General features: G+C 65.6%; 50 protein-coding genes, 1 tRNA gene and 1 pseudogene (2 of these 52 cut by a window edge). 23 read left to right on the top strand and 29 right to left on the bottom strand.

The window, feature by feature from the left end:
* On the top strand, positions 1–685 hold the 3' end of the coding sequence (locus ABLE71_RS01920; RefSeq protein ID WP_348781685.1) for a hypothetical protein. It extends 752 nt beyond the left edge of the window; the window shows 685 of its 1,437 coding nt (coding positions 753–1,437); its start codon lies off the left edge, out of view; the stop codon is at positions 683–685.
* Here ABLE71_RS01920 and ABLE71_RS01925 read toward each other — a convergent pair.
* From ABLE71_RS01925 to ABLE71_RS01935, 3 genes are all read right to left on the bottom strand, one after another.
* Complete coding sequence (locus ABLE71_RS01925) at positions 682–1,659, bottom strand: serine hydrolase (RefSeq protein ID WP_348783632.1); 978 nt, start codon at positions 1,657–1,659, stop codon at positions 682–684. The two genes, ABLE71_RS01920 and ABLE71_RS01925, sit on opposite strands and share 4 nt — an antisense overlap.
* 114 nt (positions 1,660–1,773) lie before the next feature.
* Positions 1,774–3,060: an FAD-binding oxidoreductase gene (locus ABLE71_RS01930; RefSeq protein WP_348781686.1), complete on the bottom strand. Its 1,287-nt coding sequence runs from the start codon at positions 3,058–3,060 to the stop codon at positions 1,774–1,776.
* A 2-nt stretch (positions 3,061–3,062) separates the two neighbouring features.
* Positions 3,063–4,496, bottom strand: a complete 1,434-nt coding sequence (locus ABLE71_RS01935; protein ID WP_348781687.1) for a glutamine synthetase family protein — start codon at positions 4,494–4,496, stop codon at positions 3,063–3,065.
* Positions 4,497–4,675: 179 nt separating this feature from the next.
* Here ABLE71_RS01935 and ABLE71_RS01940 point away from each other — a divergent pair.
* Positions 4,676–5,672: pseudogene (locus ABLE71_RS01940) on the top strand (alpha/beta hydrolase).
* Here ABLE71_RS01940 and ABLE71_RS01945 read toward each other — a convergent pair.
* Together ABLE71_RS01945 and ABLE71_RS01950 are read right to left on the bottom strand one after the other, a co-directional pair.
* Entirely contained in the window at positions 5,635–7,362 is a 1,728-nt protein-coding gene (locus ABLE71_RS01945) for a VWA domain-containing protein (RefSeq protein WP_348781688.1), read from the bottom strand. The pseudogene ABLE71_RS01940 and the gene ABLE71_RS01945 overlap by 38 nt on opposite strands.
* Before the next feature lie 117 nt (positions 7,363–7,479).
* The gene (locus ABLE71_RS01950; RefSeq protein ID WP_348781689.1) at positions 7,480–8,868 is read right to left on the bottom strand and encodes a hypothetical protein; all 1,389 of its coding nucleotides are present in this window, start codon (positions 8,866–8,868) and stop codon (positions 7,480–7,482) included.
* A 250-nt stretch (positions 8,869–9,118) separates the two neighbouring features.
* Between ABLE71_RS01950 and ABLE71_RS01955 the strand changes: the two genes are divergently transcribed.
* Positions 9,119–11,641 carry an autotransporter domain-containing protein gene (locus tag ABLE71_RS01955; protein ID WP_348781690.1) on the top strand — a complete coding sequence of 841 codons (2,523 nt, stop codon included), beginning with the start codon at positions 9,119–9,121 and terminating at the stop codon, positions 11,639–11,641.
* Positions 11,642–11,646: 5 nt separating this feature from the next.
* Here the strand turns inward: ABLE71_RS01955 and ABLE71_RS01960 are convergent, their stop codons facing one another.
* Together ABLE71_RS01960 and folD are read right to left on the bottom strand one after the other, a co-directional pair.
* Positions 11,647–12,609, bottom strand: coding sequence for a GlxA family transcriptional regulator (locus ABLE71_RS01960; RefSeq protein WP_348781691.1), 963 nt, complete (start codon positions 12,607–12,609; stop codon positions 11,647–11,649).
* A gap of 61 nt (positions 12,610–12,670) precedes the next feature.
* Positions 12,671–13,570, bottom strand: a complete 900-nt coding sequence (folD, locus tag ABLE71_RS01965) for a bifunctional methylenetetrahydrofolate dehydrogenase/methenyltetrahydrofolate cyclohydrolase FolD (protein WP_348781692.1) — start codon at positions 13,568–13,570, stop codon at positions 12,671–12,673.
* Positions 13,571–13,740: 170 nt separating this feature from the next.
* On the opposite strand from folD, the gene proC reads away from it, so the two are divergent.
* The 3 genes from proC to ABLE71_RS01980 all read left to right on the top strand — a co-directional run bounded on the left by proC (position 13,741) and on the right by ABLE71_RS01980 (position 16,661).
* Positions 13,741–14,553: a pyrroline-5-carboxylate reductase gene (gene proC, locus ABLE71_RS01970; protein WP_348781693.1), complete on the top strand. Its 813-nt coding sequence runs from the start codon at positions 13,741–13,743 to the stop codon at positions 14,551–14,553.
* A gap of 213 nt (positions 14,554–14,766) precedes the next feature.
* Positions 14,767–15,522: a WecB/TagA/CpsF family glycosyltransferase gene (locus tag ABLE71_RS01975; RefSeq protein WP_348783633.1), complete on the top strand. Its 756-nt coding sequence runs from the start codon at positions 14,767–14,769 to the stop codon at positions 15,520–15,522.
* Entirely contained in the window at positions 15,519–16,661 is a 1,143-nt protein-coding gene (locus tag ABLE71_RS01980) for a cellulase family glycosylhydrolase (RefSeq protein ID WP_348781694.1), read from the top strand. The genes ABLE71_RS01975 and ABLE71_RS01980 overlap by 4 nt, the downstream gene beginning before the upstream one ends.
* Before the next feature lie 5 nt (positions 16,662–16,666).
* Here the strand turns inward: ABLE71_RS01980 and ABLE71_RS01985 are convergent, their stop codons facing one another.
* The 3 genes from ABLE71_RS01985 to ABLE71_RS01995 are packed head-to-tail and all read right to left on the bottom strand — an operon-like array spanning position 16,667 to position 21,056.
* Positions 16,667–18,250: a hypothetical protein gene (locus ABLE71_RS01985; RefSeq protein ID WP_348781695.1), complete on the bottom strand. Its 1,584-nt coding sequence runs from the start codon at positions 18,248–18,250 to the stop codon at positions 16,667–16,669.
* Complete coding sequence (locus ABLE71_RS01990) at positions 18,247–19,458, bottom strand: glycosyltransferase family 4 protein (RefSeq protein WP_348781696.1); 1,212 nt, start codon at positions 19,456–19,458, stop codon at positions 18,247–18,249. The genes ABLE71_RS01985 and ABLE71_RS01990 overlap by 4 nt, the downstream gene beginning before the upstream one ends.
* A gap of 44 nt (positions 19,459–19,502) precedes the next feature.
* Positions 19,503–21,056 (bottom strand): hypothetical protein, encoded by a 1,554-nt coding sequence (locus tag ABLE71_RS01995; protein ID WP_348781697.1) that lies wholly within the window; start codon positions 21,054–21,056, stop codon positions 19,503–19,505.
* 230 nt (positions 21,057–21,286) lie between these two features.
* On the opposite strand from ABLE71_RS01995, the gene ABLE71_RS02000 reads away from it, so the two are divergent.
* The 3 genes from ABLE71_RS02000 to ABLE71_RS02010 all read left to right on the top strand — a co-directional run bounded on the left by ABLE71_RS02000 (position 21,287) and on the right by ABLE71_RS02010 (position 25,645).
* The gene (locus ABLE71_RS02000; RefSeq protein WP_348781698.1) at positions 21,287–22,945 is read left to right on the top strand and encodes a GumC family protein; all 1,659 of its coding nucleotides are present in this window, start codon (positions 21,287–21,289) and stop codon (positions 22,943–22,945) included.
* Positions 22,946–23,220: 275 nt separating this feature from the next.
* Positions 23,221–24,411 carry a GNAT family N-acetyltransferase gene (locus ABLE71_RS02005; RefSeq protein WP_348781699.1) on the top strand — a complete coding sequence of 397 codons (1,191 nt, stop codon included), beginning with the start codon at positions 23,221–23,223 and terminating at the stop codon, positions 24,409–24,411.
* Between the two features lie 67 nt (positions 24,412–24,478).
* The gene (locus ABLE71_RS02010) at positions 24,479–25,645 is read left to right on the top strand and encodes a GNAT family N-acetyltransferase (protein ID WP_348781700.1); all 1,167 of its coding nucleotides are present in this window, start codon (positions 24,479–24,481) and stop codon (positions 25,643–25,645) included.
* Between the two features lie 10 nt (positions 25,646–25,655).
* Here the strand turns inward: ABLE71_RS02010 and ABLE71_RS02015 are convergent, their stop codons facing one another.
* From ABLE71_RS02015 to ABLE71_RS02040, 6 genes are all read right to left on the bottom strand, one after another.
* Positions 25,656–27,026, bottom strand: a complete 1,371-nt coding sequence (locus tag ABLE71_RS02015; protein ID WP_348781701.1) for a lipopolysaccharide biosynthesis protein — start codon at positions 27,024–27,026, stop codon at positions 25,656–25,658.
* Positions 27,027–27,201: 175 nt separating this feature from the next.
* The gene (gene ugpC / locus ABLE71_RS02020; RefSeq protein WP_348781702.1) at positions 27,202–28,239 is read right to left on the bottom strand and encodes a sn-glycerol-3-phosphate ABC transporter ATP-binding protein UgpC; all 1,038 of its coding nucleotides are present in this window, start codon (positions 28,237–28,239) and stop codon (positions 27,202–27,204) included.
* A gap of 4 nt (positions 28,240–28,243) precedes the next feature.
* Positions 28,244–29,092 carry a sn-glycerol-3-phosphate ABC transporter permease UgpE gene (ugpE, locus tag ABLE71_RS02025; protein ID WP_348783634.1) on the bottom strand — a complete coding sequence of 283 codons (849 nt, stop codon included), beginning with the start codon at positions 29,090–29,092 and terminating at the stop codon, positions 28,244–28,246.
* 67 nt (positions 29,093–29,159) lie between these two features.
* Positions 29,160–30,044, bottom strand: a complete 885-nt coding sequence (gene ugpA / locus ABLE71_RS02030) for a sn-glycerol-3-phosphate ABC transporter permease UgpA (RefSeq protein ID WP_348781703.1) — start codon at positions 30,042–30,044, stop codon at positions 29,160–29,162.
* Between the two features lie 161 nt (positions 30,045–30,205).
* Entirely contained in the window at positions 30,206–31,516 is a 1,311-nt protein-coding gene (gene ugpB, locus ABLE71_RS02035) for a sn-glycerol-3-phosphate ABC transporter substrate-binding protein UgpB (protein ID WP_348781704.1), read from the bottom strand.
* Positions 31,517–31,733: 217 nt separating this feature from the next.
* A complete protein-coding gene (locus tag ABLE71_RS02040) occupies positions 31,734–32,183 on the bottom strand; it encodes an Rrf2 family transcriptional regulator (protein ID WP_348781705.1) in 450 nt (149 codons plus the stop codon).
* Between the two features lie 129 nt (positions 32,184–32,312).
* Here ABLE71_RS02040 and ABLE71_RS02045 point away from each other — a divergent pair, with 129 nt between their 5' ends.
* Positions 32,313–32,498 (top strand): hypothetical protein, encoded by a 186-nt coding sequence (locus tag ABLE71_RS02045; protein ID WP_348781706.1) that lies wholly within the window; start codon positions 32,313–32,315, stop codon positions 32,496–32,498.
* A 22-nt stretch (positions 32,499–32,520) separates the two neighbouring features.
* On the opposite strand, the gene ABLE71_RS02050 is transcribed toward ABLE71_RS02045, so the two are convergent.
* The 11 genes from ABLE71_RS02050 to ABLE71_RS02100 all read right to left on the bottom strand — a co-directional run bounded on the left by ABLE71_RS02050 (position 32,521) and on the right by ABLE71_RS02100 (position 42,409).
* Positions 32,521–32,970, bottom strand: coding sequence for a GNAT family N-acetyltransferase (locus ABLE71_RS02050; RefSeq protein WP_348781707.1), 450 nt, complete (start codon positions 32,968–32,970; stop codon positions 32,521–32,523).
* 127 nt (positions 32,971–33,097) lie between these two features.
* Positions 33,098–33,784, bottom strand: a complete 687-nt coding sequence (locus ABLE71_RS02055) for an ABC transporter ATP-binding protein (RefSeq protein WP_348781708.1) — start codon at positions 33,782–33,784, stop codon at positions 33,098–33,100.
* Positions 33,781–34,530, bottom strand: coding sequence for an ABC transporter ATP-binding protein (locus ABLE71_RS02060; RefSeq protein WP_348781709.1), 750 nt, complete (start codon positions 34,528–34,530; stop codon positions 33,781–33,783). The genes ABLE71_RS02055 and ABLE71_RS02060 overlap by 4 nt, the downstream gene beginning before the upstream one ends.
* On the bottom strand, positions 34,523–35,491 hold the full coding sequence (locus ABLE71_RS02065) for a branched-chain amino acid ABC transporter permease (RefSeq protein WP_348781710.1): 969 nt from the start codon (positions 35,489–35,491) through the stop codon (positions 34,523–34,525). Before ABLE71_RS02065 ends, ABLE71_RS02060 begins: the two co-directional genes overlap by 8 nt.
* 2 nt (positions 35,492–35,493) lie before the next feature.
* A complete protein-coding gene (locus ABLE71_RS02070; protein WP_348781711.1) occupies positions 35,494–36,414 on the bottom strand; it encodes a branched-chain amino acid ABC transporter permease in 921 nt (306 codons plus the stop codon).
* A gap of 172 nt (positions 36,415–36,586) precedes the next feature.
* Positions 36,587–37,729 (bottom strand): ABC transporter substrate-binding protein, encoded by a 1,143-nt coding sequence (locus ABLE71_RS02075; RefSeq protein ID WP_348781712.1) that lies wholly within the window; start codon positions 37,727–37,729, stop codon positions 36,587–36,589.
* Positions 37,730–37,827: 98 nt separating this feature from the next.
* The gene (locus ABLE71_RS02080) at positions 37,828–38,751 is read right to left on the bottom strand and encodes a dihydrodipicolinate synthase family protein (protein WP_348781713.1); all 924 of its coding nucleotides are present in this window, start codon (positions 38,749–38,751) and stop codon (positions 37,828–37,830) included.
* Positions 38,752–38,755: 4 nt separating this feature from the next.
* Positions 38,756–39,571: a shikimate dehydrogenase gene (locus tag ABLE71_RS02085; RefSeq protein WP_348781714.1), complete on the bottom strand. Its 816-nt coding sequence runs from the start codon at positions 39,569–39,571 to the stop codon at positions 38,756–38,758.
* 10 nt (positions 39,572–39,581) lie between these two features.
* A complete protein-coding gene (locus ABLE71_RS02090) occupies positions 39,582–40,877 on the bottom strand; it encodes a TRAP transporter large permease (RefSeq protein WP_348781715.1) in 1,296 nt (431 codons plus the stop codon).
* Positions 40,874–41,398 (bottom strand): TRAP transporter small permease, encoded by a 525-nt coding sequence (locus ABLE71_RS02095; RefSeq protein ID WP_348781716.1) that lies wholly within the window; start codon positions 41,396–41,398, stop codon positions 40,874–40,876. Before ABLE71_RS02095 ends, ABLE71_RS02090 begins: the two co-directional genes overlap by 4 nt.
* A gap of 12 nt (positions 41,399–41,410) precedes the next feature.
* A complete protein-coding gene (locus ABLE71_RS02100; protein ID WP_348781717.1) occupies positions 41,411–42,409 on the bottom strand; it encodes a sialic acid TRAP transporter substrate-binding protein SiaP in 999 nt (332 codons plus the stop codon).
* A 197-nt stretch (positions 42,410–42,606) separates the two neighbouring features.
* Here ABLE71_RS02100 and ABLE71_RS02105 point away from each other — a divergent pair, with 197 nt between their 5' ends.
* The 4 genes from ABLE71_RS02105 (at position 42,607) to ABLE71_RS02120 (ending at position 45,068) form a co-directional block, all read left to right on the top strand.
* Complete coding sequence (locus ABLE71_RS02105; protein ID WP_348781718.1) at positions 42,607–43,509, top strand: dihydrodipicolinate synthase family protein; 903 nt, start codon at positions 42,607–42,609, stop codon at positions 43,507–43,509.
* Positions 43,506–44,177, top strand: coding sequence for a GntR family transcriptional regulator (locus ABLE71_RS02110; RefSeq protein WP_348781719.1), 672 nt, complete (start codon positions 43,506–43,508; stop codon positions 44,175–44,177). The genes ABLE71_RS02105 and ABLE71_RS02110 overlap by 4 nt, the downstream gene beginning before the upstream one ends.
* Positions 44,178–44,316: 139 nt before the next feature.
* Entirely contained in the window at positions 44,317–44,598 is a 282-nt protein-coding gene (locus tag ABLE71_RS02115) for a hypothetical protein (protein ID WP_348781720.1), read from the top strand.
* A gap of 200 nt (positions 44,599–44,798) precedes the next feature.
* The gene (locus tag ABLE71_RS02120; protein WP_348781721.1) at positions 44,799–45,068 is read left to right on the top strand and encodes a hypothetical protein; all 270 of its coding nucleotides are present in this window, start codon (positions 44,799–44,801) and stop codon (positions 45,066–45,068) included.
* Between the two features lie 127 nt (positions 45,069–45,195).
* Here the strand turns inward: ABLE71_RS02120 and ABLE71_RS02125 are convergent.
* Positions 45,196–45,270: transfer RNA gene (locus ABLE71_RS02125), tRNA-Thr, on the bottom strand.
* Positions 45,271–45,421: 151 nt separating this feature from the next.
* Between ABLE71_RS02125 and ABLE71_RS02130 the strand changes: the two genes are divergently transcribed.
* The gene (locus tag ABLE71_RS02130; protein WP_348781722.1) at positions 45,422–45,631 is read left to right on the top strand and encodes a hypothetical protein; all 210 of its coding nucleotides are present in this window, start codon (positions 45,422–45,424) and stop codon (positions 45,629–45,631) included.
* 123 nt (positions 45,632–45,754) lie between these two features.
* Entirely contained in the window at positions 45,755–47,047 is a 1,293-nt protein-coding gene (murA, locus tag ABLE71_RS02135; RefSeq protein ID WP_348781723.1) for a UDP-N-acetylglucosamine 1-carboxyvinyltransferase, read from the top strand.
* 71 nt (positions 47,048–47,118) lie between these two features.
* On the opposite strand, the gene recQ is transcribed toward murA, so the two are convergent.
* Positions 47,119–48,933: a DNA helicase RecQ gene (gene recQ, locus ABLE71_RS02140; RefSeq protein ID WP_348781724.1), complete on the bottom strand. Its 1,815-nt coding sequence runs from the start codon at positions 48,931–48,933 to the stop codon at positions 47,119–47,121.
* A gap of 114 nt (positions 48,934–49,047) precedes the next feature.
* On the opposite strand from recQ, the gene ABLE71_RS02145 reads away from it, so the two are divergent.
* The 7 genes from ABLE71_RS02145 to ABLE71_RS02175 form a co-directional block, all read left to right on the top strand.
* A complete protein-coding gene (locus tag ABLE71_RS02145) occupies positions 49,048–49,536 on the top strand; it encodes a VOC family protein (RefSeq protein WP_348781725.1) in 489 nt (162 codons plus the stop codon).
* Positions 49,537–50,076: 540 nt separating this feature from the next.
* Complete coding sequence (locus tag ABLE71_RS02150) at positions 50,077–51,681, top strand: hypothetical protein (RefSeq protein ID WP_348781726.1); 1,605 nt, start codon at positions 50,077–50,079, stop codon at positions 51,679–51,681.
* A gap of 142 nt (positions 51,682–51,823) precedes the next feature.
* Positions 51,824–52,705 carry a hypothetical protein gene (locus ABLE71_RS02155; RefSeq protein ID WP_348781727.1) on the top strand — a complete coding sequence of 294 codons (882 nt, stop codon included), beginning with the start codon at positions 51,824–51,826 and terminating at the stop codon, positions 52,703–52,705.
* Between the two features lie 220 nt (positions 52,706–52,925).
* Positions 52,926–53,366: a DUF2948 family protein gene (locus ABLE71_RS02160; protein ID WP_348781728.1), complete on the top strand. Its 441-nt coding sequence runs from the start codon at positions 52,926–52,928 to the stop codon at positions 53,364–53,366.
* Positions 53,367–53,376: 10 nt separating this feature from the next.
* Positions 53,377–54,669, top strand: a complete 1,293-nt coding sequence (gene hisD / locus ABLE71_RS02165; RefSeq protein ID WP_348781729.1) for a histidinol dehydrogenase — start codon at positions 53,377–53,379, stop codon at positions 54,667–54,669.
* 1 nt (position 54,670) lies between these two features.
* Positions 54,671–55,156: a UPF0262 family protein gene (locus ABLE71_RS02170; RefSeq protein WP_348781730.1), complete on the top strand. Its 486-nt coding sequence runs from the start codon at positions 54,671–54,673 to the stop codon at positions 55,154–55,156.
* Positions 55,156–55,464, top strand: the 5' portion of a protein-coding gene (locus tag ABLE71_RS02175; RefSeq protein ID WP_348781731.1) for a low molecular weight phosphatase family protein. It continues 147 nt past the right edge of the window; only the first 309 of its 456 coding nucleotides appear in the window; it begins with the start codon at positions 55,156–55,158; its stop codon lies off the right edge, out of view. Before ABLE71_RS02170 ends, ABLE71_RS02175 begins: the two co-directional genes overlap by 1 nt.

Below are 55,464 nucleotides of genomic sequence, written 5' to 3' on the forward strand. Positions count from 1 at the left end.
CGCCGACCTGCTTTCGCAAGAGCCCTGGGACGGCAAGTCGAAGGCCGTCCTGCGCGCCGAGGTGCTCAACGACGAGAAGTCGTCCACGAACGCCTGGCATGTGTTCAGCTATCTGTCGTCGGTGGCCCAGGCAATCGGCGCGTGGGACCTCTGCGCGGCAGCGATCGATTCCTCTGAACCCTTCGCGACGACGCCTGTGCGTCGTTTTTCGCTCCTGTCGCAGCGTTCGACCTTGGCTTTCCAGGCGAAGAACTACGCCGAGGCCGAGGAGATCATGCGCCGCAGCGAGGTCGCGGCGGTCGAATCCGGCGATGAACTGAACGCGGCGCTGGCACGCATGTATGTAGGCATCGTGCGGCTGGCAGCGGCATTCGGGACCCCCACTGCCGAAACCGAGGGTGCCGAACTTGTCCGTCTCGCGGAAAAGGCGGCGCAAGCCGCAGGCGACGACCAGCAGATGGTTGAATTCATCTACGCCACCGCCACCAAGACGGCCGTCCAGACGCAATCGTCGAACGAGACCGTCCTGCCGCTCGCCCGGCGGGGCTTCGACGTCTTTCGCGATCGCCAGAAGGCAATGGCCGGCTACGACACCGGCCAGCAGGCAAGCCGCAGGGATCGCCGGCAATTTCTCGAGATGCTGATCGCCGGCGAATACGCCGCCGCCGAGGCGACGAAGAATTAGTCCCCGACCGCCCCGATGATCTCGGCGAGCAGCGCGTGCAGGTCGTCGCGGTGCCCGCTCTGAGCAGACGGGTCGTCCGACAGCGAGGTCATCACCACCGTCAGCCCGAGATCAGGCGCGATGTAGAGCATCTGGCCGCCGAAACCCCAGGCATAGTGGACATCCTGCCCGGCGATCCGGCGTGAGAACCAGCCATAGCCGTAGCCGTCGCCGCTGTAGATCGAGTTGGTGCGCACGCGCCAGGATTCGGCGATCCAGCCCTCCGGCACCACCTGCTCGCCGGCCTGGTTCCTGCCGCCGTTTCGGTAGAGCTCGCCGAACGCCAGCAGCGAGCGCGGCGTCATCGCCATCTGGTTGCCGCCGACATAGACGCCCTGCGGATCGCGGTCCCAGGCGCCGATGGAAAAGCCTTCCACCGGGCCCAGCCAGTCCCGCGCGAGCTCGCGAGTCGAGCGCCCGCCCGCGCGCGTCAGGATCGCCGAAAGCAGATGCGTCGAGCCCGTCGAATAGAGCATCGCGCCGCCGGGATCGCCGTCGAAGGGTTGGGCAAGGGCTGCCCGCACCCAGTTCTCGCTCGACACCCAGCGCCCGTAGTTCGGACCGGACGTGCGGCCGAGCCCGGCCTGCATGGACAGCAGGTTGCCGATGGTGATGTCGTTGATGCGCGGGTCGGGATTTTCGGGCAGGTCGCGAGCCAGGATCGGCGCGACCTTCTGGTCGACGCCCTCGATCACGCCTTTCTCGATGGCGATGCCGACAAGCGCGGAGACGATCGACTTGGAGGCCGACTTGATGTTGGTGGCCTGATCCGGCGAACCGCCATGGTAGCCTCGCGCGGCGACGACCCCGCCATCGAGCGAAACGATCACGCAGCGCAGCGGCCCGAGCTCGTTGGCCCTGTCGAGCACGAAATCCAGCGCGGTCGCGGGCGTCTCCTGCGCGAAGGCAACCGAGGGATGCCCGAAGACAGGCATCAGAAGGCTCGCGGCAAGCAGGGTCCGTCTTTTCATCGGCCTCCAGATAGCGCCCGCGCGTGGCGAAACATCGGACGAAATGCAGGGCTCACGCGGTTGTGACGGCGCAGAGCCTCAGAACCTGTCCCTGAGCGCGTACCAGTTGAGCGCGAGGAAAAGCAGCGGCGCGCGCAAGCGGCGGCCGCCCGGGAACGGCGGTATCTTCAGTTCCTCGAAGAGCTTCAGCCGGTCGCGGTTGCCGGAGACCGACTCGGCGTAGAGCTTGCCCATGAAGTTGGACAGCATCACCCCGTGGCCGGAATAGCCGCCGGCCGAGATGACGCCCGGCATGACCTCGCGGACGAACGGCTTTCTCGGCAGCGTGATGCCAACATAACCGCCCCAAGCGTGGGTGATCTCGACATCCTTGAGCGCCGGATAGATCTCGGCGATCTGCCGGCGGATGTGAATGTGGATGTCGCGGGGATCGCCGGGCGCGTAGATCTCGCGGCCGCCGAACAGAAGCTCGCCGGTTTTAGCGCGGCGGAAATAACGCACCACGAAGCGCGAATCCGATACCGACTCGCCGCCCGGCAGAACCGGGCTGTCGTCGCCGAGCGGCACGGTGGCGCCGATGAAGGAGCCGATCGGCATGACGTGCGAGGCGGTCTGCGGTTCGAGATCGCCGCCATAGGAATTCACGGCGATCAGGCATTTTTTCGCTGATATCGTGCCCTTCGGCGTGGTCACCGTCACCTTGCCGCCATTGGTTGAAATGCCGGTCGACCTGGTGTTCTCGAAGATCTTCGCACCGCTTTCGGCCGCGACCCGCGCGGTCCCGATGACAAGCTTCAGCGGATGGATGTGGCCGGTGCCGGTGTCGCGCACGCCGCCGTAATAGTGATCCGATCCCATGCGCTCATGCGTTTCGGCGGCATCCATGTAGGCGATGTCAGGATAGTTGAAGCGCGTCGTCATCGCCTCGGCATGCTCGACATATTCGGGCAGGTCCCTGGCGCGGTGGCATACGTTGAGATGGCCGGGGCGGAAGTCGATTTCGATCTTGTTCGCCGCGGCGAATTCCAGGAGATGCGCCTTCGCCTCCTCGGCAACGTCGAACAGCGCCTTGGCGCGGGCGAAGCCGAACTCCTTCTCCAGTTCCTCGGCGCCCGCCCGCTGGCCGGTGCCGAGCTGGCCGCCATTGCGTCCCGACGCGCCGTCGCCGATGCGATGCGCTTCGATCAGCGCGACGCTGGTTCCGGCTTTCGCGAGATGGGTGGCCGCCGAAAGCCCGGTGAAGCCGCCGCCGACGATCACGACATCCGTGGTCAGGTCGCCGTCGAGCGCCGGATAGTCAGGTCTTGTGCCGGCTGTATCCTCATACCAGGAGTACCCCGGGGAAATAGGCGATTGGTATTTCATGATCACACATTCAGAAGGAGAAATTCACGTTCCCACGGGCTGATCACTTCCATGAAGGTCTCGAACTCCGCCCGCTTGATCGCCGCGTAGGTCGCGACGAATGCTTCGCCGAGCATCTCGCGCAAATCCACGTCCGCCTCGAAGATGTCGACCGCCTCGAGCAGCCCGCGCGGCAGGTCGATCTCGGCCTCGTTGGCCGTTCCGGTGATCGCCGCGTCCGGCTTCAGCTTTCTGGTCAGGCCGATCAGGCCGCTGGCGAGCGAAGCGGCGAGCGCCAGGTAGGGATTGGCGTCGGAAGAAGGGATGCGGTTCTCGACGCGCCGCCCGGCCGGATCCGAACGCGGCACGCGGAATGCCGTCGTCCGGTTGTCGTAGCCCCATTTGTTGTTGACCGGGGCCGACGCCGCCTGGGTCAGACGGCGGTAGGAATTCACATAGGGCGCGAACATGACCAGCGCGTTGGGCACATGCTTCTGCATGCCGCCGATGAAGTGGAAAAACGCTTCCGACTCGCTGCCATCTTCGTTGGAGAACAGGTTGCGGCCAGTCCTGGTGTTGATGACCGACTGGTGGATGTGCATGGCCGAGCCCGGCTGGCCCTGCATCGGTTTCGCCATGAACGTCGCGTAGGTCTCGTGTTTCAGCGCCGCCTCGCGGATGGTTCGCTTGAACAGGAACACCTGGTCGGCGAGTTCGACCGGGTCGCCATGGCGCAGGTTGATCTCCAGCTGGCCCGCGCCCTCCTCATGGATCAGCGTGTCGATCTCGAGACCCTGCGCCTCGGAGAAATGGTAGATGTCGTCGATCAGTTCGTCGAACTCGTTGACGCCGGCGATGGAATAGCCGGCGCCGCCGCCGATCGGCCGGCCGGAGCGACCGACGGGCGGCGTCAGCGGATAATCCGGATCGGGATTCTTGCGCACCAGGTAGAACTCGATCTCGGGCGCCACCACGGGACGCAGCCCCCGCTTATCATAGGCGGCGAGCACACGCTTCAGCACGTTGCGCGGCGTGAACTCCACCGAGCGCCCGTCCTGATGCACAAGGTCGCAGATCACCTGCGCGGTGGGGTCGGTTTCCCACGGCACCACCGACAGCGTCGCCAGGTCGGGCATCAGCTTCAGGTCGCCGTCGTCCTCGGGATAGTGGAAGCCGTTGCCGTCTTCCGGATAGCCGCCCGAAATCGTGGTCATGAAGACCGCGGACGGCAGCGCCAGCGAGGTGTTCGACGTGAATTTCTTCGACGGCATCATCTTGCCGCGGGCGATGCCGGCCTGGTCGGGCGTGATGCACTCGATGTCCTCGATCCCCCGCCATTCGAGCCAGGCGCTGACTTCCTTCCAGTTCTTCACCCCTCGGTGATTCTTCACGAAAGCGGGCGTACGCACGCGCCCCGTGCGGCTCGAGGGGCGGGCTTCCTTCTTTGCGGGCGGCATCAATCACCGATTGGATGTTGCGGATTTGCGACTATAGCCGGGCGGCGTCGAGAATGGGAAGGGGCATGCTCCGGAGACGCCTTAACCTTAACATCGCGGCAACGCCGGCGACTTGAGCGAAATCAAACGGCTCCGGGTCTGAATGCGGTATTTATCTAAGCGCCATGGAGTATCCCACAATGGGTGGGCTTGGGCTTGTCGCGTCGGCGGCGCTCGTGGCCGCAGCCGCGGCAGTCGGCGTGGCCGCCCTCGCCTGCCGGCGCGATCTTGCCGCCGCACGCCATGCCGCGCGCGAGGGCAGCCAGCTTGTCGAAACCGTTGCCGGCCCGATCGAATATGCCGAGCGAGGTACCGGCGCCGCGCTGCTTTCGATCCACGGCGCCGGCGGCGGCTTCGATCAGGGTCTCGCCAACGCGGCGGAACTTGTCGGCGACGGCTTCCGGGTCATCGCGCCTTCCCGTTTCGGCTATCTGCGCAGCCCGGTTCCGCGGGACGCCTCCCCGGCCGCCCAGGCGGATGCGCATGCGGCGCTGCTGTCCAGGCTGCAGATACCGAGCGCAATCGTCGTCGGCGTCTCGGCGGGCGCGCGATCGGCGGTCGAACTGGCTATTCGCCATCCGCAAAAGGTCGCCGCCCTGATCCTAATCGTTCCGGGACTCTATTCGCCCAGCGATCCGGTCTCGATCGCAGCGAACAGAGGCAACAGCTTCGCCTTCTGGGCGGTCAATGCCGGCGGCGATTTTCGCCTGGTGGGCCGCCGAGAGGATCGCGCCATCGGTGCTTGTGCGCTTTCTGGGCGTCGCGCCCGCTGTGCTGAAGGGCGCGTCGCGGGCGGAACGGGACCGGGTCATGGACGTGGTCAGGAGCGTGCAGCCATTGTCCCTCCGCTTCCGGGGAATCAACATCGACAGCAACCCGGACCTGCATGAAGTGCCGCTGGGCGGCATCGCCGTGCCGACGATGATCATCTCGGCCCTTGACGACCTGTTCAACACGCTGCCGGCCGCCGAATTCGCGGCAGACCGGATCGCGGGGTCGCAACTCGTCGTCTACGACAGCGGCGGTCATCTGCTGGTCGGGCGCGGCGAAGATGTCAGGGCGCGGATCGGCCGCTTCCTCGAGGCCGCCGGACTTCCCGTCACTCTATCGTCAGTTCCGCCCGCTCGCCGGCCTTGACGGTGGCCGGCGTCTCCTTCACCGGGCTCCCGTCCCGCCGGTCCGTCACGACGACATAGTCGCCGGCCGGCAGCGTGGTCTGGTGCGCGCCGTCGAAACCATAGCCGAACTCCTTGCGCTCGCCCTGGATGTCCGGCTTGGCGGCAAAGACCATGATATCCTTGCTGCCCGGCGCGGTGATGACCAGCACGCCGGCGTCGAGCACGGCAGTGACATCCTTTGTCTCGCCGGCACGGATGTTGAAGGGCTGCTCGGCGAAGGCCTTGTCCATATCGATGCGCGCGACATAGTCGCCGGTCGGCAGGCCAAATTTCTGGTCGGCGCCATAAGAATAGGCGATCTCCTCGCGGGAGCCGTCGATCTTCTTCTTCGCCCTGAGGATGCGCACGAACATCGACGAGGAATCGACCTTCTCTCCGCCCGCGGCGTAGAGCGCGTTGGTGGTCACCTGGCCAACCCCAACCACGATGTCCTTCTCGACGGTCCGGCCCGCGGCAAGCTCGAACGTCTCGCTTGCCTCGCCCTTTCCAATGCGGACGATGAGCTTCTGCTCGCCAGCCGGCAGCACGATCTTCGTCTCGCCGTAATAGGTGCCATCCCCTTCGCCCGGAAAATCGACGATCACGGTCGCGCCGCTGTCGACCTCCGCGCCTTCGCTGGGGCGAGGCCGGACGACCAGCGTGCCGGCATCGAGAACGAAAACGGGGGCGTAGACCTGCCCTGCCTCAACCTTGAGCTTCTGCTCCGCACTGGCTTCGCCGAGCCGCGCACGCACGACGTAGTCGCCCGGTTCCAGCGAGCCCTTGTAGAGGCCGTACTCGGTCGCGAGATAGTCGCCGGCGCCGCCGTCGGCCCTGGCCTTGCTTATCTCCCAGGCTTGCCCTTCGTCGCCCAGAGGGGCGCTGCCCGCGGCCATCACCAGCGACGGCGTGAAATTGAACTCCGGCTTTGCCGGTTCAGGGGCCGGCTCCGGGGCCGGTTCAGGGGCCGGCTCAGGCGCAGGCGGCGGAGCCGGTTCGGCGACAACGGGAGGCGCTGGCGCCGGTTCAGGCTCGGGCGCCGGTTCGGGGGCGACGACGGTGGCCGTCAGCGCATCCTTTAGCGCCGCCGCGTCGGAGGCCTGCAGATATTTGCCGCCGGTGTTTTCGGCGAGGCACGCGACCTCCCTGCCCTCTTCCGCCGTCAGGCCGAAGCCGACGACATGGGCGGTGAAATCGACGCCGGACGCCTCGAGTTCCTGGCCGAGCGCGCAAGGGTCGGCCTCGCAAGTCTCGATGCCGTCGGTGATCAGGATGACGGTCGACTTCTCCTCATTGTATCTCAGCGCCTTGGCAGCCTGCCGGACGGCTGATGTCAGCGGGGTCTTGCCGAGGAACTTCATCGCGTCGGCGGCAGTCATTATCGCGGGTGCGCTGCCGGCCGCCGGCGGCACGACGAGTTCGATGTCGGCGCACGAGCCCTTCTCGCGATGGCCATAGGCCATCAGGCCAAGCTCCATGTCGGCCGGGACGGATTGCAGTACCTTCCGCAGCGTCTCGCGGGCGATGTCCACCTTCGGCCTGCCGTCGATCTGGCCCCACATGGAGCCGGACGCATCGAGCACGATGATGGCGCGGTCGGCCGCCAAGCCCGGCGCGGTCATCCAGAAGACGATCAGCGCCGCAAACACGCCGCGTGAAAGGAATGCCATGCCGCCTCCCGGTGAATCAGCTCAGTCCGCCGCGCACGACGCTAGAGGAGGCCCCCGACGCTGGCAAGGCGCGAGGCGATCACACCATCGCCAAGCCGCCCACCACTTGCCCGCCGCTCACGCACCGGCTTCTTCGGCCGGCCTGAAGCCAAGGCGCTCGACGATCGCTCGGTAGCGCGCATCGTTGCGCAGCCGCTTGAAGGCCGGATCGATGCGCGCGCCGAGTGTGTCGCCTTCGCGCCGCCTGATCGATTCCTCGAGGTAGCGAATGGCATCGTCGACGCGGCCGAGAATCGCGGCAGTGGTCGCGACCTTGTAGGCCGGTTCCATATTCTTCTCGAACTGGCGGATCTGTTCGTCGAGCATCGCCGGGAGAAGGCCCTCGCTGCCCGAAGCGCGCAGGCCCTTCTCGGCTGCATCCGCAATCGCTATGCGCGCGTTGTTTTTGGAGATTTCCGCGGACGCCCTGTATTCGCGCAGGAAGTCGGTGAGACGGCCTTCGTCGAGATAGATCGTGGCCAGATATTCATGCGGCGACCGCAAGTTCGGCTCTGCAAGGGACAACTGCTCGAGAACCGTCAGGGCTTCGTCGGCATGACCTGCGTGGAAGAGGATCAGCGCCTTGTTCGCGATGATGGCGCGCGACTCCGAATTGAGCTCCTGCGCCCTACTTATCTCGCGCAGCGGAATCGCAGTTTCGCCGGTGACCATCAGCGTCAGCGCGTACCAGTGATGCGTCTGCGCCGCATCCGGATCGAGGTCGATCGCCTGTTCGAATAGGTTGCGCGATTTCTCGAAATCCTTCGTCCAGTAGAAGGTGGTGAAAGCGAGAGCGGCGTAGGCCCCGGCATTGCCCGGCTCAAGCTCGATCGCCCGGTTGGCGGCGGCCAGCGCGCGGGGATAGGCCTCGCCAGCCGGCATCAGCGTATACTGGCTGATCATGTTGTAGGCATCGGCCAGCCTGGCATAGGCGTCCGCATAGTTGGGATCGAGCGTCGTCGCCTCGGTCAAAAGCTGCATGGCATGCGTTAGGCCGCCCGCCTGCCGGGTGCCGAGCGAATAGACCGCGTCGAGATAGAGGTTCTGGACGCGCGGCTCGGGCGCATAGGCGACCTTGATCGGCAAGGCCGGCCTGATAACGGCCGTCACGGCGCCGGTGACGGCGACCAGACCGACGATGCATGCAGCGATCGCGAGAGATCGGCGGTTTCGCCAGGCAGGCGATGGAGTGGCCAAGGGCACGGGCAGCGCGGCTTCGGACGATTCTTCCGGATCCTCCACAGTCGGCGCGATTTCCTCCGCTTCCTCCTTGGCGAGTGGTTCGCCGCCTCGCAGCCAGTTCTCCAACTCGTCGGTGTAAGCAAAGACCAGGTTGCGTGCCCCGCCGGAAACGCGGTGCACCGGCAGGCCGCGCTGCCGCTCCCAGCGGCGCACGGTCCGTTCGTCGCGCCCGAAAAAGGCAGCGATTTCCTTCCAGTCGCGCAGGCGGCGATGGCGAACGATCATTCGAACCAGCCCTGTTGTCCCATATCGCCCGCATCTGTCCGCATTCGCCGGAGGCTTCCGGGACGCGGCAGAGGCTAGCGTTACCCACCATTCGAATCCCGCGTCGGGGGACGGCGCGACGGAAAGACCGGACCGGTCGCCCAGCACGGGTCGAACGGGGAAATAGTGGAGTAGCGAAGTGATTGCCGCAAGGGGTGGGGTTGGGTGCTTCCGGAGCAGGCCGTGGCTTTCGGGAGCGAGCGCACTGGCGATGGCATTCGCGGGCGCACTATCCGCCGCCCGCGCAGCAGACGTCGAAATCACCGCGGATACGCCGGCCGTTAATCTCGACGCCGAGACCGGCTCCACGGCTCACATTGCCAGCGGCGTCACGGTCGGCCCTGGGAACCCGGCCATCAGCGCGACGCTGCAGGCTTGGTCAGTGGCCAACGACGGGATCGTGACCGGCGGCAACACCGTGAAGCTCGATCAGGGCGGCACGTTTACCAATGCGAGCGGCGCAAGCGTGACCGGCAGCCTGACTGCGCTCACCTTCGGCTACAAGCCATTCGCCCTGCCGCCGGCCGGCGGCCCCGGCACTCTGAACAACTACGGAACGATCACAGGCGGCGTCGAAGGCGTCACGATGTGGTTCGGCGGGACGGTCAATAACTATTTAGGCGGCACGATCAAGACCGAGACTGGCCTCAACGCAGTCTCAATCGGACAAGGCACGTCGCGCACCCTGTTCAACAGCGGCAGGATCGAGGCGACCAAGACGACCGGCTTCAGCACAGGCGTGCTCATCCAGGGCGGGCCGGCGACGTTCACCAATACAAGCACCGGCGTGATCTTCGGCGACTATAACGGCGTCTACGCCAGCGTCACCGGTGTCTTCACATCGTTCGACAATGCAGGCTCCATCAGATCAACCCGAGGTCCCGCCGTCGAAGCCACCGGGGGCGGTGCCATCACCAACAGCGGCACGATCCAGTCCACTTCCAGCGACGGCCTTTATCTGGGCCGGGCGGGAACAGTCACCAACAGCGGTACGATCACCGGCGCGACAAGGGCGATCAATTTCGCCAGCAATTACGCCCGTACGCTCAATCTCGATACGGGTTCCGTGCTGAACGGCCTTGTCCAGGGCGGAAGCGGCGTAGACGAGTTGGTGTTGCTGGGCACCGGCGCGGAAAGCGCGGCCAAATTCCTCGCGTTCGAGAAATTGAAGATGCAGGGCACTGACTGGGAGATGACGGGCGCGGGCACATTCACGACCAGCGCGTCGGTGGAAGCCGGCCTGCTCAGCGTCAACGGGACCTTGACCAGCCCCACGGTCACGGTCGATCCGCTCGCCAGGCTCGGTGGAGGTGGAACGATCGTCGGCGCGGTGACCAACAAGGGCACGATCGCCGCAGGCAATTCGATCGGCACGCTGTCGGTCCAGGGATCACTCGCCTTCGATGCCGGCTCCACGCTGGAGACAGAGGTCAACGCAGCCGGTCAGACAGACCTCGTTGACGTGACGGGCACTGTCGCGATCAACGGCGGCACGGTGTCGGTGCTGGCCGCAAGCGGCAGCTACGCGCCGTCGACGCAATACACGATCGTCTCCACGACCGGCGGACGAAGCGGCATCTTCTCCGGGGTCACCTCGAACTTCGCCTTCCTGGCGCCGACCCTCACCTACGACGCCAACAACGTCTATCTGACGCTCGACAACAACGGCATCGATTTCGACGCCATCGGCGGCACGCCCAACCAGCGCGCCACGGGAACGGGCGTGCAGGGTCTCGAAAGCGGCAACCCGATCTACGACGCCGTGCTGGTGCTCGACATTCCGGAGGCGCGCTATGCGTTCGACCAGCTATCGGGCGAGATCCATGCGTCCGTCGCCGGGCTTCTGCTGGATGACAGCCGCCATGTTCGCGAAGCGGCGCTCGGCAGGCTGCGGGAGGGCAGCGGTTCGGGCGAACGGAGCGTCTGGGCGCAGGCCTACGGCGCGCAGACGGACCTCGACGGTGACGGCAACGCCGCAGACTTCGACTACGATTCCGCCGGAATCTTCGCAGGCCTCGACGGCGAGCTTGGCGACGCCTGGCAGGCAGGCGCGCTTGTCGGATACAGCCGCGCGACATTCGACGTCGACGCGCGCAACTCCTCCGGCTCGGCCGACAGTTTTCATCTCGCCGCCTATGGCGGGGGCCAGTGGGGCGAGTTCTCCCTGCGCGGCGGCGTCGCCTACGCCTGGCAGAGCATCGACACGGCACGGGCCATCGCCTTCCAGGGCTTTTCCGACAGCACGGAGGCGGACTACGATGGACACACGGCGCAGCTCTTCGGCGAGGCCAGCTACGCGCTCCAGGCAGGTGCGGCGACCTTCGAGCCGACCGCAGCCCTCGCCTATGTCGATGTCGGAACCGATGACTTCACCGAGGACGGCGGCGACGCGGCGCTGACAAGCGACGGAACCAGCGCCGACGCGACCTTCTCGACGCTTGGGGTCAGGGCAAGAGCGCCGTTCGACATCGGCAGCTTCAAGGCGCAGGCGTCGAGTTTCCTCGGCTGGCGGCACGCTTTCGGAGACACGGTGCCCAGAATCGATCTCGCCTTCGCGGGCGAAAACCCCTTCGGCATAGCCGGAACGCCGATCGCCCGCGACGCGGCAATCGTCGAACTCGGCCTGGATGTCGGGACGGGCGCTGCCTCGCGGTTCGCCCTCGCTTATTCTGGACAGTTCGGCGACGGCGCAACCAGCCAGGCCTTCAAGGCCGCCTTCAGCCTCGCCTTCTGAGACGCTCAGTACGTCGTACGGCGTTCCTCGCTCGGCGGGCGGCCGAACTGCAGGCGGTAGCTCTGCGCGAAATAGGAATGCGAGGTGAAGCCGGTGGCGATCGCCACGTCCAGGATCGGCATGTTGGTCTGGCGCAGAAGCTCGCGGGCGCGTTCGAGCCGCAGCCGCATGTAGTAGCGCCCGGGCGTCATCGAAAGATGGCGCAGGAAGAGCCGTTCGACCTGCCGCACCGAAAGGCCGGCCGACTTGGCGAGCTGCACGGCGGAAAACGGCTCGTCGAGGTTGTCGGCCATCAGCTCGACGATCTTGCGAAGCTTCTCCGACTTGCCCGTCAAGTCGCGCTCCGGTCCGACGCGCTGCCGGTCGCCGGCAGAGCGGATGCGTTCGTGCTGGAACTGGTTGGCGACGCCGTTGGCGATGTTGGAGCCGAAGTCGCCGCGGATGATCTCCAGCATCAGGTCGATCGAGGTGGTGCCTCCTGCGCAAGTGTAGCGCTTGCGGTCGATCTCGTAGACGTTGCCGGTGCAGTTGATATCAGGGAAACGCTCCATGAAGCCGGCGCGATTCTCCCAATGGATGGTGCAGCGGTAGCCCTCGAGCTGCCCGGCCTCGGCGAGAAGGTAGGAGCCGACCGAGAGCGCGCCGAGCGCGCCGCCGCGCCGGCCCCAGTTTCTGAGCGCGCCGAGCACCTTCGACTTGCCGGGGAATTCGGTGGACAGGCCGACCGCGACGAAGAGGATGTCGACCGGCGGAATGTCGTTGACGCCGTAGTCGATCTTGATCGGTATGCCGTTCGAGGCCATAACCGCCTCGCCGTCGGCAGAAACGGTCGTCCAGCCGTAGTAGTCGCGCCCGAGCAGACGGTTCGCCGAGCGGCACGCGTCGATCGCGGCGGCCAGCGAGAACATCGAAAATTTGTCGACCAGCAGGAACGCGAACTGCCGGCCCCCCTCTTTCAGCTCGGGCATGGCCGGCATGTCTACAGCAAGCGGCGGCATCGGCATAGGAGCGCCCCCGTTCGCTGCCCGTTCAGAAGGACGGCCGCTTCAGCCCGGCCTTGAGATAGGCCGAGACGAGCGTGTTGGCCATCAGGAGCGCGATGGTCATCGGTCCGACGCCGCCGGGCACGGGCGTGATGGCGCCGGCGTTCTTCTCGGCTTCGGCGAAGGCGACGTCGCCGACCAGCCGGTGCTTGCCCTCGCCCTTCTCCGGCGCCGGCACGCGGTTGATGCCGACGTCGATGACCGTGGCACCCGGCTTTACCCAGTCGCCCTTGACCATCTCGGGACGGCCGACGGCGGCGACGAGGATGTCGGCGGTGCGGGCAAGCGCCGGCAGGTCCTTCGTACGGCTGTGGGCGATGGTCACGGTGCAGTTGGCGGCGAGCAGCAGGTTCGCCATCGGCTTGCCGACGATGTTGGAGCGGCCGACGACGACGGCGTTGAGGCCTGACAGGTCCTTGCCGCGCACCCGCTCGATCAGGATCATCGATCCGGCCGGCGTGCACGGAACGAAGGCGGTCTCCAGTTCGCCGGTGCCGAGCTTTCCGACATTGACGAAATGGAAGCCGTCGACGTCCTTCCCCGGCGCGATCGTCTGGATGACCTTGCCGGAATCGATGTGGCCGGGCAGCGGCAGCTGCACCAGTATGCCGTCGATTGACGTATCGGCGTTGAGGTCGCCGATCAGATTCAGGAGGTCGGCTTCGCTCGTGCCGGCCGGCAGCGTGTGCTGGACCGACAGGAAGCCGCATTCCTTGGCCTTCTTGCCCTTGGACGAGACATAGACCTGGCTGGCCGGGTCCTCCCCGACGATGACGACCGCGAGGCCGGGCGCGGCATGGCCCTTGGCGGTGAGATCGGCGGTCAGGCGCTTGACCGTCGCGACGACATCTTCCGCGACCAGTTTTCCGTCGATGATTTCGGCCATGACCCACCCTCAGGACTTCAAGATGCACCCGCATAATGCGGAACGCGGGCGCGGGCAATCGGCCTTTGCGGCGTCCGATGCCGCGAAACCGAAAGTTGCGCAGGCTCCCGACAGTGTTAAAAGCGGCGCCATCGCAAGGCCGGTGGGCGTGGATCGCGATGGAGGTTCAGATGACCGTTCGTGTGCTTCTCGTCGGGTGCGGCAATATGGGATACGCCATGCTGTCGGGCTGGCTGAGCTCGGGCAAGCTCGCGGCCTCCGAGACGTTGGTCGTCGAGCCGAACGAGGACCTCCGGCATCGGGCGGGGCGGCTCGGCAGCATCGTGGCCGCGTCGAACGGCGAGCTGCCGGGCAATCTGTCGCCGGACATCATCGTCATAGCGGTCAAGCCGCAAGTCATCCGCGAGGTGGTCGCCGGCTACAAGGGTTTTGCCGGGAAATCGACTTTCCTCAGCATCGCAGCCGGCACGGCCACCGCGACCTTCACCGAAATCCTCGGCGCCGGCGCCGCCGTCATGCGCTGCATGCCGAACACGCCGGCCGCGATCGGCAAGGGCATGATGGTGGTCTTCTCCAATCCTGACGTCGCCGAGAAGACAAAGGCGTTCGTCGGCGATCTGCTGTCGGCGAGCGGCGAGGTCGCGACGATAAACGACGAGGGGCTGATGGACGCCGTGACCGCGGTCTCCGGCTCCGGCCCGGCCTACGTCTTCCATTTCATCGAATGCCTGACGGCCGCCGCCGAGAAGGCGGGCCTGCCGCCAGAGACGGCGAAGCTGCTCGCCATGCAGACGGTCTACGGCGCCGCCTCGCTTGCAGCGACAAGCCGCGAGGACCCGGCCGTGCTGCGCAAGCAAGTAACCAGCCCAAACGGAACGACGGCCGCCGCGCTCGATGTGCTGATGAGCGGGGACCGGCTGAAGACCCTGCTCGCCGACGCGGTCGAGGCGGCGCGGGCGAGGTCGGTGGAACTGGGAAAATAGGCGAAACCCGACCGGAATTTGCTAAAACTTTAGCGATTGCGTGAGAGTTTTCTTCACGAAGTTAACCATGGCGCAACGATCGGATTGAAAGAACGTCAACCAATCCAAGATAATATCCGCCACCTACGTCATCGAAGGGCGGAAACGCGCAGGATCGATCCTGCGGCAAAGAACAAACGATCGAGTACCAGCGTGTCGACCGAAAAGCCCATGATGGAGTGGCCGACGAGTTTTCTTGGCCGGCTTGCCATCGCGCAGACAGACGTCGCCTCCTCGGCGCGCGGCTTTGTCGCGCATGCGCTGGAGAGCCGGGGCAAAGGCCGCCGGCCGTTCTACTCGACCTCGGCCAACGGACAGGTGCTGGCGCTCTGCGGCAAGGACGCGGCCTTCCTTTCGCTGATGCGCAAGGCCGACCAGATCCATGCCGACGGCATGCCGATGGTGCTCTATTCGAAGATGTTCTCCAAGCGTCCGCTGCCGGAACGCGTCGCCACCACCGATCTGGTGCAAGAGGTGGCGAAGCTCGCGGAGGACGCAGGCGTCTCGTTCTATTTCCTCGGCGCAAGCGAAGAGGTGAACGCCAAGGCGGTCGAGGAGATGCAGAGGCGCTATCCGAGACTGATTTTCGTCGGACGCCGCAACGGCTATTTCAGCCGCGACGAAGAGGAGGCGGTGATCGCCGGCATCAACGCCGCGAGACCCGACATATTGTGGATCGGCCTCGGCGTGCCGCTGGAGCAGCAGTTCATCGACCGCAACATCGACCGGCTGACCGGCGTCGGGGTCATCAAGACCTCGGGCGGGCTGTTCGATTTCATCTCCGGCAAGAACTCGCGCGCGCCGGCATGGATGCAGGCCGCGGGGCTGGAGTGGCTCTACCGCGTCTGGCTGGAACCGCGCCGGCTCGCCCTGCGCTACCTCACCACCAATCCGCAGGCGATCGGCGCGCTCATCCGTCACTCGGCGTGACCGCGGACGCGGCGGCCTTGCGGGTGCGCCCGCTTGTCGCGGCGGTCGGCTTCGCCGTAGCCGCAATGCTTGCGGGAGGGAGCGCCGGCGCCGCCGACCGAACCTGCGCAGCCCTCGAGACTTTTCCCAACCCTAAACTGCTGGCGGCGATGCGGCGCGGGGTCAACCTGCCGGGTTGGGACAGCGAGGGGGAGGGCCGGCGTCCGACCGCCGCGCAGCTTCAAGCCTTGCGGGACAGAGGTTTTACCCATATCCGGCTGCTCCTCGACGACAGCAGCCTCTCCGGACCGCAACGCGACGCCTATCTCGAAAAGATGTTCGAGCAGATCATCCTGCTCTTCAGCTTGGACTACGCCGTCTCGCTCGACCTTCACGCCGGCGGCATCTTCCAGCGCGAGCCCGGCACAGCCGAAGCGCGCCTTGGCGATTTGTGGCAGGCCATTGCGAAGCGTGTGCGCTTCCTCGACCCCGAGAAGCTAGCGGTCGAGCTTCTCAACGAGCCGCAGACCGACAGCGCAAATTGGTGGCCGGTGGCCGGCCGGCTTGCGGCAGCGGTCAGGCGCATCCTGCCCGACCATACGATCGTCGTCGGTCCCGCCGGGCCGCAGCGGCACGAAACACTGGCCGGCCTGGAGCCGCTTCGCGACCGCAACATCGTCTACGCGGTCCATTATTACGACCCGTTCGCCTTCACCCATCAGGGCGCTGACTGGGGCGGCGCGGACGACCCGATCCGATACCTGCGCGGCCTGCCGTTTCCGGCGAGCGCAAGCGATCCCGGGATGAAGGCCACAATCGCGGAGCTCAAGGCGGCAGGCCACGACGAGGCGGCAAACATTCTGGAGCGGTCACTGGGGGCGCCGTGGACCGAGGGTGCAATGACGCCGGCCTTCGAGACGATGGCCGACTGGAGCGCGGCGCATGCGCAGCCGGTCATCGTCAACGAGTTCGGCGTGCTGTCCTATCACGCACCGAGGCAGGCCCGCATCGACTGGCTGGCCGCCGTGCGCAGGCGGGCCGAACAGCTATGCATCGGCTGGACGCACTGGGACTTCCAGGACGGATTCGGACTGATCGATCCCGAAACCGGGATGCCCGATCCCAAGGTGATGGACGCGCTGATCCCGCGGACCAAATGACCCGATCAAGCCTTGGGCTGGTTCCAACGGTCCACGATGTCGGCCAGGAATTTGGACTTCGGCCGCAGCGTAAAACCGTCGATCGCTTCCAGCCGGCCATTGTAGTTCAGCGTATGCAGGCGCTTGCCGGGCCAGAACCGACCGCCTGATATCTCGCCTTCGCTCTCCTGCGCAAATCCTTCGCGATCGAGCCGCGTCACCTTCATGAAGCCGAGCGCGCCGCCATAGACGTGGCGGCAGTTCTGCGCCGGCCGGTAAAGGGCGCCGTTTCGCCGGATGAAGTTTCCAGCCGGTCGCGCGGTGCGGTCGTCGACGAGCACGGGATTTTGCCGATGCGGCTGCCAGGGGCCGAAAAGATCGCTGGCCGACCAGATCGCCAGCGTGTCGGAATAGCCGCCGATGCCGTCGCGCACCACGGCGAACATCCACAACAGCCCATCATGCTCGACAATGGTCGCGTCGGCCGCCTCGACATGGTCCACAAGCACGGCGTGCCGTTCCCACTTCAGCGGAAACTCGACGGCGCGGTAGATGACGATGTCGCGGTGCGCCGAGCTTTCGGGAATCATGAAGACCTCGCCGCCCCGCTCGATCAGGAAGGGGTAGGAAAGATGCCAGCTCTCCTCCAGCACAGGGACGGTCGGGCCGGGTATTCCGGCGTCGTCGAAGGCAACCGCGGCGATCACGCCCTTGTTGGTCCTGTAGTCGAGGTCCTCGAAGAAGAGATAGTCCCTGCCCTGCCAGGACAGCGGAAACGGATCGGCATAAAAATGGTCGACCGGGTCGCGCAGAACGTTCCAGCGCGGGCCCGACAGATCGCGGCGCGTCCACACGTCGTGGCCCGTCTCGACGAAACGCCAGCCCACCCGCCAATGCGATCCGTGGCAGCAGAGCTGATAGGCGGTGCGCGCCGCGGCCCGGGCAACGTTTTTGGCCGAGCGAATGAAGGCGTCCCGGTTTCCGATCTCGCGCCCGTCGATCACCGGCACGCTTCGCAACGGAAAATCTTCGGCGACCGCCGACAGCGCCTTGACGACCAGCATGATGACGCGCGAGCCGACCGCGTCGATACCGCCGCCGATGCCGGCGGCTGCCTCGAGCGACGCCGTTCCCGAGACAATGACGCCGCCGGCGTCGTCGCCGGGCATGATGCGTTCTATCGAGATTTCGGGCGTGCCACGGAAGAACAGCGCCGAAGCAAGCGCCGTTTCGCCGGCATGGCCGTCATAGAGCGGCCTCAGGCAAACCGCCCGCGACGGCGCAGCCCCCTGGCCTTCGTCCGTCAGGTCGATGACGACGTTGGGCTTGAAATCCGCCGGCTCTACGCGCGCCCCACCGAGTTCGCCGCGATCGATACGGTCCGCGCCGCTGGCCCCGTTCCGCCTCAGCACCATGCGCTCCAGGGCGAGCAGCGTCGCCAGCGCCGAGCTGCCATCATGCCCGCCGCGCTCGACCACGCGCACGCAAACCTGCGTTCCGGCCCGGCGTTCGAGGGCTTGGACGAGCCAAAGCGTCCAGCGGGCAAGCGCGCCGGCGTCGACCTGGACGAGAACCTTTGCCGGAGATGCAGCCGGCGGCCCGACGGTCATCGCTGCGACGAGCGCAGCGTTGCGGTCGGCCGCGGGCTCGGACCGGCGGGCCGGCTCGCGCCGGTGCCGAGCGCCTGCCGGATCAGGCCGGCATAAGCCTCGACCATGCCGTCGACCGAATAGCGGCCGGCGAGCTTGCGGCCGAGCGCAACCATGCGCGCGGCCTGTCCGGGATCCCGGAAGACCATGTCGATCTTGGCGGCGAAGTCCTCGACGTTCGCGGCGTCCGCGAACAGGGCGCAGGGCTCGCCGTCAACGGTCAGCACCTCGCGCAGTACCGGCAGGTCGTTGGCGACGACGGGCACGCCGGCCTGGGCTGCTTCCACAGCCGCAAGGCCAAAGGTCTCGGCGGTCGACGGGAAGACGAAGACGTTGAGGCTGGCCAGAAACAGGCCGATCTTTTGCGGCGGCATGTCGCCGATCAGGTGCACGCGCTTGGCGACGCCAAGCTCGTTTGCGATTCGGCGCAGCCGCTCCTCGTCAGGGCCCTGGCCGGCGATGGCGAGATGCATCGCCGGGCGGCGCGCTAGCACGGCGATCGCGGCATCGAGCTGCTTCAGTGGATGGAGCCGGGCGACCGAGCCCAGCAGCGCGACGCCGGTCGGCAGGCCGAAGGCCGCCCTCGCCTCCTGCCGGCCGATTTCGACCGACTTGTCCTCGAAGCCGTGCGGAACGTGCACGAGATGCTTGCGGTAGCGCGACGGATAGGACTGGTAGTTGCGCCAGGTCTCGTTCGAATTGACGGTGATGACGTCATAGACGCCAAGCAGACCGAGCGCCTTGTCGATGCCGCGCGCGGCTCGCGAAATCGTCGCCGGGGCGGAGACATGGTTGGCGATGATGACAGGAACGCCGGCGAAGCGCCCCGCCGGTGCGCCAAAGATGTTGCCGTAGTGCTGGAAGGTCAAAAGCACATCCGGCTGGATGCGACGGATCATGCGCATCAGCTTCCACAGGAAGCGGATGACGGAGAGCGGACCCTTGGGGCTGTCCTCGAGGCAGAAATGGACGTTCTTCCAGCGGTCGAAGGCGGCGGTCTTGCGATAGAAAAAAAGGTGGTGAACCTCGAACTCGGGCTCGCCACCGCGCTCCTCGCAGGAAAGCCCTTCCCCGAGCAGCCGCGATATCTCCTGTGCGCCGGCCATTTCCGCCTGCGTCTGGATGAACAGGAGCCTTGCGGGTCCGCGCGTCGTTCTCTTGCTGATCATGCTCGTGCCGGTAACGAATCGTTGCCCATAGGACCAGAAAAACCTCAAGAAAGCGTTGGCATGCCGGCGGCCGGCCGATCAAGCAGCCCGGAGCGTACGGCAGCGCCGACGATCATGCCGGCGAGCGCCATGAACATGGCAAGCGCAAGCGGCGCGAAATAGGCCTCTTCCTGGAAGAGGCCGGTGCCGACAATGGTGAGCAGCGCGAAGGCAGCCGCCGCCTGCAGGTCGTTGCCGGTCCTGTGAGCGATCGTGAGGACGCGCCAGGCGATCCAGACATAGGCGCCGATGACGGCAAGGGCGAAGACGCCGATCTGGTAGAGCAGCACGCCAACGGCGCTCTCGACGGCGAAGGGGGTGCGGCCCGCGGCCTGGGCGGCAGGCCAGTCGATCTTGGAGAATTCGGATGACAGATTGCCGCCGGCGCCGATGCCGCCGCCTAGCGGATTTGCCAGGAATTCGTGAAGACCGCCCATCAGCCCGATGACGTGGTAGTCGCCGAGACGCAGGCCCACAACGATGCCGACCGCGGCGTAGGCGATCATCACGAGGCTGTGGCAGAAAAAGGCGAACTTGGCGCCGAATATCCTGAAGTTGAGCCAGCTCGCGCCGACCAGCAGAAACAGGATCAGCGGTCCTTTGGCGCTGGCGAGCACGAGCAGCACAAAGAGGCCCGCGGCCAGCAAGAGGCGTCCGCGGTAGAGCGCGAAGATGGAGAGGAAGCAGAGCGCGTAGGCGAAGCTGATGGCATGCATGTTCGGCCCGAACAGGCGCAGCACCTCGATGTCGTAACCTTCGGTGAGCGGTGTGTTGAACAAGGTTATCCTGAAACTGTCGAGCAGGCCGGTGATGACGATGCCGGTCTCGCGCAGGTGCCTGTCGTAGTCCATCGTCATGTAGTTCGGGCCGGCGGAGCGTTCCCAGAAGGCATAGCCGTTGGTCAGTGCGAGCCATTGCTCGCGCCAGAAAAACTCGACGCAACCGCAAGCGAGCAGGAGGACCGAGAGGACGGTCATCGCCTGGCCGAGGCGGACCGGCCGGCTCATGAAGGCGATCATGCATATCTGGAAGAACAGCAGAGGCGTGACGATGTTTCTCAGATAGACGATCGCCGCCATGCCGAAGAAGGCGAAGCCGAGCAGGAAATAGACGCCCAGAACGATGTACAGACCGACGAGAACCTTGACGAAGGGGTCGATTGCCGCGTTGCGCCGCCGCCAGCCGGCGAGGAACGTCGCGGTGAACACCAGCCAGGTGACCGCGATGGTGACGAAGTTATAGCCGCGGATGACGTTGAAGTCGTCGCTGCTGACGACATGGTCGACTGCGAGCGACACGAAGACATTCTGGAACAGAAGCGCGAATATGCTCGCGACGATCGAGGTCTGCGGCATGCGCCAGGCGCAAAGCCCGGCGAGCAGCACAACCGACAGGACTCCGGCCAGCGGATGGAGCAGGTGGGCGAAGACCGGAATCGCGGTAATGCATGCCGCGACCACCACCGTCAGCACGGCGTTGGCGAAGTTGGCGGCGGCAATTCCGGCCGGCGTTTCGCGGTCGCTGCGGAAGCCTGCGCCGTCCGCGGTCAAACTCGTCATCAGAACCTTGCCCGTGGCCAACCCTGGTCGAACGGCCTGGCGCCGCCGGTACCCTCGCTTGAGAATCAGCGGCGCCGGAGCGTTGTCGTTAGTACGTCCCGATCCGATACTACAGTTTCAAACTCTCCGATTGGTTAACTCGCCGTTCAGCATTCCTGTTTACGGTTCAGTCATGTTTGGCTTGCCGGCAGATCGCGCGATCTTGCGCGTCACCCTTCAGTAGGAAGCGAATGAGTTCGGACTGGGACATGCCCGAGACGTATCGCCCCGGCGCGCGGCCGGCGCCCGGATCCGTGCGCGCGCCGTCTCCCCCGCGCGGCGCCGGGGTGATCGACCCGATCGCCCTTTTCCGCTTCATCCTCGACAACATCGTCAGGATCGGCGCCATCGCGATCGCGCTGACGGTGATCGGCATCGTGCTCGTCTCGCTGATCCCCTTCCCCTACCGGGCCACCGCCACCGTGCTGGTCGACCCGCGCAACCAGCAGGTCACGCTGCAGGAAGACGTGCTGCAGCCGATCGGCAGCGACGCGGCGGTGCTCGAAAGCATGATCCAGATCATGCGCTCGGACGGATTCCTGCTCACTGTCATGGACAAGCTCGGCATGCTTGGCGACGTGACGAACAAGCTCAGCGAGGACGAGCAGCTCAAGGCGCTCGCGAGGTTCAAGAGCGACCTGTCGGTCGAGCGCAAGGGCGCAACCTATCTGGTCGAGGTTTCCTTCAAGGCCGGCACGGCCGAAGAGGCCGCGCGCATCGCCAACAGCGTGGCCAACGAATTCGCCGACGCGCAGAACGGCGAGATCAGGCAGGCGACCGAAGACGCCGGGCGCGCGCTGTCGGAGAGGCTGGTGGACCTGCGCCGCAAGCTCAACGCGTCGGAGAAGGCCGTCGCCGACTTCGCCGCCGAAAACGGCATCCTCTACATCGACGACAACGATACGCTGCAGATGCGCCAGCTGACCGAGCTCAGCGCCCAGCTTGCGCTGGCCAAGAACGCCACCGAGGCGGCGCGCGCGCGCTACCAGAGCCAGACCGGCGGCGGGTCGGACGATGTCGTGCTGTCGGACCCGCGCAACGGCGAAACCGCGCAGCTTTCCTTCCTGCGCCAGCAGCGCGCGCAGCTCAAGCAGACCCTGGATCAGCAGAGCCTGACTTACGGCTCGCGCCATCCGCGCATCGCGCAGACCCGCCAGGCGCTCGAAGGCATCGAACGCCAGATCCGCGAGGAGCGCCAGAACCTGACGCGCCAGCTCAAGGGCGAACTGGACGTTGCCGAATCACAGCAGAAGAAGCTGGAGGCGGACATCGCCAAGCTGAGCTCCGGCGCGGTGTTGACCGACACCGCCAAGGTGCGGCTCGAAGCGCTGCGGCGCGAGGCTTCGGCCGACCGCGACATCTACGAAAAGTTCCTCAGCCGCAACAAGACGACCGACGAGCTGGCGCTGATCAACATCGACAACATCAAGGTGATCTCGCCGGCGGTGCCGCCGCTGAGGTCGAGCCGGCCGTCGATGACGCTCCTGGCGCCGGTGTTCGGACTGCTCGGCGGCGTCGCTGCGACGACCGCGCTCGCGGTCGCCAACCGCCGAGGCTTCGACCGGATGCGCCGCCGCCCTCGTATCGTCTTGCCCGACAGCCCGCCGCCATCAGGCGAACCGATGCCGGAGCCTCAAGTCCCGGCAAACGATCCAGAGCTGCCGGACTGGCAACCGATGCGCGCGCGCAAGCAGAACAATGCGTTGCTGGCGCTCGCCGACGAGAAGTTGCCGGAACGAGTCCCCGATCCGCATCGCCCGGCCGCAAAGTCGCTGCTGATGATGGCGCAGACGATGCGCGATGCCGACGCCCTCCCGCACGCGTCGGTTTGGAACCGCCGAGCTCGCTGACGATCCTTTGGGCGAACTCTTCAGCGATCAATGACCTGTTGCCCGGGGCCGATGCTTCGGAATTGATTCAATTCGGCGTCTGCCGGGTAATCCGCCCTTAACCAAACGGCGACGTTCAGCCTCTGCGTTTACCCGCCCGGCACCCATCAGGCTGTAAGGAAGCGCCGTCATCGAATTTCAGAAACGTGGGCTTGGCGACGTGGCCCAGCAATTCGGAGCGTAGTCGAGTGCGAAGTGCAGCCAGCCCAGCCAGAGATGGAACTGGTGAATTCGCGATGAGCGTTGCGAAGCACTTCGCCGATCGGACCGCGGCGGCGCCGGAAGTCTTTTCCGCGCGCGTGTTATCGGGCATGAGCGATCCGTTCCTGGAGGTTGCGGAAGCAGCCGGAGCAAACGTCTTCCAGAGCCGCCCGTTTCTGGAACAATTCGAACGGCACATGCTGGCCGGTTCGAGAAAACTCGTGCTTGTCGGCGTGACTGACGCAGCCGGCAAACCGATCGCGGTATTTCCGTTCGTACGGCTGAAAAAGTTCGGCGTGACCCGGCTGGAAGCGGTCGACTTCGACGTGACCGACTATTTCGCGCCGGCTTATTTCCGTGACGCCGCGCTGTCAGCCGATGACACGGCCAAGCTATGGCGGACCGTGGCGCGAAGCGTACCAGGCGTCCATGCCATCGCCTTCAAGAAGCTGCCACGGCAGCTCCATCACAAGCCGCACGCGCTCTCCGGCGCGGATTTCCTGAAGCCGATGGCCGCGTCCGCGACCACGCTTTACCTGCGTGACGCCTCAGGCAAGCCAACCCAAAACATGAATCCGGCGGCGCTCGCCCGCAAGCTCAAGAAGTCGGCGAAGGTGCTCCAGAAGCACGGACCGCTCACCTTCACCGAAGCCACAAGCAAGCAGGATACCGACGAGCTGCTGGAAGCGCTTCTGGCGTTTCGTACCGCGCGGTTCCAGGAACTCGGCCGCCAGGACGCCTTGCTCGACCCGAACGTTGTCGCCTTTTATCGGGCGTTGGCCTGCAAGGAGGGCAAAGCGTCCGTCGGTCGCGTGTTTGCGCTGCGGTCCGCGGATGAAATCGTCGCCGTGACCTATGGCTACGCCTACCGCAAAACCTTCACGCTGATCGCTCCGGCCATAACGCCCAAGAAGGAGTATCAACCAGGCTCGCCGGGTCTGGTGGCGATGTTCAAGACGCTTGAATGGTGCCAGCAGCACGACTTCGACGTGTTCGACCTCAGCGTCGGCTCGCTTTCGTACAAAAGCCGATTCGAAGCCGAGACGGTCGAACTGTACGAATACCAGCAGGCGCTTTCGCCCCTCGGGCTGATCGTGGTGGCGGAAGCCGCCCTCAGGCGGCGGATACGCCGCCTCGCGCTGAAGTACCCAGAACTGCGGTCCACGCTGGAGAAGCTGAGACGCATGCGCTGGGGTTGGGCAGGGGACAAACCAGCCGATGCATGAGAGCAGCAGTTCGACATGGGCGCCGATCGATGAGCGTCAAAAGGCCCTAACAGGCGAGGCGACGTCCATGCGTTCGGCACAATGCAAGGTGACGGGGCTGCATCTCTCGGAAAGGCCCCTCGCCGGTGGCGGCGATCTCGCGCCACGATGGGCTGCATTGGCGAAGCGCTCGCTGGTCGCCAACATCTTCTACGAGCCGGAATACGCCCTCCCCGCCCGCCTGCCCTTCGGCGACGGCGTGCGGATCCTGGCGATCCATGCCGATGCCTCTCCGAATGCACCGCTGCTGGCCCTCTGGCCGTTCAGGGTCGCGCGCATGCGCTGGGGCCTGCCGCTGCCCGTCCTGCTCGGCTGGACGCATCCCTTCGCCGCTTCCGGCGTCCCGCTGCTCGACAGGGATCGGGCGACGGAGGCGCTGACCGCGCTGTTCAACATGCCATCCAGCCTTCCGGGCTTGCCCCGGCGCGCGCTGTTACCGCTGGCTCCCGACGAGGGACCGTTCGCCTATGCGCTCGCAGGCTTGCAGGGAAATCTCGGCCTGCGCGAGGCGCACACGGAAAGCCATGACCGCGCCTTTTTCACGCCCCGCCTTGCGGCCGACACTATGGCGCATCTTTCCTCCGGGTCGCGTTCAAAGCTGCGCCAGGAGTATCGCCGGCTGGAGAAGGAAGGCCCGGTGACGCTTGCCGTCGCCGAGACCCCGGAAGACCTGGGTCGCGCGCTGGAGACCTATCTCGACCTTGAAGCCAAGGGCTGGAAAGGACGCGCGGGCACCGCGATCCCCGAATCTGCCGCGGAAACGGAATTCATCCGCGGCGTCGTGCGCAACCTCGGTGCGGAAGGCCGCGTCAGGATCGACGAGTTGAAGCTCGGCGAACGCGTCATCGCCTCGTCGATCACCTATCGAAACGGCGCGACCGCCTGGTATGCGAAGATATCCTTCGATGAGGATTTCGCCAAGAACTCACCGGGTTCGCAGCTTGTCCTTAAGGTGACCGAGGCGATGAACGCGGACCCGTCGCTCGGCTTCGTCGATTCCTGCGCGCCGCCGCTGCATCCGCTGATGCGCCGCTTCTGGCCGGAGCGCATGAACCTCTCCAACCGCATGCTGGAACTAGCCAGCAAGGACGCGCTGTTTCCGCTGGCGGTCAGGTTGGAGCAGGAGCGGCCGAAACTGCGCGAATATTATCACACGGCGAAGCGCTGGCTGAAGGACCGCCGCAAGGCGGCCTGACCCTCGCCGGTCAGCCTTTCCTCCACCCGGACAAGCCTCCTGACCAGCCGAAGACGGTCGGGTTCACTCCAAGCGACCGGATCGCTACGCGAACCGGCAGCAGGTTCGCGAGCGCGAACACCAGCGCGATCGCGGCTGCCGCGCCGATCGGCCCGAGCTGCCAGGCCGCCCAGGCGACCAGCGGTATGCCGGCGGTGCTGGCGAGCGTGAATATCCTCAGCAGCACGTCCTGATGGCCCGTCAGTTGCAACAGCAGAGCGGTCGGGCCGCAGGCGGCGCCGAGCGTCGACGACAGGCCGAAGATCAACAGCACGATCCACATCGTCGTGTTGACATAGGCTGCGTCGAACAAGCCGAGCAGTTGCATGCCGCCGACCGAGAACACCGCCATGACGGCGAGTGCTATCAGGAAGCTCGCCATGGCGGCGGCGCTCGCCGAATGCTGTACGGAGGTCGCGCCGCTGAGGTGGTAGTTCCGCGATATGTGCGGCGCGAGGACCTGGTTGATACCGTTGAGCGGCAGGTCGATCAGCCGCGCCGTGCGTTCGGCGACGAACACGCCGCCCGCGATCTCGGCGCCGAGGATACCGGCCACGATCAGCGTGTTGATCTGACCCAGCGCCGGCGGCACAGCGTTTACGCCCCAGAGGCCGAAGGTCACTTTGAGAAATTCGCTCTTTTCGACTGCCGTCAGCTTCGCCTTTTCTGCCTTGAGCACATCGGCGAAGATGCCGATGGTCTGGCCGAGCAGGCACAGACCGAGCAGGCCGGCGCAAATGAGCGTGACGGCCACGGCCGAAAGCGGGCCGTTCAGCCACCAGGCGACGCCGAGCGCCACGATGACGGCCAGCCGCCAGACGATGTCGCGCGGCAGAAGCGCGGCAAACAGCCGGTCGCGGGCGCGAAAGACGCTGGACAGGAACTCCGACCAGCCGAGCATTGCCGCCATCAGCGCCGCGCACAGGCAGAGCTGCCGCCATTCGGGAATGCTGGCATCGGCCCAAGGCAGCACGCTCGCGAAGACGAAGACTATGGTCCCCGCCGCGAGGCCGACCAGCACGGTTACGATCGAGCGCAGCAAGACCGCGTAGGCCGCCGGCAGGTTGCCGGCCCCGGCATGCTGCGGCCAGTAGCGCAGGATGATGCTCTGCTGGCCGACGACATTGATGAAGGAGACGAGGCTCGCTGCCGCGAAAGCCGTGCTGAACAGGCCGAAGCTGCGCACATCCGTCAACATCGCTGCAACGACGAACATCAGGAAATTGAGGGCGGCGCTCGACAGCTTGATCGCGACGGCGACCGTGCCCGCGCCGGCAAGACCGCCGAGCCGGGGCAGCCGGAAGCGCCCGGGAACCGCCTTTGTTGCCTTTCCTTCTTGCATTTCAGCGCCGGGACCCGGTGAAGTTTCAGCCTTTGCCGGAGGAGTAGGACATGAGCACATCCCCTTCGCCGAGGCATGAAGTCTAGCCCCTATGGGTCAACACAGTCTGAATTGAAAGGATCGACTGCCGCCATGGTTACCGGGGCGGAAGATGCGATCCGGCCGCAGCCGGCGATCAGCCGATGCGCCTGCCCGCGCTGTCGAACCAGTGCAGCTTTTCGGCGCGCGCGATGACGCGCAGCCGGTCGCCCGGCCGCGCCACTGCCCTGCCCGCCACGCGCACCACGATGCGCGAACCAGCCGCCGCGCAGTAGAGGAAGCTTTCCGCGCCGACCGGCTCCACCGCCTCGACGTCCGCATCGAGCGCCAGGGCGTCGCCGGACGCCTCCTTCGTGGTCACGACCTCCGCATCCTCGGGCCGGAAGCCGATGGTTGCCGCGCCTGCCGGCATCCCGTTCGCCGGCAGGCTCCCCTGCCCGACCGGCAGAAGGTTCATCGGCGGCGCGCCGATGAAGCTCGCGACGAAGATCGACGCCGGCTTCTCGTAGATGTCGAGCGGATCGCCCGCCTGCTCGACCTTTCCGGCGTTCATCACCACCAGTAGGTCGGCAAGCGTCATCGCCTCGAGCTGGTCGTGCGTGACGTAGACCGAGGTGACGCCCAGCGACCGCTGCAGGTTCTTGATCTCGACGCGCATCTGGCCGCGCAGCTTGGCGTCGAGGTTCGACAGCGGCTCGTCGAACAGGAAGACCTTCGGGTTGCGAACGATCGCGCGGCCCATGGCGACACGCTGGCGCTGGCCGCCGGAAAGCTCGCGCGGACGGCGTTCCAGCAACTGCTCGAGTTCCAGCGTCCTGGCCGTCTCGCGCACGCGGCGGTCGATCTCGTCCTTCGGCGTGCCCCGGTTCCTGAGGCCGTAGGCCATGTTGTCGTAGACCTTCATATGCGGGTAGAGCGCGTAGTTCTGGAACACCATGGCGATGTCGCGGTCGGTCGGCCCGATGGCGTTGACCACCTTGCCGTCGATCGACACCGTGCCGGCGGTGATCGTCTCCAGTCCCGCGATCATCCTCAGCAGCGTGGACTTGCCGCAGCCGGACGGCCCGACCAGCACGCAGAGCTTGCCGTCGGGAATGGCGATCGACACGCCCTTCACCGCCTCGACATTGCCGGCATAGACTTTTCGCACATCGTTCAGGTCGACGGTGGCCACGCGTTCACTTCTCCGTTTCGACGAGGCCCTTGACGAACCAGCGCTGCATCAGCACCACCACCAGGATGGGCGGTATGATGGCCAGCATCGAGGTGACCATGACGAGGTGCCATTCGGTATCGGCGTCGGCGAAGGAGATCATCTTCCTGAGCGCGATCACGATGGTGTTCATGTCGTTGCGGTTGGTCATCAGCAGTGGCCAGAGATACTGCGTCCAGCCGTAGATGAAGAGGATGACGAAGAGCGCCGCGATGTTGGTCTTCGACAGCGGGAGCAGGATGTCCTTGAAGAAGCGCCACGGCCCTGCCCCGTCGATGCGCGCCGCCTCGACCAGTTCGCCCGGGATGGTCAGGAAGAACTGGCGGAAGAGCAGCGTCGCGGTGGCCGACGCCATCAGCGGCAGCGTCAGGCCGGTGTAGGTGTCGATCAGGCCGAGATCGACCATGACCTTGTATGTCGGCATGATGCGCACCTCGACCGGCAGCATCAGCGTGATGAAGATCAGCCAGAAGAAGGTCATGCGGAACGGGAAGCGGAAGAACACGATCGCATAGGCCGAGAGGACCGAGATGACGATCTTGCCGATGGCGATGGCGAGCGCCACGACCGTCGTGTTGAACAGCAGCGTCCAGACATTGACGCCGCCGATGCGGCCGATACCGCCGAACAGCGCCGTCGAATAGTTCTCCCAGAATTGATCTCCGGGCAGCAGCGGCAGCGGCGGCCGCAGGATCGTCTGCAGCGTGTGGGTCGATGCGACGAAGGTGTAGTAGATCGGGAAGGCGACGATGATGATGCCGAGGATCAGCACCGCATGCGCGACGTAGCGCGAAGTGCGGCTGATTCCCAGCATTGCCCCTTCTTCCTGCCGGCCGAGAATGGCGGCGGCGGAGGTCGCGCGCGGCGCATCGGCTGCCGTTTCAGCCATAATGCACCTTCTTCTCGACATAACGGAACTGCACGGCGGTGAGCGCGATCACGATGACCATCAGGATGACCGACTGCGCGGCGGAATCGCCGAGCAGCTGGTTCAGCGCGCCGTCCGAATAGACCTTGTAGACGAGCGTCTCGGTCGCCTTGCCCGGGCCGCCGCCGGTGACGGCGTGGATGATGCCGAACGTGTCGAAGAAGGCATAGGTCGTGTTGATGACCAGCAGGAAGAAGGTGGTCGGCGCAAGCAGCGGGAAGACGATCGTCCAGAAACGCTTGGTCGGCCGCGCGCCGTCGATCGCAGCGGCCTCGATCAGCGATTTCGGGATCGCCTGCAGGCCGGCGACGAAGAACAGGAAGTTGTAGCTGATCTGCTTCCAGGCGGCGGCCGAGACGACCAGCACCATCGCCTGCGGGCCGTTGAGCAGCGGGTCCCAGGCGATGCCCATGGCGCGCAGCAGATAGGCCAGCGATCCGATCGACGGGTTGAACAGGAAGATCCACAGCATGCCGGCGATCGCGGGCGCCACCGCGTAGGGCCAGATCATCAGCGTGCGGTAGAAGCCGCGGCCGCGGATGACCTTGTCGGCCATGACGGCGAGCAGCAGCGCAACGGCCATCGATATGAAGGCGGTGGCGGCCGAGAAGATGACCGTCACCTCGACCGAATTGAGGTAGTTCGGATCGCCCAGAACGCGCCTGAAATTGTCCAACCCGACGAAGCGGGAGCGCAGGCCGAAGGGATCCTCCTTCAGCACCGACTGGTACAGCGCCTGGCTTGCCGGCCAGTAGAAGAAGACGAGCGTGATGGCGAGCTGCGGCGCCAGCAGCAGGTAGGGCAGCAGCTTGTTGGGGAAGACGACGCGGGGGGTCACCTGCACTCAACTCCGCAAGGTTTGGCGCTGCCCCTCATCGCCCTGCCGGGCACTTCTCCCCGTAAAAACGGGGAGAAGAAGGCTGGCCGCCACGCTTGCGCCCCCCTCTCCCCGTTCTTCACGGGGAGAGGGTAAGGGTGAGGGGCATTGGAGAACAGAACCTAGTTCCCGACCGCTTCCTTGATCGCGGCGTTGCCGCGCGACACGACGTTGTCGAGCGTCTGCTGGGCGGTCTGATCGCCGGCCAGCATCTTCTCGTATTCCTCGTTCATGATGTCGCGCACCTGCGGCAGGTTGGCGAGGCGCACGCCCTTTGAGTTCTCGGTCGGCGCCTTGCCCATCATCTGCTGGATCGGGATCTCGCGGGCCGGGTTCTTGTCGTAGAAGCCCGACTTCTTGGTCTCCTCATAGGCGGCCATGGTGACCGGCAGGTAGCCCGAAACCTGGTGCAGTTTCGACTGTACCGAGGTCTGCGACAGGAACGCGAAGAAGGCTGCGATGCCCTTGTATTCCTCGTCCGACTTGCCGCCGAAGACCCAGAGCGAAGCGCCGCCCGGAATGGTGTTCTGCGGTGCGCCGGCGACGTCGGGATCATAAGGAAGCTGGCCGGTGCCATAGTTCATGCCGGACTTGACGATGTCGCCCAGCCCGCCCGAGGATTCCGTGAAGATGCCGCATTCGCCGGCGAGGAATATCTGCTTGGCCTCGGAGGTGCGGCCGCCGTAGCGGAACACGCCTTCCTTGGCGAGGTCGGCGAGCGCCTGGAACTGCTTCACGAAGACCGGCGAATTGACCTTCAGCTCGACGTCGAGCGAGGCGATGCCGTTCTCGTTGGTGCCCCACTGCTGGTTGTTCCAGGCAGCGAAGTTCTCGGTCATGATCCAGGTCATCCAGGTCGAGGTGAAGCCGCAGGGGGCAGCGCCGCTGGTCTTGATCTTGCGTGCCGCGTCCCACACTTCCGGCCAGGTCTTGGGCGGGTTGTCGACGTCGAGCCCGGCCTTCTGGAAGATGTCCTTGTTGTAGTAGAGGATCGGAGAGGACGAATTGTAGGGGAAGGACAGCATGGTGCCGTCCGGCTTGGAATAGTAGGCGACGATACCGGGCAGATACTGGCTCTTGTCGAAAGCCGCGCCGCCCATCGAGATCACGTCGGCGACGGGCTTCATCGCATCCTCGGCGGCCATCATGGTGCCGGTGCCGGCGTCGAAGATCTGGATGATGTGCGGCGCCTGGCCGGCGCGGTAGGCGGCGATGCCGGCGTTCAGCGTCTCGGGATAGGTGCCCTTGAAGACCGGAACGATCTTGTAGTCGCTCTGGCTCTCGTTGAATTCCTTGGAAAGCGTGTCGACGACTTCGTTGTTGGCGCCGGTCATGGCGTGCCACCAGGAGATCTCGGTGACGGCGAAGGCGGACGACGAGGACAGAAGGGTGACAGCAACGGCCGCACCGGCCGAAAGGCCCTTGAGTTTCATGGTTTCTCTCCCGTTTTTCGTTGGCGAAGGCTGAGGGGTTCGCGAGCGGGAGTATCGGTCGATTGTGACAGTCGGACAATCGTTTTGTTGCGGTTGGATGACGTTTGACACTTATCCAGCGCACATTAACGTGAGCGCGGACGCGACAAATCCCTGCATCCGCTTAGCCGGCATAAGACTTTGGTACAATTCGACGCCGTCGGCCAAGGCGGCGGTCTCAGACGTGCTGGCGCAATCCGATTTCCATGTCGTCATTGGCGGCGTCGCGCATGGCGGCGAGGCTGCGGTTGTCGAGCAGTTCGGCGACCGCATGGCGCACTTCCATCATCATGTGCCGGACCTGGCAGGTCGCTTCGTCGCAATCCTCGCAGCGCTGGTACTGGCTGCGGCTGGCGCAGGAGATCGGCGCCAGCGGCCCGTCGAGCACGCGCACGACATGGCCGATCTTGATCTCGCTCGGCTGCTTGGCGAGCCGGTAGCCGCCATCCTTGCCCTTGCGGCTCTGCACGAAGCCGGCGTTGCGCAACTCACCCAGGATCGCGTCGAGGAATTTCTTCGGAATATTGTTCTTCGCCGCGATGTCGCCGACGAAGGCAAGCTGTCCCGGCGGCATCTTCGACAGATGCACCAGGGCCTTCAGCCCATACTTGCCTTTTTTCGTAAGCATGCCCCGAGACAGTCTTTGTTGTCGTTGCCCGCGGCGATCATCAAAATCGTTTGTGTGCAAATGATGGCCGCGGGCAGCAGTTACTATGCGCACAACGCCATTAAAATCTGATTCCGTTGCGATTTCGTGTTGTTCGATCTTTTCCATCGTTACTGTGATGTTTCCGCCGCGCCGGGAACCTTGCGCCCGCTGTCCTGGGCGCAGGGTCGGCTTGCGGACGAACTTGCCGCGGCGCGGAAGGCGCGGCGCAAGCTGAAAGGACTGGATGACGAGGAGGCGCTCGTCCTGCGCTGGCTGGAATCGCGCAAGGCCTGAGGGGCTGACGCAGTGCGGCAGCTTAGGGCAGCATGTCGTATTCGATGAAGCCGGTGCGCTTGGCGACGCGGTCGTAGAGCCGCCGGGCCGTGTCGTTGGTCTCGTGCGTCATCCAGTAGACGTTGGCGACGCCGATCTTCGCCGCTTCACCCTGCACGGCCTCGATCAGCGCGCGGCCGACGCCCGTTCCGCGCGTCGAAGGATCGGCGAACAGATCCTGCAAATAGCAATTGTTGGTCACCGACCAGCAGGTGCGATGGTAGAGATAGTGGACGAGGCCGACCGCCTTGCCGTCGACAAGCGCCAGAAACCCCTTCGGCTCGAATTCGCCCGGATCGAACAGGCGCCGCCACGTGGTCGCGTAGACCTCTTCCGACACGGTCGCCTTGTAGAAGACGAGGTAGTCCGTCCACAGCCGGCGCCAGTCGGCATGGTCGGAGGCCTGCAGCGGCCGGATCACGATGTCAGACATTTTCTCTCCCACCCTCGCCTGCGCCGCGTGTCTCGCGGATAAAGATTGATGACGGCGGCGGACTTTCTAGCGCCTGTTTGCGGGGAAGAACATACCGAACGCGGACAGCGGAGGAGCATTGCGCGCCTCAGACGCCGAGATAGCGCTCCTGCAGATCGGGCGTGAGCTCGGAAGGAAGCCCGCTCCAGACGGTGCGCCCGCGTTCCAGGACGACGCAGCGATCGGCGACGCCGAGCACCTCGTCCATCGTCTTGTCGACCACGAGAATCGCCTGTCCCTCGGCCTTGAGCCGGCGGATCGCCGCCCAGATGTCGTCGCGGATGACGGGCGCCAGGCCCTCCGTCGCTTCGTCGAGGATGAGCAGGCGCGGGTTGGTCATCAGCGCGCGGCCGATCGCCAGCATCTGCTGTTCGCCCCCGGACAGCGTGCTGGCATATTGCGCCGTTCGCTCCCCGAGGCGGGGAAACAGGCCGTTGACCGCGCCAAGCGTCCATTTGCCCGGACGGGCGGACGCAACGAGGTTCTCGTAAACGGTCAGGTTTGGAAAGCACCGCCTTCCTTCCGGGACAAGGCCGATGCCGAGCCGCGCGATGCGGTATGGCGGCAGGCCGGTCAATTCCTGGCCCGCAAAGGCGATGCGCCCCGCCCATGCAGGCGTCATCCCGCAAACGGAGCGGATCGTCGTCGACTTGCCCATGCCGTTGCGGCCCATCAGCGTGACCACCTCGCCCTCGCCGACGTCGAGGTCGACGCCGAACAGAGCCTGGCTCGGGCCGTAGAAGGTTTCGATCGCCGATACCCGGAGCAGCGTCATGGGCGCGCACCGAGATAGGCCGTGCGCACATCGGCGTTGTTGCGGATCTCGCCCACCGTTCCGGTGGCGATGACGCGCCCGTAGACCAGCACGGAGATGCGATCGGCCAGCGCGAACACCGCATCCATGTCGTGTTCGACGAGCAGGATCGGCGCTTCGCCGCGCAGCGCGTCGAGAAGGCGCGTCAGCGACCGCGAGCCCTCCTGTCCCATGCCGGCCATCGGCTCGTCGAGCAGCAGCGCCTTTGAGCCGAGCGCCAGCGCGATCGCGATCTCGAGCTGTCGCCGCTCGCCATGCGACAGCTCGGAAGCGGGCACCGCGGCGCGCCCCTCCAGCCCGACGCGGGAGAGCGCCGCCATCGCAGGTTCGGTCAGCGAGGCGTCGGTCCCGACGTTCCGGAAGAAGCGGAAGCTCGATCCCTGCCGGCTCTGGACGGCGAGCATGACGTTCCTTAGCGCCGGAAAATCCATGGCGAGAGATGAGATCTGGAAAGTGCGGCCGAGGCCGAGGCGCGCGCGCGCCGCGACATCGAGGCCGGTGACATCCTGGCCGAGGAAGCGGATCGCGCCGGCGCTCGGTCTCAGCGTGCCTGATATCTGGTGGATCAGCGTCGTCTTGCCGGCGCCGTTCGGGCCGATAAGGGCGTGAATTTCCCCCTTTTTGAGATCGAGGCTGACGTCGTCGGTCGCCTTCAGCCCGCCGAAGCTCTTGGACAGGTTGCGAATGTCGAGGATCGCCTCAGCCATGGCGCGCCTTTCCGGCAACGAGCCCGACGATCCCGCCGCGCGCGAAAAGCACGACGCCAAGCAGGATGAAGCCGAGGAAAAGCTGCCAGCGTTCCGTGAGGCCGCCGAGCGCGTACTCGAGCAGGACGTAGAGGATAGCGCCTGCCACCGGGCCGAACAGCCTGCCTGTTCCTCCCAGGATGACGAGCACGATGAGTTCGCCCGACATCTGCCAGGACATCATGGACGGGCTGACGAAGCGGTTGAGGTCGGCGAAAAGCGCGCCCGCGATGCCGGTGACGACGGCCGAAATCACGAAGGCGGCGAGCCTGATGCGAAACGGCTTGATACCGACGGCCGCAACGCGCTCGGCGTTCTGCCTTGCCGCTTGCAGCGCCGTCCCGAAACGCGAATCCCGGACGCGCCACATCAGCACGAGGAAAGCGGCAAGCAGCCCATAGCAGACGAGGAAAAAGCTGAGGGGATTGGCGGTATTCAACCCGGGAAAGCCGTTGCGCACTGTGATCGACAGGCCGTCCTCGCCGCCATAGGCGGGCCAGGAGATGGCGAAATAGTAGATCATCTGGGCGAAGGCCAGGGTAATCATGATGAAATAGACGCCGCTGGTGCGCAGGCTGATCGCCCCGATAGGCAGGGCGACGAGGGCGCAGACGACAGCGGCTGCGAGCCAGATGACCGGCATCTGGTCGGACACCGGCAGCCCAAGCAGCGGTTCGGCGTTGAACGCGTGGGCCGCGAAGATGCCGGCCACATAGCCGCCGATGCCGAAGAAGGCGGCGTGGCCGAACGAGACGAGGCCGCCGAAGCCGAGCGCCAGGTTGAGGCCTGCGGCGGCGAGCGCCAGGATGGCGACACGGGTGGCGAGCGCGACGTAAAACGGCTCGGCGAGCGCGTGGGCGGCGAGCGGAACCGCGAGCAGAAGGGCGGCGAGCGCGTCGTTGAAGGCGGTTTCGCGTCGCATCGTCAGCCCTGCGCCGAGAACAGGCCGCGGGGCCGGAACGCCAGGATCAGCGCCATGACGATGTAGATCGACATCGAGGCCAGCGCGCCGCCGATGCCGGACGCCTGCGCAGGGCCGATCACGGCGGCAAGCAGCGGCGGCAGGAGCACGCGCCCCATCGTGTCGGTCACGCCGACAAGAAGCGCGCCGACGAAGGCGCCCTTGATCGAGCCGATGCCCCCGATAACGATGACGACGAAGGCGAGGATCAGCACCGGTTCGCCCATGCCTACCTGCACCGACTGCAAGGCCCCGACCATCGCGCCGGCCAGTCCGGCAAGGGCCGAGCCCAGGGCAAAGACCACCGTATAGAGCGTGCGGATGTCGACGCCCAGCGCGCCGATCATCTCGCGGTCGCTCTCGCCGGCGCGGATGCGCATGCCGAGACGCGTCCGGGCGATCAGGACATAGAGGCCGAGACCGACCGCCAGTCCGGCCACGATGATGGCCAGGCGGTAGACCGGATACTGCACGCCGCCCGGCAGCGCGACCGCTCCGCCGAGCTGCGGCGGGATGTTGAGGTAGAGCGGGAAGGAACCGAAGACCCAGCGCGTGGCCTCGGACAGGATGAGGATCAGGGCGAAGGTGGCGAGCACCTGGTCGAGATGGTCGCGGCCGTAGAGCCGCCTAATCACCGCGACCTCGACGAGGGCGCCGAGCGCGGCGGCTGCCGCGAGGCTGGCCACGAGGCCGAGCCAGAACGATCCGGTCGCGCCGGCAACAGCGGCGCAGGCGAAGGCGCCGACCATGAAGAACGAGCCATGCGCCAGGTTGATCAGGCCCATGACGCCGAAGATCAGCGTCAGCCCGGCCGCCATGAGGAAAAGCATGACGCCGAACTGCAGGCCGTTCAGGAGCTGCTCGACGAGGAGGGCGGTTTGCAAAGCGGATACGATCGTGTGCGAGGCGCGACGGGGGGCGACACCCTCTCCCCGTTCTTCACGGGGAGAGGGCAGGGTGAGGGGCGGCGGAGACGGCGGGATAGTGCTCGACGTCAGCGCTGCCCCTCATCCGCCTGCCGGCACCTTCTCCCCGTGAAGGACGGGGAGAAGGAGGCTACATCTTGCAGTCCTTGGCGTAGGCGTCCTGGTGGTCGGTGAAGCTCGTGGCGATGATCTTGTTGGTCAGCACGCCGTCGGCATCCTTGACCACTTCGCGGACGTAGAAATCCTGGATCGGGTGGTGGTTGGTGTTGAACTTGAACTTGCCGCGCACCGAGTCGAACTCGGCGGCTTCAAGTGCGGCGCGAAAGGCGTCGGCGTCCTTGACGTCCGCCTTGGCGGCGGCAGCCGCGATCAGGCTGCCCGTGTCGAAGGCCTGGGCGGCGTAGATCGACGGCAGGCGGTTGTATTCCGCCTTGAACGCCGCCACGAATTCCTTGTTCCTGGGATTGTCGAGGTCGGGCGACCAGGAAGCCGTGTTCTTGGCGCCGAGAGCCGCGTCGCCGATGGCGCCGAGCACATCCTGGCTGAACGAGAAGCCGGGGCCCATGACGGGGATCTCGACGCCCGACTGCGCATACTGCTTCATGAAGGCGATGCCCATGCCGCCCGGCAGGAAGAAGAAGACGGAATCGGCGCCCGAGGCGCGGATCTGCGCGATCTCGGCGGCGTAGTCGGTCTGGCCGAGCTTGGTGTAGACCTCGCCGACCAGTTCGCCCTTGTAGAAACGCTTGAAGCCGTTCAGCGAATCCGTGCCGGCCGGGTAGTTCGGCGCGAGGATGAACATCTTCTTGATGCCCTCGGCTTGCGCGTAGTTGCCGGCCGCCTCGTGGAAATTGTCGTTCTGGTAGGCGACGTTGAAATAGTTCTTGTCGCACTTGGCGCCGGCGAGCGGCGACGGGCCGGCATTGGGCGACAGATAGAACTTGCCCTGGGCGACCGCGTTCGGCACGACCGCCATGGCGAGGTTCGACCAGATGATGCCGGTCAAAACGTCGACCTTGTCGCTCTGGATCATCTTGTCGGCGATCTGCACCGCGAGCTCGGGCTTCATCGCGTCGTCCTCGGTGACGACCTCGATATCGGTCGCGCCGGACAGCTTGATCGCCAGCATGAAGCCGTCGCGCGCGTCGACGCCGAGGCCGGCGCCGCCGCCCGACAGCGTCGTGATCATGCCGACCTTCACCGGCTCGGCCATGGCGGCGCCGGATACGCCGAGCGCCAGGGCCAGCACGCTCGCTGCAAAAGTGGTCTTCATTGCGATCTCCCATTCTTCTTGTTCGGCAGAACCTGCAAAGTGCCCAAAAGACGGCCGCTTGAAAACCCCCTTGAGATTGCGCCCTTACGGACCTTGCGTCAGCGCCGGCAGGTTTCGGCCTGCAGGCTCAGGGCCGCCTCGATCAGCCGCTCCGCCGTCTTGCGCCGATCGGCGTCGAGCCAAGCTTCCGGATGCCGGCAGCGGTCGGTCGCGAAGATGCCCTCGCGCTGGCGCAGCAGCTTGTTCACCGCGATCGACTGGCCGAGGCTCTCGCTCATGAATGCGTGCAGCGGGCCGAGCTGCTCGAACAGCTCGACCGCGCGCGGTCGGTTGCCGTCACGATGCAGGCGATAGATATGCTGCAGAAGCGGCGCGAGGCCGGTCGGCATGAAGCCGTGAATGCCGGCATCGAATAACGCGATCATCCCGGTCACCGGCCAGCCGGCGCAAAGATTGATCGGACGCGTCACGCCCGCGGCGATGCCGGCCGACTTGGCAAGGTTGTCGCTGGTTTCGACCTTGATGCTCGAAAATGCGCGGACTTGCCGATGCGCCTCCAGGATCGCCTCGACGGGCAGGCCCGGCCCGGCAATGTCGAAATCCTGCAGCATGATCTTGTCGGCGCCGGCATCGGCGATGGCCGAAAGCGTGTCGATCAGTTCGGCGGCGCCTATGGCCGGAGACGGACGCCAGTTGATCGCGGTGGCGCCGGCGTCGAGTGCCGCCCTCGCCTCATCGGCGATCGCGCTACGGCCGCTGACCGAGAGCCCGACGATCAGGTCGAAACGGCCGCGCGTCGCTTCGGCGAAGCGCTGCACGAGCAGCAACCGCTCGGACGCGTCGAGATAGGCTGTTTCGGCCGCGACCCCGCGCAGCAGCGCGGCCTCGCAGCCGGCATCGGCGAGGTAGTCGGCAAAGCCCGCGATGGACTCGCAATCGAGCGATCCGTCTGCGGCGAAGGGCGTATTGGCGACGAGGATGATGCCCCGCCAGCCCTGCGCGTCCCTCATGCCGGCAGCCATGTCATCACTCCGCCAGGGCCGCGCGCAGGGCCTGCTCGTCGACCACCCGTCCGGTGAACAGGCGAAACGCGTCCAGCCCCTGGTGAATGAAGAGCTCGTAGCCGCCGATGACATCGAGCCCGGCCGCCGCTGCCGCCAGGCTGAACTCGGTCTGCCGCGGCGTATAGACCGCTTCGAAGGCCCAGCGCTGCGGACCGAGCAGTGAAACGTCGATCGGCGAGCCGGGATAGCCGACCATTCCGACCGGCGTGCAGTTGACGATGCCTTCGGCCGCACGGATTTCGGCATCCGCGGCATCGCGCACCTTCACCGTTGCCGCGAGGCCGCCGAGAGCTTGCGCAAGCGCCTCCGCCCTGGCGATATCCGTGTCGACGATCGTCAGTTCCCCTGCCCCGAGCGCCGCCAGTCCGAAGGCGACGGCGCGCCCCGCCCCGCCCGCGCCGACGATCACCGCGCGTCCGGGGGTGGCCGAACCGAAAGCTGCGCGCCAGGCGGCGATGAAGCCGCTATGGTCGGTGTTGTAGCCGCGAGCGCGGCCGCCCTCGAAAACGACGGTGTTGATGGCGCCCAGCCTGCGCACGAGCGGGTCGTCGATCTCGGCTCTCGCGACCGCGATCTGCTTGTACGGGTAGGTGATGTTGAGGCCCCGCATGCCGGATGCCCGGCAGTCCTCGAAGACCCGGTCGAAATCCTTGCCGAGTTCGCCCGGAATGAGAAGCTCGTAGCTCACATCCAGCCCGGCCAGGCGCCCGGCCTCGCGATGCAGTCGCGGCGCGCGCGACGGCTTGATGTTGTCGCCGATGAGGCCGAGCCCGATCATCGCGCAGCACTCATCCCTGATATCCGAACTGGCGCGGCAGCCAGAGCGTCAGGTCCGGAAACAGGATCAGCAGGAGCAGCGTGGCTATCAGCGCCAGGAGATAGGGGACGATCTCCCGCACGATGGCGCTGACGGCAATGCCGGTCGCGCCGTTGATGACGAAGAGCAGCATGCCGTAGGGCGGCGTGATCAGGCCGATCATGCAGTTGACCACCGCCACGACGCCGAAATGCACGAGATCGATTCCGAGCGCCCGGCATGCGGGAATGAACAATGGAATGATGACGAGGATGATGGTCGTTGCATCGAGCAGGCAGCCGAGGAACAGGAACAGCAGGTTGGCGAAGAGCAGGAACGCCAGGGGCTTGAGATCGAGATAGTCGAGCATACTGGCTATGGAGTTGGGCACGTTCTCGACGGCGACGATGTAGTTGAAGATCAGCGCGCTGCCGATGACGAGGCCGACCGAGGCCGAAGATTTGGCGCTTTCCGAGAACACGTTGGAGAGGGATCGCCAGGTGACGGAGCGGTAGAGGAAGGCGGCAAGCAGCAGCGCGTAGAGCGCCGCGACCGCGGCGGCTTCCGTCGGCGTCGTCGCGCCGCCATAGATGCCGGCCAGCAGGATCACCGGCATCAGCAGCGCCGGAAACGCCCCGAAGGTGATGCCGGGCAGCTTGCGCAGCGGCACGCTCTCTTCCGCCGGGATGTCGCGCTTGTGGGCAATCCAACTGGTCAGCACCATCATGACCAGCGTCATCAGCAGCCCGGGAACGACGCCGCCGAGAAATAGGTAGCCGATCGATGCGTCCGAGACGAGCGCATACATCACCATCGGGATCGAGGGCGGAATGATCGGGCCGATCGTTGCGGAAGCGGCCACGACCGCGCCCGCGAAACCCGGTGAATAGTGCCCGCTCCTGATCATCATGTTGATGGTGACCTTGCCGACGCCGGCCGCATCGGCGACGGCGGAGCCGGACATGCCGGAGAAGATCAGGCTGACCAGGATGTCGACCTGCGCCATGCCGCCGCGGAAGCGGCCGACGACCGCCTTGCAGAAATCGAGCAGCCGGTCGCTGATGGCCCCCTCGTTCATGATGTTGGCCGCGACGATGAACAGCGGCACCGCCAGGATGATGAAGCTGTCGTAGATGCCCTGGATCATCTGCTCGGCCGCCAGTCCGAGATCCTGCCCGGCGACGGCGAGATAGACGACCGCCGCAACGATCATCGAATGGGCGATCGGCGCGCCGATCGCCGCCAGGCCGAACAGGACAACCAGGCAGAGCGTGAAGGCGGGGCTCATATGGTCGGCACCCCGGTGTGCTCTTCCGAATGATCCGTCTGGCGCTCCTCGGGCAGACGGCCGCCGCGAAGCAGCCGCCACACTTCATACCCGCTGCGCACGATGACGGCGGCGGCGAAGATGGCGTACACCGAAAACACCACGTCCAGCCGGATGCCGATCGTCGGGCTCTTCTTGATCCGATAGAAGGTTATGTAATCGAGCGAAGCGGGAAACGATGCGGCGAAGCCGGCAAAGAGAGCAGCCGCCGACGTGATCGCGAACCAGCGGCGCGTGCGGTGTCCGACCCATGTGTAGAGGACGTCGAAGCGCACCTGGTCGCGCTCCGTCAGCGAAAACGCCGATCCCCAGAGCACCAGCCAAAGCCAGGCCGTGACGCAGACCTCCTGCGTCCAGCTCAGCGGATCGTTCATCACGTAGCGCGTGAATATCTGCAGGATGAAGGCGGCAAACATGGCGGCGAGCAAAGCCGCCGACACATTGTCCGCCAGCGCCCGCAGCCAGGCGAGCGTTCTCCGCATCGTGCGCCGCTTCTACAGCGCGTTGATCTTGTCGACCATGCCCTCCGGCCAGGCCTTGGCCAGATCGGATTCGAGATAGGCCTTCTGCACCTGGGTTCGGAAAGCCTCGACATCCGGCGTATAGACCTTCAGCCCCTTGTCCTTGAAGAACTGCTCGAGTTCGGCTTCAAGGGCGAGCTGCTTCTGGCGCCCCGCCTCCGCTGCGTCGTCGGCGGCCTTCTGCATGGTTGCCTGCTGTTCCGGCGTAAGGCCGTCCCAGACCTTCTTCGAGATGGCGAGATAGTTGAGGTCGACGAGGTGGCTGGTCAGTACGATCTGGTCGGTGACCTCGTAGAACTTGGAGTCGCGCGTCGAGGGCAGCGGATTGTCCTGGCCGTCGACCGTGCCCGTCTGCAGCGCGGTATAAATCTCGGTAAACGCGATCGGCACCGGATTTGCGCCGAGCGCCTTGCCCAGGAACTGCCAGGATTCGGTATTCGGCATGCGCAGCTTGATGCCGGCCATGTCGGCAGGCGTCTTGATCTCCTTGTCGCCCTTCAGGTTGAGCTGCCTGCGGCCGAGATACATGACGGTCAACAGCTTCACGCCGAGCTCGTCCTCCACCTGCTTCTTCATCGGATCCATGAAGTCGGCCGCGAACACCTTCTTCTGGTGCTCGGCGTCACGATGCAGGTAACCGGCGGCGAAAATCGACCACTCGGGATAGATGGTCGAAAGTTCCTGCGCCGAGGCGATCGACATTTCGAGATTGCCGCGGGAGATGGCCTCGAGTTCTGTGCCCTGCTTGAACAGCGTGGCGTTCCAGTGCGGCTCGAACTCGGCAAAACCGGCGATGGCCGGCCCGAATATCTCCGTCAGCGATATGGCGCGCTGGTCGGTCGGCGTCGCCGGCGACGACAGCCGCAGCTTCACCTTGTCCTGAGCGTGCGCCATTCCCGCGCCGATCGCCAGCGCGCCGAAGCCGATGGCCGTCGTGCCGAGGAAAGCCCGGCGATTGATTCGATTGTTCATGATGTTTCCTCCCTGAAACGTGTCTGCCCGGCTCCTCCCGGCAGACGGAATTGATCGCACAAGGCGTCCGGACTTGAAAGCCTGCCGGCTCGCGTCACGTCGCGCCTTCCAAACCTGCCGCCTGTTCGCTTCAAGGCATCTTGACCAAACTGCGAAACTGAGCAACATGTTAGATATTGATCACTATGAAGTTGGAAATGAAAAAGCAAGACATCTTTGGCCTCTCGGCCGCGCTGATCACCCCTTTTCGCGCCGACGGGGCAATTGACCTGCCGCGTCTGGTTCACCACGCGCGCTACGTCCTTGCCGAAGGCTGCGACAGCATCACGCTGTTTGGAACCACCGGCGAAGGCTTCTCGATCGGCATGCGGGAGCGGGCCGCGATGGCCGGCGCCGTCCTGGGAGCCGGGATCGATGCCGGGCAGTTCTACGCGGGCGTGACGGCGACGACCGTGGCGGATGCGGTCGAGCAGTCCCGGCTTGCACTCGACTTCGGCGCTCGCGGCCTGCTTCTGGCGCCGCCCTTCTACTTCAAGAACCCCGGCGAGGACGGCCTGTTTGCCTGGTTCTCCGAGGTGATCGAGGGCATCGGGGCCGACGCGCGCGGCGTCATCCTCTACCACATCCCGGGACAGACGGCCGTCCCCCTGTCGGTCGGCCTGGTCGGCAGGCTGAAGCGCGCCTTCCCCGGCGTGATCGCCGGCGTCAAGGATTCGTCGGGAGACAAGGCCACGGCGGCGGCCTTTCTCGCCACTCGTGGCGAGTTGGCGATTCTCGTGGGCGACGAGCGGCAACTCGCCGAAGCGATGCGCAACGGCGCGCAAGGCTCGATCTGCGGCCTCGCAAACCTCGCGCCCAGACTTCTGGTCGACGCAATCCATGGCCGCAGGGACAATCCGCTGATCGTTCCGCTCGTCGACCTCATCGTGTCATATCCGGTGCTTCCGGCTGTCAAAGCGCTGGTCGCGCACATCCATGGCGACGACGGATATGCCCGCATGCGCGCGCCCCTCGTCGATCTGCCCGCCGCCGACCGCGCCGCGCTGATCAGCGCATACGAGGCGATCCTTGCGCCCGGGCGGGACAGGAAATCGGCATGAGCGAAGGACCGGCAGGAACCCCCGAGGCGCTGAAGCTGCGCGAGCAGGCCTATGTCGGCTATACGCGCAGCCTGCTCGCCAACGAGATCAAGCCTGGACAATTCATCACCCAGCGCGAGCTGGTCGCCATCACCGGCCTGCCGCTCGGCGCCATCCGCGAACTCGTGCCGCGCCTCGAGGCCGAAGGCCTGATCCGCACCGCGCCGCATCGCGGCATGCAGGTGCCGCAGGTCGACATCAATCTCGTCCGCAACGCGTTCCAGTTCCGCCTCTTCCTGGAGGAGGCGGCGGTGCGCATCTTCGCGCGTTCCGCGCCGGCCGGCCTGGTCGCGACGATCCGGCAGCGCCACGAGGCCGTGCTTGCCCGCCACAATGCCGGCGAGGACGCCGGCCTGATGGAAGAGGCGGAGGCCACCGACCTCCTGCTGCACGAGGCGGTAATCGATCATCTGGGCAACGAGATCGTCTCGAATGCGTACCGGGTGAACTGGATCAAGATCAAGCTGATCCGCCTCGCCGAAACCCGCCTCTACGTCACGATGATCCCGCAGGTGATGGGCGAGCACATGAAGATCATCGAAGCTGTCGAGCGCCGCGACGAGGACGCGGCGGCACATGCGATGGCCGACCATATCGGCATCGCCCGCCAGCGCGCGGTGAATATCTGAGAAGCGCCTACGCCGCCCTGGCTGAGCTCGCCGGCCGCGCACGATCGGCGTGCAGCTTCCCGGCAGGCAGTCATCGGCATCCGGAACCAATACGGGCCGCTTGCCGTTTCCCGAGCAATTCAAGCCGGAGAGCACCAACATGGCAGACAACACCACGCCCGCACGCGGCAGCGACGACCTGGCCGCCGAGGTCGCCAAGCTGAAGCGCGAAATCGCCAACCTCAAGGCTGCGCTCGCCGAGCGGGCCGACGACATCGCACAGGGTGCTGCCCGCGCCGCCGACGTGGTCGTGCAGCCGATCCGCAACCATCCGGGCACCGCCGGCATGCTTTTCGGCGGCCTGGTCGGATTGCTGGCGGGGCTGGCGATCGCGCAGGCGTTCGAGCAGCGGCCGAACCACTGGTACGACAGATACCGGTAGCTCTACCGGCAGCTTTGCATCTGCCCAACGCGGCGACTGACGCACGAACGGGGAGACATCCGTGTCTCCCCGCGACCATTTTGTTGCAGCTATTTCAGTGTCTTGGTGAGAGGGGTCAGGACCCGCAGTGAACCATTCCCGAGCTTGGCACGACTGAAGAACCGTCGTCAGGAACGACAGCCAACTTCGGAGGTACTGCAATGACCATGAGCACTGGAAGACTGATCGCCCTTGGGATCGCTTTTGGCGGCCTCATCTCGACCGGACTGACTTCGACAGCCGGGGCCCACCCCCACGACCTGCTGGCGCAATGCCAGTTGCCGAGCGGGAAATGGGTGATGTGCGACGAAACGATCCACGACACTTTGACGGGCCAGCACGTCCCGAAAGCTTCGGCCGGCAGGCCCGGCAGCCTGAAGGTTGCGCCGCCCAGCCCGACACGCAAACTCAAGGCCGCCCCCGGGAACTGACAATGCCCCGCCTGGATCCGGGAACACGGGCAGTCCCTCCGTTCCCGGATCGAGGCTGGCCGAACAGCAGTCTGGGCAAGCTTGCAAAGCTCGCCGTCAGGCTGCCTATTTCGCATGGGAAGGGGAATGGTGCTGCCAGAGAGGATTGAACTCTCGACCTCTCCCTTACCAAGGGAGTGCTCTACCACTGAGCTACGGCAGCTTCCGGATCGGGCGGACTTCTGCCATATCGATCCGGCTGGCGCAAGGCATGTGTTGACAGGCCGGCGGGGTGGACGTTGACGCCACGACAAGGCCACAATGAGCGCCGCTTTTTGGGGCGGCGCCGGTTTTGTCCGGGGATGGGACTTTGCATGACGTCGAACGCCGACAAGCCGGGATCGAAACTCGACCGCAAGGCGCGGCTCGCCGAGGAGCTGCGCAACAATCTGCAACGCCGCAAGGCGCAGGCGCGCTCGCGCCGCGCCGGCGGCGCCGACGAGCGGCCCGAGGGGCTGGCCGCGCCCAGATCGGACGGCGCGCCGGGGAATGACAACGAACCTTTCCGAGAGGCAGACACCTGACCGCGGCGCCACTTGCGGCCTCGTGGCGGCCGGCGGCGAACTCCTGTTCCTTGAACCTGATGATACGATGGTTTAGAGGGGCGGCTTGCAACCACAGCCGGAAACCGGCGGGGGAATAGTTTCATGGACAGCATCAGGGTAAAGGGCGGCAACGAGCTTAACGGCCGCATTCCGATCTCGGGCGCCAAGAACGCGGCGCTGCCGCTGATGATCGCCTCGCTCTTGACCGACGACACGCTGACGCTGGAAAACGTGCCCGATCTGGCCGACGTCCAGCAGCTCATCCGCATTCTCGGCAACCACGGCGTCGACCATTCCGTCAACGGCCGCCGCGAAAAGCAGAACGAAGGCTATTCGCGCACCATCAACTTCTCGGCGCGCCACATCGTCGACACCACGGCCCCCTACGAGCTGGTGTCGAAGATGCGGGCGTCCTTCTGGGTGATCGGGCCGCTGCTTGCCCGCATGGGCGAGGCGAAAGTGTCGCTGCCGGGCGGCTGCGCCATCGGCACGCGGCCGGTCGACCTCTTCCTCGACGGGCTGCAGGCGCTGGGCGCCGAGCTCGACGTCGAAAGCGGCTATGTCGTCGCCAAGACCAGGAACGGCAGGCTCACCGGCAACCGCTTCGTCTTCCCGAAAGTCTCGGTCGGCGCGACGCATGTGCTGATGATGGCGGCCTCGCTCGCCAAGGGCGAGACGGTGCTGGAGAACGCGGCGCGCGAGCCCGAGGTCGTCAACCTCGCCGAATGCCTGAACGCCATGGGCGCCAGGATATCCGGCGCCGGCACCTCCACCATCACCATCGAGGGCGTCGATTCGCTGTCGGGAGCCCGCCACCGGGTCATCCCCGACCGCATCGAGACCGGCACCTACGCCATGGCGGTCGCCATGACCGGCGGCGATGTCGTGCTCGAGGGCGCGCGGGCGGATCTGCTCCAGGGCGCGCTCGACATATTGTCGGAAACCGGCGCGGAGATTACCGCCGTACCGGACGGCATCCGCGTCAGGCGCAACGGCAACGGGCTGCGCGCGGTCGACGTGACGACAGCGCCCTTCCCCGGTTTCCCGACCGACCTGCAGGCGCAGTTCATGGGCCTGATGACCATGGCAAGCGGACAATCGAAGATCACCGAGACGATCTTCGAGAACCGCTTCATGCATGTGCAGGAGCTTGCCCGCCTCGGCGCGCACATCTCGCTCGCCGGCCAGACGGCGATCGTCGACGGCGTATCGCGGCTGAAGGGCGCGCCCGTGATGGCGACCGACCTGCGCGCTTCGGTTTCCCTGGTCATCGCGGGTCTGGCGGCGGAAGGCGAGACGACGGTCAGCCGCATCTACCATCTCGACCGCGGCTTCGAACGGCTGGAAGACAAGCTCACCGCATGCGGCGCTGTCGTCGAGCGGCTTTCGAGCTGAGCGCGCAGCGCTGCGCCCTTATCTTCTCCCTGGTTGAATTTCGGCGGCGGGCGAAGTCCCGCCAGCCGTCGTCACCGGTGCTCTTCTATCACCGCCAGGAAGGCCGGGCCGTAGCGGTCGAGCTTGGTTTCGCCGACACCTGCCACCTCAGCCATCTCGGCGCGCGACGATGGCTTGGCCGCCGCCAGCTCGGCCAGCGTCTTGTCGTGGAAGATCACATAGGGCGGCAGGTTCTGCGCCCGCGCAATCTCCATGCGCTTCTGCCTCAGCGCCTGGAACAGGTCGCGGTCCGCGTCGGCGACGGCCGCCTGCGCCGCGCCGCGCGCGCTCCTCTCGCGCCGATCCTTGTCTCCCCTTGCGCGCGGAGCCGAGGCCACGCGCAGCATCAGCTTTGGCTTGTCGCGCAAAAAATCGCGGCCGGCCGGCGCTATCGACAGGCCGCCATGGCCGGCGAAGTCGACATCGACGAACCTCAGCGCAACCAGCTGGCGCAGGATCGCGCGCCATGTGCGGCTGTCGTGTTCTGCGCCTATGCCGAAGGTGGAGATGCGGTCGTGCCCGGCCTGGACGATGCGGTCGCTGCCGACGCCCAGCAGCACATCGACGACATAGGCCTGCCCGAAACGCTCGCCGGTGCGGTAGATGCAGGACAGCGCCTTCTGCGCCGCGATCGTGCCGTCGAACAGCTTTGGCGGCTCGGCGCAGGTGTCGCAATTGCCGCATGGCTCGCTATGGTCGCCGAAATAGGACAAGAGCACCTGCCGGCGGCAGTGCGCCGTCTCGGCCAGCCCGAGCAGCGCGTCCAGCTTCTGGCGCTCCATACGCTTGCGCTGGTCGGGCGCATCCGACTCCTCGATGAAGCGGCTGCGCAACGCGATGTCGCCGGAGCCGTAGAGCATCAGCGTGTCTGCCGGCAGGCCGTCGCGCCCGGCGCGGCCGGTCTCCTGGTAGTAGGCCTCGATGCTGCCGGGCAGGTCGACATGGACGACGAAACGCACGTCCGGCTTGTCGATACCCATGCCGAAGGCGATGGTGGCGACCATGACCACCGCCTCGCCACGCTGGAAGCGCGTCTGGTTGGCCTCGCGCGCCGTCTTGTCCATGCCGGCGTGATAGGCGAGCGCGTCGTAACCCTGGTCGCACAGCCAGGCGGCCGTCTCCTCGGTCTTGCGCTTCGACAGGCAGTAGACGATGCCGCTTTCGCCCCGGCGCCGCTTGAGGAAATCCTTCAGCTGCGCGCGCGGATTGTCCTTTTCCTCGACGGCGTAGCGGATGTTGGGCCGGTCGAAACCGGCGATGAAGGCGTCGCTCCCGGCGATCGCGAGGTGCGTCAGGATTTCCTGGCGCGTCGGCTCGTCGGCCGTCGCCGTCAGCGCCATCCTGGGCGTTCCGGCGAAGCGGGCCACCACCGCGTCGAGCTGCCGGTAGGACGGGCGAAAATCATGCCCCCATTGCGACAGGCAGTGCGCCTCGTCGATGGCGACCAGCGACAGCTTCACGCCGTCCAGCCGCTCCAGCACGTCGGGCCGCAGCAGCGTCTCGGGCGCGACGTAGAGCAGGTCCAGGCCGCCGCCGCGGACGTCGCGCCACAGCGCGCTGCGCTCGTCGCCCGCCAGGTCCGAATTGAGCGCCGCCGCCCGCACGCCGGCCTGCCGCAACGCCGCCACCTGGTCGGCCATCAGCGCCAGCAGCGGCGACACGACCAGCCCCATGCCCGGCCTGGCGATGGCGGGGATCTGGTAGCAAAGCGACTTTCCGCCGCCCGTCGGCATCAGCACGAAGGCGTTGTTGCCGCCGATGACGTGTTCCACGATCCGCGCCTGCGGTCCCCTGAACGCATCGTAGCCGTAGACGGTTTTCAGGATTTCGAGGGCGCTGGGGGACATCTGCAGGAGCACGGAGAATCGCGGGAATGCTCTTCATAGCAGCTTCGCCGCGATTGTGACCGCGAATGCCGAGCCTCGCCTGTGCGCCACAACGAGAAAGATGAGAGAGATGCCATGTCAGTTTCGCAGGCGGTCAACCGTCTTCAAGCAGCCACCGGCCGCCCGACCGGCAGCTCAACAACGCAGGAACGATCAATGAGCAGGAAGATTTTCATCAGCCTCCCGGTGACCGACGTGGAGGCGTCCATGGCTTTCTATGAATCGCTCGGGTTCAGGAACAATCCCCAATTCACCGGTGAGACTGCTGCGGGGATGGTGTGGAGCGACGAAATCAATTTCATGCTGCTCAGCCGTGAAAAATGGCAGACCATGACCACCCGCCCCATCCCGCCGTCAGGGTCCAGCGAGGTCATGCTGGCGCTGTCCCTGGACAGCCGCGACGCCGTCGATGCGATGGCCACCGCGGCCGCCGCAAACGGCGGCACGGCCGACATCAATCCCATCGAGGATTACGGCTTCATGTACACACGCGACCTCGCCGACCCCGACGGCCACGCCATCGGCGCGATGTGGATGGACGTTTCTGCGATGCCTTCGGGCTGAGGCGGGCGCAACGGAGCACCTCCCTTCTCCCCTTGAGGGAGAAGGTGGATCGGCGCGCAGCGCCGAGACGGATGAGGGGTGTTCCAGCTTGGCGAATACCCCTCATCCGCCTTCACTTCGTTCAGGCACCTTCTCCCCCTCGAGGGGAGAAGGAAGGACCACGCCTTGGGCAAGATTTCTTCTACCGCGCCCGACGTGATCTCCCCCCTTGCGGGGGAGAAAGGATTTTCACGATCTTAGCGGAGCAGGCCGAAGGCCGACGCTACTTCGTAGAAAATCCAAGAGAGGGGGTCGCAGGAGTTCCCATTTTCGCCCTTAACGCCTGCAAGGGCAGGCCGCGACGCCATACCTGTTGCTCAATGATCAGATTATAGTTCCGAAGCCGCCGCTGTGGATCGGCAGTATGTCCCGAGATATGAGCCCCTTGTATTAGCTGCTTGCATTTGCAAAATCTAAGGGTCAGTCCCTCAAGAACTCGACCGTGGAACATGTGCTGTCAAAGGCGACGGCGCCTTCCAAAATTTCAGCAAATATTTCCATATGTATCAGGCGATGGGCAAGGAACGCGAACTGCTGAAGCCGACACGACCCCGACTAATTCTCGCGCGTGGTCGCTATTGTCGGTTTCTGGCGCGCTCCGCAGACGAGCACGCCCTGCAGGCCATTTGGGCAGTCCATGCCATCCAGTCGGGCCGCGTAGATTCAGCGAAGCCTTTTCTGAAGTTCCCGGAGGATGCTGACGTTTCCACGATGGATGAGCCAAAGGCCATCTATAAGTGGGAGTTGGAAACTTTCATCACGTCACTCCTGACGACGGCCAAGGATAAGCCACGCGAAGGCCGGCACCACATTACGAACCTTACCAAATTCGACTCCTTGCTCGAATTGACACGGTTCCTGCGCGATATCGAGGAGTGCGAGTACGCGCTAACGTCTCGACCGGAGGATATCTTCGAAGAGATGTACCGGATTGGGCAGAGGCAGTTTTCATGGCAGCGTGGCACCAACCGCGAGCAGATATTCCGATATGCCTATGTTTACGGGCAGGGAGACTGCGCTGAGTACTTTCGGGAGCGCAACGGGCTGTCCGTGCAGGACTTCATGCTCATGAGCTTAATGATCTGCGGCCTGCTGTTCGACCAGCCTTGGACACGAATGCCCGACCTAACGAAGTCCGAATTCAGCCAGGACCAGTTGAACAAGACTCTTTCAATACTTAGCATAGACGTGGTGCAGGCGCGCTCGCGAGCCGCCGAACTCAATCGCGAGATGACACGGCGCATCGGGCGCCCTTTGAGAATAGCCTACATGCCGAGCCTCATGCGGCGGTTTCCCCTATTCAGCCGCACCGACGCCCGAGAAACTGGCTACATCGCGCCGCTTCCGCCCCTTGTGTTGGCTCGCGTCACGGCCGGCCTGTACTACGACTTCATGGCCGGCTCACAACAGATGATGGAGAAGGCCAATCGCCGATTCGAGCAGTATATCCGCAAGCTACTGGTCGCTTATCACGGGCGCGTGGAAGCGTTCAGCGGCGACCGCTACGGGCCAAAGGGTCTAAAGGTCAACCCACCTGACTGTCTTGTGATGGACGGCAATGAGATCAAGATTGCCATAGAATGTAAAGCGACCAAGCTGACGTTTGAAGCCCAGTTCGCCGAAGACCCCCTGAGTAGTGCCAAACAGGGGTTCGAGCAGATGGCTAAGGCGGTGTTCCAACTTTGGCGCTTCTTCTCGCATGCCCGCCGTGGCGTATACACCGATCAATCCGTTTCAGCGACTGCCATCGGAGTGGTCCTGACCATGGACGCGTGGATGCAGATGGCGGGCAAACTTCGTGACGCCGTCATGCAGCGCGCACGGGGGATGGCGCAGGAAAATCCAGACATCACGGATCAGGATAAGCGCAACGTTGTTTTCTGCTCGGTTCAAGAATTGAACGACGTGTGCGCTGAGGTTGAGTTCGACGGACTGATGGAGGTGATGAACCACGCCCTCACCGCAAAGTATCATGGTTGGAGCATACTGGAAGTGATGAGGGATTGCGGCGTCAAGCGTACCAAGAAAGGGTTCCCCATGAAGGCCGGCGATTTGGTGCCGTGGTTGGACGCAATAGCCGACCCTACCAATCGTCCCTTCATGTAGAAACACAACGCTGAAGGGCTTCACCGACGACGCAGTGCAGTCACGCGGGACAGACAAGCCCTCCCCCAAAAAATCCCCCCACCTTTTATCCACACCCCTCCCGACCTGCCCCATAATCCCGCCGCCTTGAAAGGAGGCGGCGATGGACGGAACTTTGGCGATCGACAACAACCTCAATGCGCTGAAGCGCATCCTCGCCGGCCTGGTCGCCATGGCCGGGCTGGGGCAGCCGGCAATCGCCAGTCGGCAGTCGGGGGCTGCCGATGGTGGCACGCATCCCGACTGCCCTTTGCCGACTGCCGACTGCCACCCCACTCTCCCCCGTCACCTGCGCCTCGCCATTCTGCGCCTGCTGCGTCCGGCCGAATCCGCCGCCCGCCGACTGATCATCGCCGCCGCGCGGGGCCTCACGGTAACCCTGCCACCCCCGCGCCCATTCCAGCCAAAACCCGTCAGCCCGGAGCCGACGCTGCGCCGCTTCGGCATCGCCGTCACCCTGTCGCCCAAGGACCTTGAAGCCGGGTTGATCCTCCCCCGTTCACGGGGGAGGGGGACCGGCGAAGCCGGTGGAGGGGGCACCCGTCGCGCAATCGCCCTCCCCCTCTTCGAGCCGCTACGCCCTCTCCGCTCGAATGCCCGCCGCACCGTGCCCCCGCACGCCGCTCCGCGCATCCTCCTTCCCGGCATTGCCGCGCCGCATCCCCTCCCCCCGCCGCCGTCGCGCGACGACCCGATCGACGCCACGCGCCTCACCCAGCGCCTCGCCGCCCTTGCCGCCGCGCTCGACGATATCGAGGGGCAGGCAGAACGCTTTGCGCGCCGTCAGGCAAGGGCAGCACGGTCCGCCCATGACCGGCCGGCTCGCCGCATATGGCCGCTGCGTCCCGGCCGTCCGCCCGGCGGGCGTCTCACGCGCTACGATCCCTCAGCGATCCACGGCCGCCGCGTCCGCGAGGTCGACGAAATCCTCGCCCACGCCCACGCGCTGGCCCTCCATGCGCTGCGGCGCCCCGACACGTCATGAGCGCCATGATCCTCCCCCGTTTACGGGGGAGGTGGCCCGAAGGGACGGAGGGGGCGCCCCGGCAAGGCCCGAATGGACGGAGGAGCGCCCCCTCCACCATGCTGCGCATGGTCCCCCTCCCCCGCTTCGCGGGGGAGGATAGACTGGCGCTGCCCGGTTGCACGCCCCGCAAAGACCGCATAACTAGGCCCGGAAACCGAACCGACAGGCGTTCCCTTCCATGGATCTGCTGAAACTTCTTGCCCTCGACGAGGAAGACCTGAAGATCGTCTCCGCCCATGTGCAGGACGCGGTGATGAAGGTCGGCGACCTCGAATTCGTCGCCGTCACGAAGCAGTTCGTCGTGCCGATGTATCGCTTCGCCTGGGAGAAGGAAGCCACCGAACGCAGGCCGCAGCCCGAACGGCGCAACAGCCTGATGCATTTCACCCGGGTGCAGGCGGCAAAGCTGTCGGGCATCTCCCGCGCCAGGCCGGACGAAGTGCTGTCGCTGCTCGCGGTCACCTACACGGCGACCGATACGCCGGCCGGCGTCATCGATCTCGTTTTCGCCGGTGGCGGCGCGATCCGGCTCGAAGTGGAATGCATCGAGGCGCGGCTCGTCGATCTCGGCGGCGCCTGGGGCGCGTCCTCCCGTCCCGAACACAAGATCGACCGATAGAGACCGACAGATGGCCGTGACGCTCCGCCAGTCCGACAGCGATTTCGAGACGCGTTTTGCCGCGTTTCTCGCGGCCAAGCGCGAATCCTCGCCGGATGTCGACGCCACGGTGCGTGAAATCATCGCCCGCGTGCGCGCCGAGGGCGACGTGGCCCTCATCGACTACACGCAGAAATTCGACCGCGCCGACCTGATGTCGCTCGGCATCGCCGTCACCAGGGCCGACATTGCCGCGGCATATCGGGCGGCGGATGCCGAAACCGTCGAGGCGCTGAAGTTCGCGCAAGGCCGCATCCGCTCGCATCATGAGCGCCAGAAGCCGGCCGACGACCGCTACGTCGACGCCGCCGGGGTCGAGCTCGGCTCGCGCTGGACGGCGATCGAGGCTGTCGGCCTCTACGTGCCGGGCGGCACGGCGAGCTATCCGAGCTCGGTTCTGATGAACGCCATCCCCGCCGTCGTCGCCGGAGTGGAGCGCATCGTCATGACGGTCCCCGCATCCGGCGGCGTCATCAACCCGCTCGTGCTGGTCGCGGCAGACCTTGCCGGCGTCTCGGAGATCTACCGCATCGGCGGCGCGCAGGCGATCGCTGCGCTCGCCTACGGCACCGGCACGATCCGCCCCGTCGCCAAGATCGTCGGTCCGGGCAATGCCTATGTCGCCGCCGCCAAGCGGCAGGTCTTCGGCACGGTCGGCATCGACATGATCGCCGGCCCGTCGGAAGTGCTTGTCGTGGCGGATCGCGACAACGATCCGGACTGGATCGCCGCCGACCTCTTGGCGCAGGCCGAGCACGACGCCTCGGCGCAGTCGATCCTCCTCACCGACGACGCGGGTCTCGCTAGAGGCGTCGAGGCGGCCGTAGAGCGCCAGCTGAAGTCGCTGCCGCGCGCCGAGACGGCCGCTGCGAGCTGGCGTGACTTCGGCGCCGTCATCCTGGTCGGCGACCTTTTCGCGGCAATACCTCTCGTCGACCGCATCGCCGCCGAGCATGTCGAACTCGCCATCGCCGACGCGGAAGGTTTTCTCGCCAGGATGCGCAATGCCGGCGCCGTCTTCCTCGGCCGCCACACGCCGGAAGCCATCGGCGACTATGTCGGGGGCTCGAACCACGTGCTGCCCACCGCGCGGTCGGCGCGATTCTCGTCGGGCCTTTCCGTGCTCGACTTCATGAAGCGCACCTCGGTGCTGAAGCTCGGCCCGGACGAACTGCGCAAGCTCGCGCCCGCCGCCATCGCGCTGGCCAAGGCCGAGGGTCTCGACGCGCATGGGCGCTCGGTCGCCATACGCCTCAACATGTAAGATGACGCGGCCCGACCCCCTCAACGCGCGCCTGATCGACGTCGAACTCGACGACACGATCGGCCGCTCGACGCCCGATGTCGAGCACGAGCGGGCGGTGGCGATCTTCGACCTGATCGAGGAGAACAGTTTCCGCCCGGTCGGCGACACCGGCGAAGGGCCGTACCGGCTGAAGCTGTCGCTGGTCGAGGCGCGGCTCGTCTTCGCGATCTCGCGCGAGAACGGCGAGGCGGTCGTCACCCACATCCTGTCGCTGACGCCGTTCCGGCGCATCGTCAAGGACTACTACATGATCTGCGAGAGCTACTACGACGCGATCCGCAGCGCGACGCCGTCCCATATCGAGGCGATCGACATGGGCCGCCGCGGCCTCCACGACGAAGGCTCGCAGACGCTGAAGGAACGCCTTGCCGGCAAGATCGAGATGGATTTCGGCACCGCGCGCAGGCTGTTCACGCTGGTCTGCGTGCTGCATTGGCGCGGATGATGCTGGCGCACGCCCTCCCCCGCTCGGTGCTCTTCATGTGCCGCATGAACGCGGTGCGCTCGCCGATGGCCGAGCGCCTCGCGCGGCAGCTTCTTCCGCCCTCGGTCTTCGTGGCCTCTGCCGGCATCCATGTCGGCACGCCCGACCCATTCGTCGACGCGGTGCTTGCCGAAGATGGGCTGGCGCCCGGGGACCGCATGCCGAGAACCCTTGCCGATCTCGAGGATGACTATTTCGACCTCATCGTGACACTGGCGCCCGAGGCGCATCACGCCGCGCTGGAGCTCACCCGCACGCTCGCCGTCGAG

Source organism: Mesorhizobium sp. KR9-304 (assembly GCF_040049215.1).
Lineage (GTDB): Bacteria > Pseudomonadota > Alphaproteobacteria > Rhizobiales > Rhizobiaceae > Mesorhizobium_K.

Excerpts from the sequence above, each read along its gene's own strand:
- ABLE71_RS02055 (WP_348781708.1), bottom strand. The coding sequence starts at position 33,784 with ATGACGCTGCTCCGGGTATCGGCGATCGAAACCTTCTACGGCCCGAGC.
- ABLE71_RS02145 (WP_348781725.1), top strand. The coding sequence starts at position 49,048 with ATGTCAGTTTCGCAGGCGGTCAACCGTCTTCAAGCAGCCACCGGCCGC.
- ABLE71_RS02160 (WP_348781728.1), top strand. The coding sequence starts at position 52,926 with ATGGATCTGCTGAAACTTCTTGCCCTCGACGAGGAAGACCTGAAGATC.
- ABLE71_RS02130 (WP_348781722.1), top strand. The coding sequence starts at position 45,422 with ATGACGTCGAACGCCGACAAGCCGGGATCGAAACTCGACCGCAAGGCG.
- hisD (WP_348781729.1), top strand. The coding sequence starts at position 53,377 with ATGGCCGTGACGCTCCGCCAGTCCGACAGCGATTTCGAGACGCGTTTT.
- ABLE71_RS01950 (WP_348781689.1), bottom strand. The coding sequence starts at position 8,868 with ATGATCGTTCGCCATCGCCGCCTGCGCGACTGGAAGGAAATCGCTGCC.
- ABLE71_RS01945 (WP_348781688.1), bottom strand. The coding sequence starts at position 7,362 with ATGGCATTCCTTTCACGCGGCGTGTTTGCGGCGCTGATCGTCTTCTGG.
- ABLE71_RS02005 (WP_348781699.1), top strand. The coding sequence starts at position 23,221 with ATGAGCGTTGCGAAGCACTTCGCCGATCGGACCGCGGCGGCGCCGGAA.
- ABLE71_RS02090 (WP_348781715.1), bottom strand. The coding sequence starts at position 40,877 with ATGAGCCCCGCCTTCACGCTCTGCCTGGTTGTCCTGTTCGGCCTGGCG.
- ABLE71_RS02000 (WP_348781698.1), top strand. The coding sequence starts at position 21,287 with ATGAGTTCGGACTGGGACATGCCCGAGACGTATCGCCCCGGCGCGCGG.
- ABLE71_RS02150 (WP_348781726.1), top strand. The coding sequence starts at position 50,077 with ATGTATCAGGCGATGGGCAAGGAACGCGAACTGCTGAAGCCGACACGA.
- ABLE71_RS02085 (WP_348781714.1), bottom strand. The coding sequence starts at position 39,571 with ATGATCGGGCTCGGCCTCATCGGCGACAACATCAAGCCGTCGCGCGCG.
- ABLE71_RS02015 (WP_348781701.1), bottom strand. The coding sequence starts at position 27,026 with ATGCAAGAAGGAAAGGCAACAAAGGCGGTTCCCGGGCGCTTCCGGCTG.
- ABLE71_RS02095 (WP_348781716.1), bottom strand. The coding sequence starts at position 41,398 with ATGCGGAGAACGCTCGCCTGGCTGCGGGCGCTGGCGGACAATGTGTCG.
- ABLE71_RS02155 (WP_348781727.1), top strand. The coding sequence starts at position 51,824 with ATGGACGGAACTTTGGCGATCGACAACAACCTCAATGCGCTGAAGCGC.
- recQ (WP_348781724.1), bottom strand. The coding sequence starts at position 48,933 with ATGTCCCCCAGCGCCCTCGAAATCCTGAAAACCGTCTACGGCTACGAT.
- ABLE71_RS02115 (WP_348781720.1), top strand. The coding sequence starts at position 44,317 with ATGGCAGACAACACCACGCCCGCACGCGGCAGCGACGACCTGGCCGCC.
- ABLE71_RS02080 (WP_348781713.1), bottom strand. The coding sequence starts at position 38,751 with ATGGCTGCCGGCATGAGGGACGCGCAGGGCTGGCGGGGCATCATCCTC.
- ABLE71_RS01935 (WP_348781687.1), bottom strand. The coding sequence starts at position 4,496 with ATGCCGCCCGCAAAGAAGGAAGCCCGCCCCTCGAGCCGCACGGGGCGC.
- ABLE71_RS02110 (WP_348781719.1), top strand. The coding sequence starts at position 43,506 with ATGAGCGAAGGACCGGCAGGAACCCCCGAGGCGCTGAAGCTGCGCGAG.
- ABLE71_RS01925 (WP_348783632.1), bottom strand. The coding sequence starts at position 1,659 with ATGCCTGTCTTCGGGCATCCCTCGGTTGCCTTCGCGCAGGAGACGCCC.
- ABLE71_RS01990 (WP_348781696.1), bottom strand. The coding sequence starts at position 19,458 with ATGATCAGCAAGAGAACGACGCGCGGACCCGCAAGGCTCCTGTTCATC.
- ABLE71_RS02060 (WP_348781709.1), bottom strand. The coding sequence starts at position 34,530 with ATGGCTGAGGCGATCCTCGACATTCGCAACCTGTCCAAGAGCTTCGGC.
- murA (WP_348781723.1), top strand. The coding sequence starts at position 45,755 with ATGGACAGCATCAGGGTAAAGGGCGGCAACGAGCTTAACGGCCGCATT.
- ABLE71_RS01930 (WP_348781686.1), bottom strand. The coding sequence starts at position 3,060 with ATGAAATACCAATCGCCTATTTCCCCGGGGTACTCCTGGTATGAGGAT.
- ABLE71_RS01975 (WP_348783633.1), top strand. The coding sequence starts at position 14,767 with ATGGAGTGGCCGACGAGTTTTCTTGGCCGGCTTGCCATCGCGCAGACA.
- ABLE71_RS02100 (WP_348781717.1), bottom strand. The coding sequence starts at position 42,409 with ATGAACAATCGAATCAATCGCCGGGCTTTCCTCGGCACGACGGCCATC.
- ABLE71_RS02040 (WP_348781705.1), bottom strand. The coding sequence starts at position 32,183 with ATGCTTACGAAAAAAGGCAAGTATGGGCTGAAGGCCCTGGTGCATCTG.
- ABLE71_RS02050 (WP_348781707.1), bottom strand. The coding sequence starts at position 32,970 with ATGTCTGACATCGTGATCCGGCCGCTGCAGGCCTCCGACCATGCCGAC.
- ABLE71_RS02075 (WP_348781712.1), bottom strand. The coding sequence starts at position 37,729 with ATGAAGACCACTTTTGCAGCGAGCGTGCTGGCCCTGGCGCTCGGCGTA.
- ABLE71_RS01995 (WP_348781697.1), bottom strand. The coding sequence starts at position 21,056 with ATGACGAGTTTGACCGCGGACGGCGCAGGCTTCCGCAGCGACCGCGAA.
- proC (WP_348781693.1), top strand. The coding sequence starts at position 13,741 with ATGACCGTTCGTGTGCTTCTCGTCGGGTGCGGCAATATGGGATACGCC.
- ABLE71_RS02065 (WP_348781710.1), bottom strand. The coding sequence starts at position 35,491 with ATGCGACGCGAAACCGCCTTCAACGACGCGCTCGCCGCCCTTCTGCTC.
- ABLE71_RS01960 (WP_348781691.1), bottom strand. The coding sequence starts at position 12,609 with ATGCCCGAGCTGAAAGAGGGGGGCCGGCAGTTCGCGTTCCTGCTGGTC.
- ugpE (WP_348783634.1), bottom strand. The coding sequence starts at position 29,092 with ATGCTGGGAATCAGCCGCACTTCGCGCTACGTCGCGCATGCGGTGCTG.
- ABLE71_RS02010 (WP_348781700.1), top strand. The coding sequence starts at position 24,479 with ATGCGTTCGGCACAATGCAAGGTGACGGGGCTGCATCTCTCGGAAAGG.
- ABLE71_RS01955 (WP_348781690.1), top strand. The coding sequence starts at position 9,119 with ATGGCATTCGCGGGCGCACTATCCGCCGCCCGCGCAGCAGACGTCGAA.
- ABLE71_RS02120 (WP_348781721.1), top strand. The coding sequence starts at position 44,799 with ATGACCATGAGCACTGGAAGACTGATCGCCCTTGGGATCGCTTTTGGC.
- ABLE71_RS01985 (WP_348781695.1), bottom strand. The coding sequence starts at position 18,250 with ATGACCGTCGGGCCGCCGGCTGCATCTCCGGCAAAGGTTCTCGTCCAG.
- ugpB (WP_348781704.1), bottom strand. The coding sequence starts at position 31,516 with ATGAAACTCAAGGGCCTTTCGGCCGGTGCGGCCGTTGCTGTCACCCTT.
- ABLE71_RS02170 (WP_348781730.1), top strand. The coding sequence starts at position 54,671 with ATGACGCGGCCCGACCCCCTCAACGCGCGCCTGATCGACGTCGAACTC.
- ABLE71_RS02105 (WP_348781718.1), top strand. The coding sequence starts at position 42,607 with ATGAAAAAGCAAGACATCTTTGGCCTCTCGGCCGCGCTGATCACCCCT.
- folD (WP_348781692.1), bottom strand. The coding sequence starts at position 13,570 with ATGGCCGAAATCATCGACGGAAAACTGGTCGCGGAAGATGTCGTCGCG.